The following is a 57,671-nucleotide window of genomic DNA, read 5'->3' on the forward strand; positions in this document are numbered from 1 at the left end:
GGAGTGGAAAAACTTGAATCTGAAATCGAAGATTTAAGAGACCAGATATTCTTCTTTATTAAAAGTCTTGATGAAACCAGCGTACGTGGAAGTAGTTTTTATATTTCTATACTTGGACACCTTACAGATATCGCTCAATCACTAGAGTATATTTCCAAGAAAAGTTACAAGCATGTGAATAATAACCACAAACCACTTCGATATAATCAGCTTTTAGATCTTAAAGAGATTGATGATATTTTAAGCGAGTTGCTAACAGAGATCGAAGTGATCTTTAATAACAGGGAGTTCCAGGATATAAGTGGAGTCGTTGCTAAAAAAGATGTAGTGCTACAGAGGATTTCTGAAAAGATCGAAAAACAGGTGTCAAGAACAAGAACTGAAGAATCCAGTCCAAAGAACACGACCTTGTACTTCAACTTATTATTAGAGACCAAAGACCTGATGAAAGCGATCATGAGTCTTATGGAAGAATACAATTCCAGTTACAAAAAGGTATAAACCTAACGTTTTACCACTAAAAAGCCACATTTTCTAAATGTGGCTTTTTTTTGTCTTAAAAACTATTTACAGGTATAAACGTTATAAAAACCTGATTTCTAGTTTACTATCAATTTTTACTGGTTTATAGTACGTTAAACTGCGGAAATTAGCATATGAACGATACTTATGGAAATCCGTACAAACGCTGGTTTTTCATCGGCTAATTTTAGTATTTAGGCGGTTTCTTAGGGCATTTATTCACAAACTTAAGTTAGCGTTTTACTTTCCTTCGGAAGAGCTGTTATAATTTTCTAATTTCACCAAACCCCAAACTACTTCGGCTTCAGCTTGCTGTAATCGAACCACCAATATGAAAATTTTAAAGGATGTATTCTCTGAATACGTCAGCACCCCAACTTTTTTAAAGTTTAAGGATTCCCGAGCTATTTTACTCCCAGTAATCGCGTTTGTGTTGACTTTATTGTCTAGCTGTAATCCCGTTGCACTTGTAAATCCTGATAGTTATAGTGAGAAATGGGAAAATACCTATGTGTGGTTCTCACCTTCAGATCTTAGCACAATTTACGTCTCCGGAAATGGAGATCCTGAAACTGCTTTACCTGTTCCAAACGATTCCGACTATCTAATAGAATGGAGTAAAAAAGGGGAGGTCTATGAGCTAAGGATCACTTCGTATTACCAGGATATTGATTTTGCCTGGTTCGATGGATATGATGCTGAAAATAATTCCGAAGAAATTCCGTGGATACAGGAAGGAAATACTTTAGAACTGATAAGCGAAAAACTACTACCTTCTGAAAATGGCAGGTATCGTATTTCTCTTTCAGACGATCTAAAGGATTAAACTGAAATAGGTTAGACTTTTGCAGATCCTTAACGCCTGAGATTAATTCCTCTGGTCGTAGACCTGTAATCGAAATTTGGTAAATTTGTGAATACCGATCTTTCAATTAGCAAATAGATCGAATTCAAGAATTTACTATGAATCAATTTACCGCCACTTATACAGACCAGTACCAGTTGTCCATGGCTCAGGTCTATTTTAAAAATGGACAGAAGGACCAGCAAGCAGTTTTTGACTATTATTTTAGAAAATTACCGTTTAAAAGTGGTTATGCGATCTTTTCGGGGCTTGAAGATCTTCTGGAAATTTTGTCAACACTTCGATTTTCTGAAGATGATCTTCAGTTTTTAAAAGAACAGGGTTTTGAAAAGGATTTTCTTGAATATCTAAAGAACTTGCAATTCAAAGGAAAAATCTACTCAGTAAAAGAAGGTGATATTGTATTTCCAACCCGGCCAATTTTACAGGTGGAAGCAAGTATCATCGAGGCCCAGATCATCGAGACTATTCTTTTGAATTTACTGAATTTTCAGACACTTATAGCTACCAAGGCAAGCCGTATGCGTTTAGTGGCTGGAGATGCGACTTTGCTGGATTTTGGATTAAGGCGTGCCCAGGCTAGCGGAGGATATTTTGCTACCCGCGCCGCAATCATTGGAGGTTTTAACGGGACAAGTAATGTAGTCGCTGGAAAAGATTTTGATATTCCTGTTTCTGGAACAATGGCGCATTCTTTTGTGCAAAGCTATGATGATGAATTGACGGCTTTCAGGGACTTCGCTGAAGGTCATCCTGAAAATTGTGTACTTCTTGTAGATACCTATAATACACTGAAAAGCGGTATTCCTAATGCGGTCAAAGTCGCAAAGGAGATGGAAGGTCGTGGACAAAAATTAATGGCGGTCAGGCTTGACAGTGGAGATCTTAGTTATTTCGCCAAGGAAAGCAGGAAAATGCTCGATGCTGCTGAACTTGATTATGTGAAGATAGCAGCTTCGAATCAGTTAGATGAGCATGTCATAAAAAGTTTACTGGAACAGCAGGCTCCCATTGATATTTTTGGAGTGGGAACAAACCTGGTGACTGGCGATCCTGATGGTGCATTGGATGGGGTTTACAAACTGGCATTTTCCGCAGGTAAACCAAGAATAAAAATTTCAGAAAGTATCATTAAGATCACGCTGCCACATAAAAAACAGGTCTTCAGGATCAAGGATGAAAATGGAAAATGCATTGGTGCAGATGCCATTGGATTATACCATGAGAACAGCATCGAGGAAATGCACCATCCATTCGAGCCTTATAAATCCATGAGTCTAAAACATTACGAGCAGGAAGCTTTACTTGAGCTGGTCATGGATGAAGGAAAGGTGCTTCAGAAAAAAAGAAGTCTCAGTGAAATTTCTGAATACAGCATCTCAAGGCTGTCTGAATTACCTATTGAATACAAGCGCTTCAACAATCCACATATCTACAAAATAGGGATAAGCGAAACGCTGAAGCAGGAACGCGACGGGTTAATTAAAATGCAGAAAAATAAAATTTGATGAAAACGCTTGTTCTTATAGATATTCAAAACGATTTTATGCCTGGTGGTGCTCTCGCTGTTGAAAATGGCGATGAAATCATTCCTCTAGTAAATGAGTTACAACAAAAATTTGATCTGATGATCGCCACACAGGACTGGCATGCGAAAGGTCATTCTAGTTTTGCCTCAGCTCACCAGAATGCAAAGGTTTTTGATATTATTAAACTAAACGGACTTGATCAGGTTCTCTGGCCGGATCATTGTGTTCAAAATACCAGTGGTGCTGAATTCCATCCAGAGCTTGATACCAAACGTATTGAAACCATTTTTAGAAAGGGAACAGATATGGGGATCGATAGCTATAGTGGATTTTATGATAATGCACATTTAAAGTCTACTGGACTTTCAGGATACCTGAGGGAGAAAGGTGTACAGAATGTATATTTCGCCGGTTTGGCAGGAGATTATTGCGTAGCCTACTCGGTTCTGGATAGTATAGCGGAAGGTTTCAATACGACACTCATCGAAGATGCGACCAGGGCAATAGATAAAGAAGGTTTTGATAAAATGAAATTGGAAATTCTTAGAAAAGGTGGAACTATTTTGAACTCCGCTGAACTGGAATTCTAGAAGTCCAGGTAGTAAATATAACCTACATTGAACCAGAGTACAAAGTCATTAAACTTATTCTGCGGTCCCTGTACATCCAGGCCTTCCAGCTTGTCGGTATCATAATAAGTGGCTCTGGCTTCCAGTTGCAGATCGCTGAATCTACTCAGTCTATACCGTAGCCCTGCACTTCCAAGAATGGCAAAGGTGTTTCCCGGTTCGAGGAAGAGTCCGTCTTCAAAGGTGTCAAAAAGCACTTTGGGACTATCCAATGGGCCAAGATCTGAATATGCTGTAGGTCGGTAATGTACAAAATGAACTCCCAGGGAGATATATGGTGCAAACAGGTAACCAAAATCCCTGGCTTTTTTTATTCCCAGAAAATGGTATTCAAGAGAGGTTCCGGCTTCAATGACTTCAGTTTCTCCATGCATTGCCCGAAGTTGTTGTCCTCCCAGACTATTTTTCTCAGCTACGGGACCATAGTGATCGAGGTTAGATCTTAAATAATCGATCTCATTTCGAATTCTGAAATACTTTGTAAACCACAGACTGCTTGGACGGCAGCTGCATTCAGGTTTAAAGGCAAAATTCATATAATGAACCAGTCCAACACCAAAGCCACCATTGTCAAGATTATTTTTCACATTCCAGCGTTCCCCGTAATCGGTAAAAAATCCTGCGGGACCGGCGATCACCCCAATTTCATTTGAAAAACTAAGCTGTCCTGAAGCATTTTGAGAATAGCCCAGGATGATGATTAAGAACAGAAGAAAAACCTTATTGATGTTCATTGAATGCAGCTTGCAACGTTAGCAAATATAGCAAAACTACTTTAACATAATATTTATAAACTGCCTGAGAAAACAGGCTCTGAAAGTAAAAGTTAATTTTATATCAAATGACGGAATGAAACCAGTAATCCTTATAGAATATTTATATTTGCAGCATAATTTGGATAAAAAATTTATAATTTAATAATAGCGCCAGTCATTATGGAAAAAAATGTCAAAAATTTCCTGGAAAAGGTGTCAACCAGAAACCAGAACGAACCAGAATTTATGCAAGCGGTTCATGAGGTGGCTGAAACCGTAATTCCTTTTATTGAAAAGAATAAAAAATACCAGAACAAGATGCTTCTGGAGCGCATGGTAGAGCCGGAAAGGGTTGTTATGTTTAGAATACCATGGCTTGATGACAAAGGGGATATTCAGGTAAATCGAGGATTCAGAATCCAGATGAACTCAGCGATTGGACCTTACAAAGGTGGTTTGCGTTTTCATCCTTCAGTAAACCTTAGTATTCTTAAGTTTCTTGCCTTTGAACAGACTTTCAAAAACAGCCTTACAACACTTCCTATGGGTGGTGGTAAAGGAGGATCAGATTTTGACCCGAAAGGAAAATCTGATAATGAAGTAATGCGTTTCTGCCAGAGCTTTATGACTGAATTACAAAGACATATTGGAGCTAATGCCGATGTACCTGCTGGTGATATTGGTGTTGGTGCTCGTGAAATAGGATTCATGTTTGGTCAGTACAAGAGAATTCAGAATGAGTTTACAGGAATTTTGACAGGAAAAGGTCTTAGCTACGGTGGATCTTTAATTAGACCTGAAGCTACAGGATATGGGAACGTATACTTCGCTCAAAATATGCTGAAAACAAAAGGAGAGAAGCTAGAGGGTAAAACCATAGTGATCTCTGGTGCTGGAAACGTTGCACAATATGCTGCGGAAAAAGCAACTCAGCTTGGAGCTAAAGTAGTTACCATGTCAGATTCTGGCGGATTCATCTACGATAAAGATGGAATTGATGCCGATAAACTTCAGTTTATCATGGAATTGAAAAACGAGAGACGTGGTAGAATTAGTGAATATGTGGATCAATATTCTGGAGCTGAATATCACGAAGGTAAAACTCCATGGGATATTAAGTGTGATATCGCATTGCCATGTGCAACTCAGAATGAATTAGATAAAGAAGATGCTCAGGCATTGGTCAATAATGGCTGTATGTGCGTAGGAGAAGGGGCTAATATGCCATGTACTCCTGAAGCGATTGAGGTTTTCCATAAAGAAAAGATCTTGTTCTCACCAGGAAAGGCATCTAACGCCGGTGGTGTTGCAACTTCAGGACTGGAAATGTCTCAAAACTCCATGCGATATAACTGGACTTCAGAAGAAGTAGATAAAAAACTTCACGAGATCATGAACGATATTCATGAAAAATGTGTAGAATATGGTACTACTGAAGATGGTTACGTAGACTACGTAAAAGGAGCGAACATCGCAGGATTTGTAAAAGTAGCAGACGCTATGCTAGCACAGGGTGTTGTATAGTCAAGCATTCAAAATATAAGACTAAAGCCGCTGAAAAGCGGCTTTTTTTATACATTGCCCCAAATTCTTTTAGCATGCTGGTGCATACCAAAGCAATCGTGATCAGTGCATTAAAATATGGGGAGGCAGATCTTATAGTGAAGCTTTATACACTGTCTGATGGTCTTAGAGCCTACATGCTGAAAGGAGTGCTTAAGAGTCGCCGGGGTAAATTTAAAGCTTCCATGTTCCAGAGTCTTACTCAGCTGGATATCGTAGCAAATCATAAAAATACAGGGAAACTGGAGTATTTGAAAGAAGCAAAAGTGATTGCGAATTACCAAAGCTTGCACACACATCCAGTCAAACAGGCGCTGGTCATGTTCCTGGCTGAAGTTCTTAAAAATAGTATCAGGGAAGAAGAAAACAACGAAGCGCTGTTCCATTATCTTGAATATAGCCTGCAATATCTTGATGCTACTGAAAAAGTTGCCAATTTTCATTTATTATTCCTACTTCAACTTACCAGGTATCTTGGGTTCCAGCCTCAAAATTCTACTTCAGAAGCTGAATACTTCAACATGCTCGATGGAGTTTTCCAGGAAATTCCAACGAATGACTATTGTATAGAAGGTAATACTGTAGATTTGCTGAAAAATTTATTAGGCACCGAATTTGATGCCCTATCGAGTATAAAATTGAACCAGGCTTCACGCACAGATTTCCTGAAAATGCTTCTTCTTTATTTTGAGCTGCATATTGAAGGTTTTCGTAAACCGAAGTCTCTTGGAGTGTTAAATGAAATTTTTGGATAAATGCGGTCAGGACTCTTAGTTCTATTTTTCTTTATTTCTTATTTCCATCTTTCAGCACAGGAGATCAGAATCCTGGATAGTGATACCGGTGAACCTGTTGCCGGGGTGGCCATTTACAATCAGGATCAGTCAAAATATACTATTTCAGATATTGAAGGAGTGGCGATCATCACTAATTTTTCAGATACTGAAGTGATTATTTTTAAGTCGGTTTCCTATAAAGAAGTATATCGCAGGAAAAGAGAGATCCTTCAGAATAACAGTATCGTTGTTCTCGAACCGGGTGAAAACCAGCTCGAACAGATCACACTATCGGCAGCGCGATTTAAGCTGAAGAAAGATGAAATTCCGCAGAAGATCGTAAGCATCGTTCCTTCTGAAATTTTAATGGCAAATCCTCAAACCTCAGCAGATCTACTGGAAAGTACTGGACAGGTTTTTGTGCAAAAGAGTCAGTTAGGCGGTGGAAGTCCCATGATAAGAGGTTTTTCAACCAACAGATTATTGCTTACCGTGGATGGAGTTCGTATGAATTCTGCTATTTTCCGAAGTGGGAATCTTCAGAATGTGATCTCCGTAGATCCATTAATGGTAGAGAATGCCGAAGTTATTCTTGGTCCCGGTTCTGTGGTTTACGGTAGTGATGCCATTGGCGGGGTGATGAATTTTTATACGCTGCAACCAGATTTTAGTTTTACCGGTGGCACTTCAGTTTCAGGCTCTATATATACTCGTTTTGCCACGGCAAATAACGAAAATACCGTACATGCAGATGTGAATGTAGGACGTGAAAACTGGGCTTTTAGAACGGGAATCACTTATTCAGATTTTGGAGATCTTAAAATGGGAGAACATGGTCCAGATGACTACCTACGAACTGATTATGCTGAAAGGCAGAACGGTATTGATGTGATGGTGGAAAATCCAGATCCGCTGGTTCAAAAGCCAACAGGATATGACCAGATCAACCTCTTGCAAAAGGTGAAATATATGCCATCCAAAGACTGGGATTTTAATCTAGGACTTGTTTATTCCCAGACTTCCGATTTTCCGAGGTTTGACCGACTTTACCGCAAGAAAGATGGTGTTTTGCGTGCTGCAGAATGGTATTATGGTCCGCAAACCTGGTTTCTAGGAAATTTGAAGATCAATCATCGCAGCCGTTCAGAATTTTATGATAAAGTTCAGTTTACAGGTGCTTATCAATATTTTGGGGAAAGTAGAAACGACCGGGATTTTGGAGAGCCTGTCCTTTTTTCTACGGAAGAAAATGTAGATGCTTATTCAGCAAACCTGGATTTCGAAAAGTCATTGTCTGAGAGTAAATTGTTCTATGGTTTCGAATATGTACTTAATTCGGTTGCATCTGAAGGAGACTTCAGAAATATTCAGAATGGAGAAACCGGAGATACAGCGAGCAGGTATCCAGATGACTCAAAATGGCAATCCTTGGCGATATATTCCAGTTACCAGTGGAAAATAAGTGAGAACCTTTCTTTACAGTCGGGACTACGCTACAACCATATCCTGGTGAACGCAAGATTTGAGGATCGTTTCTATGATTTCCCTTTTGAGGAAGCAAATATTAGCACTGGTGCCTTCACCGGAAGTCTTGGGCTTAACTGGCGTCAAAATCATTTTGTAGGCTGGAGATTGGGGCTTTCTACCGCTTTTCGTGCTCCAAATATTGATGATATTGGTAAAATATTTGATTCTGAACCTGGATCTGTTGTCGTTCCAAATCCAAACCTGAAGTCTGAATACGCTTATAATGCGGAACTTGGTGCCGACTTTAATTTTAGCGATAATCTTCATTTTGGACTCACCGCATACTATACGTATCTCGATGATGCGATGGTTCGAAGAGATTATGATCTGGATGGTGTAACCGAGATCGATTACCAGGGCGAACCTAGTCGTGTACAGGCCATACAAAATGCTGCCAACGCTTATGTTTATGGACTGGAAGCCGGACTGGAAATAGATTTTTCGGTAGCCTTGCGTATGAACTCTCAGTTTAGCTATACCTATGGAGAAGAAAATGATGGTGGTGAATATGTGCCTTTGAGACATGCAGCACCAATGTTCGGAAGTACGCATCTGGTCTGGAACAAGCGAAAACTAAAACTTGACCTATTTTCAGAGTACAACGGGGAATTTGACTTTGAAGATCTGGCTCCGGGAGAGCAGGATAAAGCCTATTTATATGCAACAGATGCCAATGGAAACCCATATTCACCGGCATGGTATACCCTTAATCTAACGGGACAGTACAGGCTTAATCCAAATTGGCTGGCTACAGTTTCCCTTGAAAATTTAACCAACCAGCGATATCGTACCTATTCTTCAGGAATTGCTGCAGCAGGTAGAAATTTGATCATAGCCCTGAGCTATAATTTTTAAGAGCTTCTTTGCTTTCATATTTCAGAATTAATTGATCCTGAGTGTACATGTATTTAATCTTAGAATAATATCATCTTTTGTTAAAAATCCTTATTTTCGCACATCATTTGAAAATAGGAGAAAATGAGTGCAAAATTCCCTGAATATAAAGGTCTTGACCTGCCTAAAGTGGCCGAAGAAATTCTTAATTACTGGGAAGAGAATGAAATTTTTGAAAAGAGTATAAGTTCTCGCGAAGGCAAGGAATCCTACATTTTTTTCGAAGGACCTCCATCTGCAAACGGCTTACCTGGTATTCACCATGTGATGGCCCGTTCTATCAAAGATATTTTTTGTCGTTACAAAACTCAAAAAGGGTTTCAGGTTAAACGTAAAGCAGGTTGGGATACTCATGGTCTTCCTATCGAACTTGGTGTGGAAAAAGAGCTTGGAATCACCAAAGAGGATATTGGAACAAAAATTAGTGTTGAGAAATATAACGAGGCATGTAAAAATGCCGTGATGCGTTATACCGATGTCTGGAACGATCTTACCAAAAAAATGGGTTATTGGGTGGATATGACAGATCCATATATCACATACAAGTCCAAATACATGGAAACTGTATGGTGGTTGCTTTCAGAAATATATAAGAAAGATCTTATTTACAAGGGCTATACCATTCAGCCGTATTCTCCAAAAGCTGGAACAGGTTTAAGTTCTCATGAGCTTAATCAGCCGGGAACTTACCAGGATGTGACCGATACTACGGTAACGGCGATGTTTAAGATCACAGACTCCTCTGCTGCACCGGTTGGCGCTGGCCTGGAAGGAGCTTTCCTGATCGCATGGACCACCACACCCTGGACTTTACCATCGAATACTGCACTTACCGTTGGACCTAAGATCCAGTACGTAAGCGTAAAAACATATAATCAATATACATTCGAGCCAATCACGATCATCGTGGCGAAAGATCTGGCTGAAAAACAATTCGATAAAAAATTCATTAAAGTTTCTTCGGAAGAAGAGCTTAAAGCTTATGCTGAAGGTGACAAAAAGATCCCATATTTAATAGGCGAAGGTTTTACAGGAAAAGACCTTGTTGAAATTAAATACGAGCAGCTTTTGGATTATGCGCAACCTAACGACAATCCAGAGAATGCTTTCCGTGTGATCGCGGGAGATTTCGTAACTACTGAAGATGGTACGGGAATCGTACACACTTCACCAACTTTTGGTGCAGATGATGCGTTGGTAGCAAAACAGGCTTCTCCGGAAGTGCCGCCACTTCTTGTAAAGGATGATAATGGCAATTTGGTACCATTGGTTGATCTTCAGGGTAAATTTAGACCCGAGCTGGGAGAGTTTGCCGGGAAATATGTGAAAAATGAATATTATGATGAAGGGCTGGCACCTGAGAAGTCTGTAGATGTTGAGCTGGCCATTAAATTAAAAGAAGAGAACAGGGCTTTTAAAGTTGAAAAATATGTTCACAGCTACCCAAATTGCTGGAGAACAGATAAGCCAATTTTATATTACCCACTGGACTCATGGTTTATCAAAGTAACCGAGTTCAAGGACAGAATGCATGAGCTTAACCAGAGCATCAACTGGAAGCCAAAGTCTACTGGTGAAGGAAGGTTTGGAAACTGGCTGGCCAATGCAAATGACTGGAACCTTAGCCGTAGCCGCTATTGGGGAATCCCATTACCTATCTGGCGAACCGATGATGGCAAGGATGTGAAGGTCATTGGATCTGTAGCGCAACTAAAGGAGGAGATGGCGAAAGCTGTTGAGGCCGGAGTGCTGGAAAAAGATTTATTTTCAGATTTTGTAGCTGGTGACATGAGTGAAGAGAACTACGAAAAAGTAGATCTTCATAAGAATGTGGTAGACACGATTACCCTGGTTTCAGATTCTGGAAAACCTATGAAGCGCGAAGCAGATCTTATCGATGTTTGGTTTGATTCCGGTTCCATGCCATACTCACAGTGGCATTATCCATTCGAGAATAAGGAAAAAGTCGAAGATGAATGGCGTAAGGCAGATTTTATTGCTGAAGGTGTAGACCAGACCCGTGGATGGTTCTATACGCTGCATGCGATCGCAACCATGATCTTCGATGATGTTGCCTATAAGAACGTTGTTTCTAACGGACTTGTACTGGACAAGAATGGGCAGAAAATGTCCAAACGTCTTGGAAATGCAGCAGATCCATTTGAGACCCTGGCTGTTTACGGACCAGATGCTACGAGATGGTATATGATCTCTAATGCAAATCCATGGGATAATTTAAAATTTGATATTGAAGGTATTGGAGAAGTTCAGCGTAAATTCTTCGGAACCTTATACAACACCTATTCGTTCTTTACACTGTACGCAAACATAGACGGTTTTACGTATGCTGAAGCAGACGTAGATCTTGATAAGAGACCTGAAATAGATCGCTGGATCCTTTCCGAGTTGCATACACTTATTGAAAAGGTGGACAGGTTCTATGCTGAATATGAGCCAACAAAAGCAACTCGTGCTATTTCAGAATTTGTTCAGGAGAACCTTAGTAACTGGTTCGTGCGTTTAAGCAGAAGGCGTTTCTGGAAAGGTGATTACGAGCAGGATAAGATTTCAGCTTACCAGACATTATATACCTGTATGGAGACTGTGGCAAAGCTGGGTGCGCCGGTAGCGCCATTCTTTATGGATAGACTCTTTAGAGATCTGAATAATGTCTCAGGAAAAGATACTTCAGAATCTATACATATTGCTGAGTTCCCGGTTTATCAACCAGATTTTGTTGATAAATCCCTGGAACAAAAAATGGAAAAAGCACAGACGATCTCTTCTCTGGTGCTTTCACTACGGAAGAAGGAAATGATCAAAGTGCGTCAACCTTTGCAAAGAGTAATGATTCCGGTACTTGATGATGCACAAAAGCATGAAATTGAGGCGGTTGCAGACCTCATAAAGTCTGAAGTAAATGTGAAGGAGATCGAGCTTATAGATGATGCTTCAGGACTTCTGGTAAAGCAGGTAAAACCTAACTTCCGAGTTCTTGGCCCAAGATTTGGTAAGGATATAAAGCTGATTGTCAACGCAGTGAATGATTTTACAGCAGAGGACATCGCAAAGATCGAGAGAGAAGGAGAGATCGAATTAAAAATTAACGAAAAAATGGTTAATTTGTCCCTCTCTGAGGTGGAAATTAGCTCTCAGGATATTGAAGGATGGTTAGTGGCCAGCAGTGGCAATCTAACTGTGGCACTGGATGTTAGTATCAGTGAGGAGTTGAAAAGGGAAGGTGTTGCCAGGGAACTGGTAAACAGGATCCAGAACCTCCGAAAAGATTCAGGCTTTGAAGTGACTGATACAATAGATGTTACCCTACAGAAGGACGGCATGATCGAGGATGCCGTGAACGATAATATAACCTATATTAAAACGGAAACATTAACTGCAAACCTCGAATTTGCAGAGGTGGTGGAAGAAGGTGCAGATGTTGAATTTGATGATGTCACCACTAAAATGTTCATTAAAAAACATTAACCATGTCTACAGATGTAAAAGAACGCTACAGCGATGCAGATCTAGCCGAGTTCAAGGCTTTGATCAGATCAAAGATTGAGAAAGCTCAGGAGCAGTTGTCTAATTATCAATCTGCTTATAAGAATGATGGAAATAATGGTACAGATGATACCTCCCCAACATTCAAAGCTTTTGAAGAAGGAAGTGAAACTATGAGCAAGGAGGCGAACTCTCAGCTAGCTATTCGCCAGGAGAAGTTTATCCGTGATCTCAAGAATGCACTTAACAGGATCGAAAATAAAACCTATGGTATTTGCAGAGTGACTGGAAAGCTGATCGCTAAGGAAAGATTGCTTTTAGTACCACATGCAACCTTAAGCATTGAAGCTAAAAATTTACAGCGCTAAACTGATCAAATCAACGTCCGGAACGTAAAATGTTCCGGACGTACTTATTTTTACTGAAGGAAGATGTTGAAGAAGTTTTGCTTGCTGTGGTTTTTTTGTTTCAGCATGTCTCTTCATGCCCAGCGGGATACCCGTGAAATTTTTAATGCTGCTGGAATAGAATCCATCGATATACTTACCAACGAAGTCTTCAGAATTACTATTACTGCCACGAATACAGACAGGATCAGGCTCTTTACTCATTCTGAAGGTGAATACTTTAATCAGATACTGGTTCAAACGAAAGTCGATGATGGTAATTTGAGCATAAAAACAAGCTATCCCCAGGAACTTACCGGAGGCTTTGATAAATTGAGTGCACATAAGGTCTTTTCTTTAGAGCTGGAACTGGAGGTTCCAAAGGATCATGAAATTTCTGTAGATTCCAATATTGCTTCTTTAATTACATCTGGTGCCTTCAGCCAGCTAACAGTGAACCTGAAAGATGGCTATTGCGATTTAAGGGACTTCTCCGGAAATGCTACCATTAATACTTATGATGGTAATATTCGGGTTGAAACAGCCTACGGTCTTGTAGAGGCTAGAAGCAGGAATGGAACGGTAGAGATCCCGGAACATTTGGTAGGTAGAAACCCTATAAAACTTAAGTCTATAGACGGCAATATATTGGTGCTAAAAACTAAATAATATTAGTATTTTTGGTGCGTTTCAATTAAAAATAAACCATGTCGCTTAAAAAAGCCGGAATCATCATTTTCCTGATCTTATTAATAGATCAGATCTCTAAATTTTATATCAAAACACATTTTGCACTGGGTGAAGAGATCGAAGTTTTCGACTGGTTTAGTATTCTTTTCGTAGAGAACGAAGGAATGGCCTGGGGAACCAAGATTCCCGGAGAATATGGCAAGCTTGCCCTGACCCTTTTCAGACTGGCTGCTATAGTTGGAATTGGATACTGGTTATGGGATGCAGTTAGAAAGAAAGGTTCTAGAGTATTGATCGTTTCTATCGCGCTTATCTTTGCCGGCGCCTTTGGAAATATCATTGATTCTGTTTTCTACGGAATCATCTTTGACGATAGCTACGGTCATGTAGCAAGTTTTTTACCTGAAGCCGGTGGCTATAGCTCAATTTTCTACGGGAAGGTGGTAGACATGCTTTATTTCCCTTTGTGGAAAGGTTATTTGCCAGGTTGGATCCCATTCTGGGGTGGAGAGTACTTCACATTCTTTGAACCCGTATTCAATATAGCAGATTCTGCAATTAGCGTTGGTGTAGCTTTGCTTTTAATATTTAATAAGAAGGCATTTCCGAAGGAAGAGGAATAAGATCAGGCAGCAGTTTTATCGAAGATCTTTTCGAACTTTTTAAGTTCGATAGGTTTTATTAGATAATCTGTAACCATATTAAATGATTTCACCCTCTCCAGATCCCGAGGATCTATCGAAGAGCTAACCACATAAAGAGTGATCTTTTTATTCAGGTTGTTCTTAATCTTCAGAAATTCATTTAAGAACTCCCAGCCATCCATTACGGGCATATTAAGATCCAGGAATATAATATCCGGTAGCAAATCCTCATGGGTAGAAGACATGGAGTTCTTGAAATAGTCCAGTGCTTCCTTGCCATTCTTATAAATAAGAAGATTCTCTGACAATTTTTTGATCTCTATGATCTTTTTAACCAAGTTCACGTATATCTTATCATCATCGATGATACACGCTAGTTCTACTTTCTGCCCCATTGTATAGATCTAGAATTTTATTTTAAACGTAGTCCCTATGTCTAGGGTACTACTCACAGATATGGCTCCCCCCAGAGCTTCTACCTGGTTTTTGGTAATGAATAAACCAATACCTTTGGCTTCCTGACTGGTTTGATGAAAGGTTCGGTACATTCCAAACATTTTATCACCATATTCGTCAAGATCGATCCCCATTCCATTGTCACTTATCTCGAGAAATTCTTTTTCGTTCTCAATATATGTCTGGATAAAAATGACCGGTTTACGTCCAGGTTGTTTGTATCTAATCGCATTCGTGATTAAATTTAATAAAATACTTTCAAGATACTCAGGTATATAGCTAATTTCTTTCAAATCCTGAAACTCAGCGACGATTTTTGCATTTTCCCGATTAATGAGTGATGATATCGATGCCAGAACGATCTCCAGAGCCTCTTCAAATTTAATTTTGACTCTTTCTTTCTTTAGCGAACTTTGAACACTAACAATATTATTCAGTCTTGAAATCGCGGAATCCAGGTTGCCAGCCACATCATCCACATTGGCCAGTAGATCCAGTTTATCTCTATCTGTTTTAGCCTCTCGTAACAATTCCACAATAAGACTTAAATTACTGCTATGGGATCTTAAATGATGTGATACGATGTGTGCAAAGTTGAAGAGACGGGAGTTTTGCGAAGCGATGATGTCCAGGGAATTCTGAAGATTCAGTTCATTGTTTTTGTTTTCATCGATGTTCTGTAAAACTCCTCTTATTCCAATCACTTGCTGATCGTCGTCGTATACCGGTTTTCCTGTCAGTCGCACCCAATATTCTCTATTCTGAAAGGAGATCATTTTCAATTCCAGTTTAAAAGGAATCCCGAAGTTTTCACATTTATCAAAGGCAGATTTCATTCTGTTATGATGTTCTTCAGCATAGAAGGTTTCCCGCTTTTCATATGCAGGTTGAAAATCCCGGGGGCAATCGAGAATTTTCTTAGTTACGTCATCCCAGTAAATATTCTTATTGATCGTGTCTACATACCAGCCTCCGGTAGAGGTCATTTCTGCAGTCTCGCGATAGTAGAAGAAATTTTCTTCGATCGTGTACTGGTCCCGCTTGGTCTGGTGGATATTTACAAAAAGGAGTACCGCTGTTTCCCTGAAGGAATTATCCTTGCTTTTTAGATTCTTGCATTCAAACCAGCGATACTTTCCATTCCCAAGTTTCAGCTTGATCTCAAATTTGAAGGTTTCATCAGCAGCGATAAGTTTTTCAAAATGGATTCTGAAATCGTAACGATAATCGGGATGTAGAATATGATTGATAAAAAATTCAAAACGATCTTCTTCCATCTTAGGATCACCCACAAGATTACCAAAATGGTCTGACCAGCTAATCTGCTTGGAAAAGAGATTGATCTTCCAATAGGCGATATCGAAATCCTGAAGTATGCTGTTTAACTGAAGGTCGCTAAGCATTAGGGTCTTTTGGCAATGTTAAATGTACATTTTTAAGCTAGTTGTAGCAAAAATTATTTTTTCCTGAAATCGTAGATCCTGTTTGGGGTAACGCAATAGTCCAGTGGAATGTCACTGGTGTACACATCACTGATCTCTTCTACGGGGCCATAGAAGGAAACTCCAATTTTAATGATGTCTTTCTTGCAGCGACTTAAAAACCGATCGTAAAAACCTTTTCCGTAGCCAACTCTGTGTCCGCTTTTGTCCAGTGCCAGAAGAGGAATAAATACAGCGTCCAGTTGTTGTGCAGCAATCTGGATTCCATCTACCGGTTCTGGAATATTCCATTGATTCTTAACAATCCTGGTTTGATCGGTTAGTAAGTAATTAATCATCTCACCAGTTTCGAAATCAGACTTGGGAATAATGATCTCTTTGTCTTTGCCCTGCAATACATGTAGCAAATACTCTGTATTTACTTCCTTTTGTTCAGCAATACTCAGGAAAATATGAAAATATCGTGCATCCCAGATGCTCAGTTCAAGACATCTATTCGCAATATCTATGCTCATGCTCTCGATATCATCCTGAGCAAGCTGACCGCGTAAAAGCTTAAATTTCTTCCTGATTTCAGACTTCTTCATCAAAAAGCACTTTTGATTGCATGGATATGTGAAAAATGGCATCACCCTGATATACGATCGGGGATTCATTAATATTAATCACGTAACCTTCACTATTGCTTTTGATCTTATGGCTAAACTTGCCGTAGGGATCTGTAATAGTAGCGATATACTCACCTTTTTCAACATGTTTCCCACATGGGATCTTAACATGTAGAAGTCCACTATATTTTGCCCGTAACCAGGAACTATTCTCGATAAGAACAGTATCTCTTTTTACCTCTGGATATTCAAATTTATCATTCAGCATTTCCAGATGACTAAGAATACGTATGGCGCCGTCTACACCTACTTTCGCTACATCTTTATTGGAATCCAGGGATTTTCCACCTTCAAATAACAAAACGGGAATGCCTAATTTAGAACAGGTTTCCCGGTAGGATTTTGTGATGGTTTTGGAATGTATGGTAAAAGGAGCGTTGAAGATCTTGGCATATTTAATACTTTGTTCGTCGCCTTTTTTAACCCGTATTTGTGGTGCATTGAACCTGGCAGCACCTCCGGTATGGAAGTCCAGGCAAAAATCTGCTATTGGTAGTATTTTTTTTACGAATTGATAGGCAAATCTACTCGCCAGCGACCCATTTTTTGTTCCGGGGAATACTCGATTAAGATCACGTCCATCAGGAAACTCACGTGCCATATTTAAAAAGCCGAAGATGTTGACGATCGGGATGCAAATTACGGTACCCACTTTAGGTTTGTTAATACCTTTTGAAATGATCTGCCTTACGATCTCAACACCATTGATCTCGTCACCATGAATTCCAGCAGTTAGAAGCACAACTGGACCCGGTTTTTTGGAACGTTCAATAATGACCGGCACCTCCACCGAAGTGGTAGTGTATAGCTTGGCCATATTAAAATTTATGGTCGCTCTTTTACCCGGCAGTACTTTTTCTCCCAGGATCTCAAGAACATTGTTCTTGTCTATTCGCGGCATATGTTAGACGTTTCGTTCAATATATCTAATGATCGTTTTGGCAATATCCTTTCCGGTTGCTGCTTCAATCCCTTCCAGACCAGGAGAGCTGTTCACTTCAAGTATAAGAGGACCACGACTACTTTGCAGCATATCCACACCTGCTACACCAAGAGCCATTGCTTTCGCGGCTTTGATAGCTGCGTTTTCCTCTTCATCTGTTAGTTGAATGATGGATGCTGATCCTCCACGGTGAAGATTCGATCTAAACTCACCTTCTTTTCCCTGTCTTTTCATCGCACCTACAACCTGTCCATCTACCACAAAAGCCCGGATATCTGCTCCACCAGCTTCTTTGATGAATTCCTGTACGATTACTCTTGCCTGTAGCCCGTTAAAGGCTTCAATTACAGATTCTGCAGCATTTTGAGTTTCTGCCAGTACGACTCCCAGTCCCTGAGTACCTTCCAGTAATTTGATGATCACCGGGGCACCACCAACATGATCCAGAATTTCAGTCACATCTTTCGAATAGTTGGTAAACACAGTTTTAGGTAAACCAAGTCTTGCTCTGGATAATATCTGTAAGCTTCTTAATTTGTCCCTGCTTCTTACCAGTGCCTGAGATTCAGTCGTGGTAAATGTTCCCATCATTTCAAATTGTCTTACTACGGCAGTACCGTAAAAAGTTACCGAAGCTCCAATTCTTGGAATTACCGCATCAGTATCATCCAGAAAATGGTTTTTGTAGTAGATACTTGGTTTCTTCTTTTCTATAACCAGGTCACACTTTGTAGGATCGATCACTTCTACCTCGTGGTTGCGCTTTTTAGCGGCTTCTACCAGTCGGCTTGTAGAATAGAGTCGGGGATTTCTGGATAATATTCTAATCTTCATATTACTTCAGGTTAAACGAGACATCGACAAGCTCGGTGTCCACTATAAATTTTTTGGTTAAAAACTTTCTTCCAATTAATACCGGATATCGCATTTCCTGTCTGTCTGAAAGCGATAAGGATATTTTAAATACTTTTCCGAAGAGTCTAATATTGGTACGCACCAGATATCGTTTCTGGATGATCCCATTACTACTTCTTACAAATACAATGTCGTAATCTTTAAAAATAAAAGCTTTGCCATTATATAAAGGATGCTCAGCGTCCAGAAAGGTACAATGCAGTTCATCATCAACTTCTTTGATATTCTCGCAATGTATCGAGGAACTGTAAGCTCCTGTATCAATTTTAATGGCGATGTCGTTGAGGTGTAAAGCAGGAAAATCTGCCTTGTCAAATCTTCCGATCACAATCTTCTCCATAATGCAATATACTAAAATGCCCTAAGTCTGGGAGCTGTGCAAAGTAAACGAAAGATTATGCAATATTTTGATACGTAGAGCGATATTCTTAAAATTTACTTCGGAAGCCAAAAAAGGTTTAGTGAGCTTATTTTAATGTTTATTTTTGAGGTAATGGAAAAGCCAGCTCTTGACGTACAATTAAAAACCTTGCCCAATAGCCCGGGTGTTTATCAATATTTTGATAAGAATGGAAGGATCCTATACGTGGGGAAAGCCAAAAATTTGAAGAAAAGGGTGACTTCTTATTTCACCAAGAGACATGATAGCCATCGAATTGGAGTCATGGTCAAGAAGATCCATGAAATAAAACATATCGTGGTTGCTTCAGAAACCGATGCATTGCTTCTGGAAAATAACTTGATCAAGAAACATCAGCCCAGGTTTAATGTGATGTTGAAGGATGACAAAACTTATCCCTGGATCTGTATTAAAAATGAGCGGTTTCCACGAGTTTTTCCCACCAGAAAACTGGTTCGTGATGGAAGCGAATATTATGGGCCTTTTACCAGCTTTAAAACAGTAAACACACTACTCGATCTAATCAAAGGATTATACAAGTTAAGAACCTGTAATTATGATCTTTCCGAAGAAAAGATTCGGAATGAGAAATATAAGGTCTGCCTGGAATATCATCTTGGTAATTGTGAAGGACCCTGTGAAGCATTGCAGCCTGAAGAAGAATATAATCGAAATATTGAAGCGATTCGCCAGATCGTAAAAGGTAATTTCAAGGATTCCCTTCAGCGTTTTCGAAATCAAATGAAAGAGCATGCTGAGAATATGGAATTTGAAGATGCTCAGCGTATCAAGATCAAGATCGATGTCCTGGAGAACTATCAATCCAAGTCTACCGTGGTAAATCCACGAATTAATAATGTAGATGTTTTTTCCGTAGTAAGTGATGAGGGTTATGGCTATGTGAATTTTCTGCAGTTATCTCACGGTGCGATCATACGCTCCCATACCATCGAGATGAAAAAGAAGCTGGACGAAAGCGACCTGGAATTGCTGGAACTGGCCATTGTGGAGATCAGGCAGCGCTTCAGCTCGAAATCTACAGAGATCTATGTGCCTTTTAAGGTCGATGTTGGTGAAGACCTGAAGATCACGGTTCCAAAACTGGGCGATAAAAAGAAGATCGTAGAGTTGTCCCAGCGAAATGCGAAATATTTCAGGCAGGAACGATTTAAGCAAATGAAGATCATAGATCCAGACCGTCATGTGAATCGTATCATGGCGCAAATGAAAGAAGATCTTAGACTTAACGAGGAACCTCGACATATAGAATGTTTCGATAACTCTAATATACAGGGAACCAATCCGGTCGCCGCCTGCGTGGTATTCAAGGATGGAAAACCTAGCAAGAAGGATTATCGAAAATTCAATATCAAAACCGTAGAAGGACCAGACGATTTTGCTTCTATGGAAGAAGTGGTTTTTAGACGTTATCGAAGATTACTTAATGAAGATGAACCACTTCCACAATTAATAATCGTAGATGGAGGAAAAGGACAGCTTTCCAGCGGTGTGAAGGCACTGGATACCTTAGGTCTACGCGGAAAGATCGCTATCATAGGGATCGCAAAACGACTGGAAGAGATCTACTATCCCGGTGATTCCATACCTTTATATCTGGACAAAAAATCTGAATCTTTAAAGATCATTCAGCAGTTGCGAAATGAGGCGCATCGCTTCGGAATTACTTTTCACCGGAATAAAAGAAGTAAAACCGCGTTAAATACCGAACTTGAGTCTATTGCTGGAATTGGCGAAAAAACAGTCATCGAACTCCTGAAGAATTTCAGATCTCTTAAAAGAGTGAAGGAGGCAAGCGAAAAGGAACTTGCAGACGTGATCGGGGCTTCCCGGGCGACCATCGTTTATCAATTTTATCATAAAGAGAATGCGTAAATATCTTTTCATCCTTAGTCTACTTATTTCCTTTGGAGCAATTTGCCAGGAAGAGGATAGGCCAAAGGTTGGATTGGTATTAAGCGGAGGTGGTGCCAAAGGTCTTGCCCATATAGGTGTGCTAAAAACCCTTGAAGAGCAAGGCATCAAGATCGATTATATTGGAGGTACCAGTATGGGAGCAATTATTGGCGGACTCTACGCTTCCGGCTATTCTGCCAGTGAACTTGATTCTATTTTTAGAACCACGCAATTTGATATTCTAATTCAGGATAACCTGCCAAGGCGGGCTAAAACTTTCTATGAAAAGGAAGATTCAGAAAAATATGCGATCACGCTACCTTTTGACAATTTTGATATTTCATTTCCCAGCGGACTTTTTAAAGGTCAGAATATTTACAATTTACTTTCCAGACTTACCATTCATGTAAGCGATGTGGAAGATTTTAGTGAATTACCCATCCCGTTTTTCTGTATTGCGGCCAATGTAGAAACCGGGGACGAAGTGATTCTGGATAGTGGATCACTGGCCAAAGCAATTTCAGCCAGTGGCGCGATTCCAACACTTCTAAGTCCCATAAAAATTGACGGACAATTGCTCACAGACGGCGGGGTTGCTAATAATTACCCGATCGAAGAATTAAGGCGTCGTGGTGCTGAGGTGATCATTGGGGTGGATGTGCAGGATAGTCTTGTCAAAAGAGATAAATTACGAAGTGTGTTCGAAATTATGAGTCAGATCTCAAATTTTCGCACGATCAATGATATGAAGGAGAAAGCTCCAAAAACCGATATTTACATTAAACCGAATGTAAATTCTTTCTCGGTCATGGCGTTTGACAAAGGAAAGGCGATCATAGATTCAGGAGCTGTGGCCGCAAACAATATGCTGGAGGAACTCAAGTTGCTTAGTGATCCAGATGGTAGCTTATTAATTCGGAAACCGGTTACAAAGATCGATAGTTTTAATATTAGTGCACTTTCAGTAGAAGGAAATAACACCTATCCCAGAGCTTATGTGCAGGGTAAATTAAAACTTGATTACGAAGAAACTTACAACTTCGAGGATCTGAATATTGGAATTAACAACCTTTCTGCGACCGGTAACTTTGAGCGAATTAATTACCAGCTAATACCCGAGGATGAAAATGGCAATTATATACTTGCCATGCAGATCGAGGAAAGTGAAAACAAAATGCTGTTGCGACTGGGATTGCATTATGATGAACTTTATAAAAGTGGGGCACTGGTGAATCTTACCCGTAAGAGTTTACTATTTACTAATGATGTGGCTTCTCTGGACCTTATCGTGGGGGATAACCTGCGTTACAATTTTAACTATTACCTGGATAAGGGTTTTTACTGGAGCTTCGGAATAAATTCTCGTTACAACACCTTTGATAAAGGCTTACTCTTAGACGGGATCAGGGATACTGAAGGTCTTAGTGAATTTCAGGATATAAGAGAGCTGGAAGTTACGGTGAGAGATTTCACCAATCAGATCTATGTGGAGTCACTATTTCAGCAGGTATTTTCAATAGGTGTAGGACTGGAACACAAATATTTGAAGTATAGCAGTAATACGTTTAACGATGCGATCAACCAAAGTCAGGAACTGGTTCTCGCGAATGACCACTATGCCGGTGCCTTTGGTTACGTGAAATTCGATTCATACGACAATAAATATTTCCCTACCAAAGGAGTTCGTTTTGATGGAGACTTTCATATTTACCTGTATTCTTCAGATTATAATAATGATTTTTCGGAGTTCTCGATCGCAAAGGGAAGTTTAGGTTATGCTATCCAGCCTTTTCCCAAATTCACGACGCGAATAAGTACAGGTACCGGTTTTAAGATAGGGAACGATGAGAGCCAGGTGCTGGATTTCTTTCTGGGTGGTTACGGGAATGATTTTATCAATAATTTCAAACCTTTCCTGGGTTATGATTTTTTAAGCCTTTCCGCAGATAGTTATATAAAAGCGCAACTGGAGTTCGACTATGAGCTTTTCAGAAAGAACCATATTATCGCCAGCGCCAATATTGCCAATGTGGAAGATAATCTGTACACCACCGGAAACTGGTTGAGCATGCCGGATTATAATGGCTACGGAATTGGTTACGGAATTGAAACATTTATGGGGCCACTGGAAGCAAAATATTCCTATTCACCTGAAACCAAAGAAAGTTACTGGTTTTTTAGCCTGGGATTCTGGTTTTAAGCGACGAATTTTCTATAATTACTTTATCGATTTCGTAACCGGTTTTTACACTAGATTTAAGATTGTTTCGGTAAATTTTCTTGATATTTGTGTAAATCGAAATAAATACTGGAAATAATAACAATCTTTCAATAAGTGAATTCATTTTTGATCGATTTTAAAATATAAGCACATGCCTTTTTATCATAAACTCGGCAAGATCCCTCACAAGCGCCATACGATTTTCAGAAAACCTGATGGAAGTCTTTATTATGAGCAGCTTTTTGGAACGATTGGTTTCGACGGGATGTCTTCCAATCTGTATCACGAACATCGCCCAACCCAGGTAAAAGAAATTAAAGGAAGTTACGATGTACGACCGAAGGTTGCGATCGAAAATAACCTGAAATCATACCGTTTAAAAGGTTTCCAGATCACTCCGCATCCAGATTATCTGCAAAGTAGAAAAGCGGTTTTGACCAATGCAGACTGTGATATTATTCTCGCCTCTCCTCAAGGTTCTACGGAAGATTATTTCTACAAAAACTCTGATGCAGACGAATTGATATTCGTGCACAAAGGATCTGGTAAGCTAAGAACTCATCTTGGAAACATAGATTTTAAATACGGAGATTATTTACTGATCCCAAGAGGTACGATCTATAAGATGGATTTTGATGATGAGAACAACAGGCTTTTTATCGTTGAATCCCGTAGACCGATCTATACTCCAAAACGATATAGGAACTGGTTCGGGCAACTGCTGGAACATTCTCCGTTTTGTGAAAGAGACTTACGCCAGCCACATGAACTGGAAACCAATGATGAAGAAGGGGACTTTCTAATCAAGATCAAGAAGCAGGGAGAAATTTTCGATATGGTCTACGCGACACATCCTTTTGATGTGGTTGGGTACGACGGCTACAATTATCCGTACGCGTTCTCCATTCACGATTTTGAGCCAATAACCGGAAGAATTCACCAGCCGCCACCGGTACATCAAACTTTTGAAACCGATGCTTTTGTGGTTTGTAGTTTTTGTCCGCGTAAATATGATTATCACCCGGAGAGCATTCCGGCGCCTTACAGTCATAGTAATATTGATAGTGATGAGGTGCTCTATTATGTTGATGGTGATTTTATGAGCAGAAACGATATTGAAGCAGGTCATATATCCTTGCACCCAGCGGGAATTCCTCACGGGCCGCATCCTGGAGCAGTAGAAAGAAGTATAGGGCAGGTAGAAACTGAAGAGTTGGCTGTAATGGTAGATACCTTCAAGCCGTTAAAACTTACCGAAGAAGCGATGAAAATTGCCGATGAGACCTATTACAGGTCCTGGTTAGATGGAGAGCATTAAGAGATGAAAGAAGATTTATCAGCACAGGATAGAGCGATGTGGTAATATTTTGAAATTTGATTTCAAGTTTATATCATATTTACATCCTTTAAAATAACAACAATGTCAAAAGATAGCACATCATTAAATTTAGAAAAAGTAGTTCCTGAAGCAGAAGACTTTCTGCCAATCCTGGGAACAGACTTTGTAGAACTATACGTAGGAAATGCCAAGCAGGCGGCCTATTATTACCAACACGCATGGGGTTTCCAGCCAATCGCTTATTCAGGTTTGGAAACTGGTCGTAAAGACAGCGTTTCCTATGTAATGCAACAGGGTAAAATTAGAGTTGTTCTTACTTCACCATTGCAGCCGGAAGGTGATATCAATGCGCATATAGATAAGCATGGAGACGGAGTAAAGTTTGTAGCACTTTGGGTGGACGATGCGAGAAAGAGTTACGAGGAAACTACAAAAAGAGGAGCGAAATCTTATGTAGAGCCATATGTAATGGAAGATGAAAATGGTAAGGCTGTGATCTCTGGAATACATACTTATGGAGAAACCATTCACCTTTTTGTAGAAAGAAAAGACTATAGCGGACCATTTTTACCAGGTTACAGAGTTTACAATACCAAAACGCAGGTGCCAGATACAGGTTTGCAGTTTATCGACCATATGGTTGGAAATGTAGGCTGGAATGAAATGGACAAATGGGTGGAATTCTACGGAAAAGTAATGGGCTTCGCCCAGTTGGTATCATTTGATGATAAAGATATCTCGACTGACTATACCGCGCTTATGAGCAAGGTGATGAGCAATGGGAATGGTAGAATCAAATTTCCAATAAATGAGCCTGCGGAAGGAAAAAAGAAATCACAGATCGAGGAATATATCGATTTTTATAATGGAGCCGGAGTGCAGCATATAGCTTTAGCTACAGATAACATTATCGAAACAGTTACAGCATTAAGAGATAGAGGCGTGGAGTTTTTATATGTTCCTGAAACTTACTATGATGATCTGCTGGAACGCGTTGGTGAGATCGATGAGGATCTGGAGCCGTTAAGAGAACTTGGAGTGCTGGTAGATCGCGATGATGAGGGCTATTTGTTACAGATCTTTACAAAACCAGTTCTGGACAGACCAACGATGTTCTTCGAGATCATCCAGAGAAAAGGTGCTCAATCCTTCGGAAAAGGAAACTTCAAAGCTCTGTTCGAGGCAATTGAAAGAGAACAGGATTTGCGAGGTACATTAAATTAAGATTAAATATCTGCTGAAACTTAAGTGTAAAAATGAAATAAATGACAATTTGGTAAACGTTTAGTTAAAGTTTATTTAAGAATTGTGGGTAAGGGAGAAATATGAGACTTTTGCACCGCATTTCTGGAGTGGTTACCAGAATTGAATTTTTTTTCATAATTTAAGTTTTAGTTGGTTAATAAGACAAAATTCCCCATCATTAATTTGATGGGGTTTTTTGTTTTAATACTTTTGGAATAGTAATTGTAATCCATCCATACGCCTGAAAATTCTATTACTTAGACAATTAAACCTATGAGAAATTATATTACAATTACCTTTCTTTTTTTAGTGTTTACCACGGGAAATATGTTTTCACAAGATGCATTTGACGAAGGTGAGTGGTTTAAATTTAGAATTCATTATGGATTATTTAATGCCAGTTATGCTACACTGGAGGTAGATGAAACCAAATTTCAGAATAAGCCGGTTTATCATATTAAAGGACGTGGTAGATCTACAGGATTATTAGGCTTGTTCTTTAAAGTGGATGATGATTACCAGACCTATATTGATAAGCGAACTGGCAAACCTTATCGTTTCGTGCGTAATATTGATGAAGGCGGTTATACCAAGGACCTGGTGATCGACTTTGATCATAATGATAAGAAAGCCCATGTTCTCAATCGAAAGAACAATGAGAAAAAATCATATTCTGTGCCTCATAATGTACACGATATGTTATCATCATTTTACTATATTCGCAACCAAATTAAAAACGACGAGTTAGAGCCAGGTGATGAGATGCGTTTGAATATGTTCATCGATGACGAAAACCTCGATTTTAAGCTTGTTTTCCTGGGGCGTGATACGATTAAAACCAAGTTTGGTAAAGTTGCAACCCTTAAATTCAGACCTTATGTACTGGCCGGACGGGTATTTAAGGAGAAAGAAAGTCTTACTTTCTGGATTAGTGATGATAAAAACAAAATTCCGGTAAAAATTGAAGCAAACCTGGCCGTAGGGTCTTTGGATGCCGATCTTGAAGCTTACAAAGGTCTAAAGCATCAATTTAGTATACTAATGGATTAGATATGGAGATAAAACCCGAAATCGCGGAACGAATTGGAAAGCTTGAAGAAAAGTTCAAAAATTCGGGACAGGATATGGGGTCTTATCTGGATGGTCTGCTTTATGACCGATATCTTTCTTACTGGGATTATATTAGTGTAGATACATTATTAAGTTTACAGAAAACCAATACGCACTTTCCAGATGAGATGATCTTTATCACTTATCACCAGATCACTGAATTATATTTTAAGCTCATCATTCACGAGCAAAAACAGATCATAGAAACCACAACGCTAACATCTGCCTATTTTGTTGAAAAGCTAAATAGGATGAATAGGTATTTCAGAATACTTATCGACTCCTTTGATGTAATGATCAAGGGAATGGAAAGGGAACAGTTTCTGAAATTCAGAATGGCTTTACTACCTGCCAGTGGATTCCAATCGGCTCAGTTCAGGATGATCGAACTATATTCAACTCCATTGGAAAATCTTGTCGATTTTAATTTAAGAGATGAATTTACAGTAGAAAACTCTTCCGAAGAACTTTTTGAGAATATCTACTGGAAAAAAGGAGGTATAGATCTGGAAACCGGCGAGAAAACTCTTACGCTTAAGCAATTTGAAAAAAGATATACTCCTCGATTTCTAAGAATTGCAAAAGATGTATACGGAAACACTATATATCAGCGTTACCAGGCCATGCATGAAGATGATCGTCAAAATGAAGATCTACAACAGGCTCTTCGAAACTTTGATGTTAATGTAAATATTAACTGGTTGCTTATGCATATGGGTGCTGCTTACCGATATTTGAGCAAGAAAGATGAAACTATAAAAGCGACCGGAGGAACAAACTGGAAGAAATTTCTACCGCCAAGTTTTCAAAGAGTTTCTTTCTTTCCAGAATTATGGAGTCAGGAAGAACTGAACGACTGGGGGAAGCAATGGGTGAACCACACATTTAATACTGAAAAACAAAAAGCATAAAAACTTGAAGAAATTAGGCTTATTAGTAATGCTAATGCTGGCAATGACTGCCTGCAATGACGATGAGAAAGAACAGGCCGTAAATGAGGTCGAGACCAAAAAAATTCCTAAGATCGAGAAACAGTATGGTTTTATCCTGAATGATTTTGAGGTCATTAGGGATACCATAAGGTCTGGTGATAGTTTTGGTTACATCATGGATCAAAATGGCGTGGATCATGGAAAGGTCTTTGAAGTTTCAGAAAAAGTAAAGGATACCTTTAACCCTGCGAGGATCACTGCCGGTAAGAAATACATGATCCTGAGAGCAAAAGATTCGGCTAAAACTCCGCAATATTTCATTTATGAAAATGATAAGATCAACTATACGGTAGTCTCTATTGGGGATAGTATCTATGCTGCAAAGAAAAAAAGACCGGTAACTATAAAGCAAAGAGAAGTAAGTGGAGTGATCACTTCTTCCCTTTCAGAAGCAATGCAGGCTCAGGGCTTGAGTAATCTTCTGGTTTACGAACTTTCAAATATTTATCAGTGGAGTATTGATTTCTTTAAACTTCAGAAGGGAGACCAGTTCAAAATGGTTTACCAGGAGAAGTATATTGACGATACTATTTTCGCTGGAATTGAAAAGGTGGATGCCGCGGTTTTTAAACATTCAGACAGGCCGTATTATGCTTTTAGTTATATGACCGATAGCGTTTCTGGTCAGCCTAGTTTTTATGACGAGGAAGCTAAAGCATTGCAAAGTTTTTTTCTGAAAGCTCCACTAAATTATTCCAGGATCTCTTCAAGGTTTACAAAAAGACGTTTTCATCCGGTTCAGAAAAGATGGAAAGCTCACCTGGGAACAGATTATGCTGCACCACATGGAACGCCGATCGTAAGTACGGCTAATGGGACGGTGATCGCTTCAGGCTATACCTCCGGAAACGGGAATTATGTGAAAGTGAGACATAATGGAAAATATACTACCCAATATCTTCACATGAGTAAGCGTGCAGTTAGAAACGGGCAAAGTGTTAAGCAAGGCGATGTGATAGGTTATGTGGGAAGTACAGGACTTGCAACAGGGCCACATGTATGTTATCGATTCTGGGTAAATGGCAAACAGGTGGATCCATTCCGCCAGAATCTGCCTTCAGCCGAGCATATCACAGACAATCTAAAAGACGATTATTTAAATCATATTGAATCGATTCGGGCAGAGCTGGATCAAATTCCGTATAAAAGTATCTAAATGAAAAATATAAATCCAACCACTACCAAAGCCTGGAAGGAATTAGAAGATCATTATAAAGAGATCCAGGTTGAACATATGAAGAATATGTTCAATAACGATGAAGAAAGAGCTGATAAATTCACCATTAAATGGGAGGATTTTTATCTTGATTACAGTAAGAACCGAATGAATGAAACTACCGGGAAATTACTGAATAAGCTTGCTGTTGAATGTGGTTTGAAGGAAGCAATGGATGCATATTTTCAGGGTGATGCCATCAACCAGACAGAAGGAAGACCGGTTTTACATACTGCTTTAAGAGCTTCAAAAACCGCAAATGTCCAGGTGCATGGTGAAAATGTAATTCCTGAAGTGCAGGAAGTCAAAGAAAAGATAAGAACTTTTACTGATGAGGTGATCGAAGGAAAACGCAAAGGTTTTACCGGGAAGAAATTTACTGATATCGTAAATATAGGAATTGGAGGATCTGATCTTGGACCGGTAATGGTTGCTGATAGCCTGAAATTCTACCAGAATCATCTGAATTTACATTTTATATCTAATGTAGATGGAGATCATGTACATGATACCATTCAGGATCTAAATCCTGAAACCACCCTTTTCGTGATAGTTTCAAAAACTTTCACGACCATGGAAACAATAAGCAATGCTACTACGGTTCGAGAATGGTTTCTAAAAAAGGCTCCTGAAAAGGAAGTTTCCAAGCATTTTGTAGCAGTTTCTACCAATCTAAATAAAGTAGAAAGCTTCGGAATTGATCCTGACAATATTTTCCCGATGTGGGATTGGGTTGGAGGTAGATTTTCTTTATGGAGCGCTGTAGGTCTTTCAGTAGCACTTGGAATTGGATACAATAATTTTGAATCTCTTTTGGAAGGTGCCCGTAAAATGGATGATCATTTCAGAAATACCGATTTTGAGAAGAATATTCCTGTTCAACTAGCACTAATAAGTATCTGGTATAATAATTTCTTTGGCGCTGAAAGTGAAGCGGTGATACCTTATTCTCAATATTTGGATAAATTTCCATCGTATCTCCAACAGGCCATCATGGAAAGTAATGGGAAAAGTGTGGACCGTAATGGTGAGAAAGTAAATTACCAGACCGGAACAATCATCTGGGGAGAACCAGGAACGAATTCACAACATGCTTTTTTCCAGTTAATCCACCAGGGAACCAAGCTTATTCCTGCAGATTTTATTGGCTTTAAAGAAAGTTTGTTTGGAGATCAGGGGCATCACGATAAATTGATGGCGAACTATTTTGCTCAAACTGAAGCTCTTCTTAATGGTAAAAGGGAAGAAGTAGTGGAAGAGGAGTTGCGTTCTATGAGGTTTAGCCAGGAAGAAATAGACAGGATCAAATCATTTAAAGTATTTGAAGGTAATAATCCAACGAATACCTTATTGGTTCAAAAACTAACTCCGGAAAGTCTGGGGAAACTTATTGCCATGTATGAACATAAGATATTTGTACAGGGCGTGATCTGGAATATTTTTAGTTATGACCAATGGGGAGTTGAATTAGGAAAACAACTGGCGAATAAAATTCTTTCAGATTTTAAATCTAATAATTCTGAAGGTCACGATTCCTCTACACAGAATCTGTTGAAGTTTTACATGAACTAAATAGTTTGAATAATTACATATAATATGAAAGCCTGAAGTCTGGAACTTCAGGCTTTTTCTATTTAAAAAAACCTGAAATCCCTTCCGAAGAAATTGATCTGAGGTTGCTGGAATGATGCAATTCGCTCTTTAATAGTGTAGAGATCAAAAATGCCCCATTACAAATTCAATAATTTTTGATGTTTTTGAGCAGCAAAATTGATTTTTACCAAATATTCTATGCTCATTATTGCCCTATTTAACGTCTTTAACACTGTTAGGGCTTATTTTGAATCATTCCATTTAACATAATATTTTGTTTTCCTCTAATTAGCAGTATATTGCGGCGAAATTTGTTGAAATGTTAAACTTCTGTACGTTAAATATTTTAACATTGAGATAATGTTAGAGAAGAACAATTAGTTTTCTTTTGCATCGAATTTTAAACAAACTCAAACACACAAAAAAAATGAGGAAATTATTACTCTTAGCGATGTTCTTAACATCTGCTACGATTTTTGCTCAAGGAACTGTTACCGGTGTGGTAATGGATTCCCAAACATCAGGTCCACTTCCAGGAGCTAATGTAATGGTAGTTGGTACTAACAATGGTACAATGACAGATTTCGACGGGAACTTCACTTTGAATGTTGCAGAATCTGAAGGTACTATTAAAATTACCTTCGTAGGTTACACTTCTAAGGAAGTGAAATTCAATGTTACTGGCGACACTCAGGATCTAGGACAGATCGTTCTGGGTGCAGATGATAACGCATTGGATGAGATCGTTGTAACAAGTTTCTCACTTGCTATCGACAGAAAAACACCAGTAGCTGTTTCAACTATTAGTGCTGCAGAGATCGAAACCAAGATTGGTAACCAGGAATTTCCTGAAGTGCTAAAATCTACTCCTGGAGTATATGCTAACAAAGCCGGTGGTGGTTTTGGTGATGCAGAGCTTCGTATGAGAGGTTTTGAAGGTGAAAACATCGCAGTAATGATTAATGGTGTTCCTGTAAACGATATGGAAAATGGTCGTGTATACTGGAGTAACTGGGCAGGTCTTTCTGATGTAACAAGAACTATGCAAACTCAAAGAGGTTTAGGTGCTGCTAAAGTTGCTGTTCCATCTATCGCTGGTACGGTAAACGTTGTAACTAAAACTACAGATGCTGAAAAAGGTGGTAGCATCTACGCTGCAACTGGTAATGATGGCTACACTAAGTTTGGTGCTACTGTATCAACAGGGAAGTCTGAAAATGGACTTGCTGCAACAGTATCTGCTTCGAGAACAGTTGGAGATGGTTATGTAGATGGTACTGAATTTATTGGGTATAACTACTTCGTAAACATCGCAAAAGAATTTGGTGAAGATCACGAACTTTCTTTTACTGCTTTTGGTGCGCCACAAAGACACGGTCAGCGTCAAAACAGATACACTATCGAAACTTACAGAGAAAGCGAAAGAGGTATCAAATTTAACGGAGACTGGGGTTATTTAAATGGTCAGGTTACTCATATCGAAGATAACTTCTACCACAAACCACAAATGTCATTAAACCACTACTGGGATATTAATGAGAATACTGAATTATCTACTGCACTTTACGCTTCCTTTGGGACAGGTGGAGGTGGTGGATGGGCCGGAACTAACAAGTTTGGTCTTGATTCTAAATACAGAGATGGTTACCTGCAACCGGTAAACCTTGATCTAATTGTAGATGAGAACATTGAAAGAGGTGCTGATGGTTCTGAAACTATTTTAAGAGCTTCCAGAAACGACCACAACTGGTATGGTGCACTTTCTACTTTATCTACAGATCTTACAGATGATATCGAACTTCTTGCAGGGATCGATTTAAGATACTACAAAGGAGAGCACTTCCAGGAAGTTACAGATCTTCTAGGTGGACAGTACTACTTTGATGATTCTAACGTGAACAATCCTATAAACCTTGCAAAGGTTGGAGATAAGATTAGCTACAACAATGATGGTATCGTTCTTTGGGAAGGTGGATTCCTTCAGGGAGAATATTCAAAAGATGATTTAGATATCTTCGTTTCTCTTGCAGCTTCGAACACATCTTACAAGCGTGTTGATTATTTCAACAACCTTGATTCAGATCCTAATCAGGAATCTGATTACGCAAACTTCTTTGGATACCAGATCAAAGGTGGGGCGAACTACAACTTCACCAGAACTAGTGGTGTATTCGCAAACATCGGGTACTTTGAAAGAGCACCTTTCTTTGATGCTGTATTCTTAAACTTCGTAAACGACCTTAACCCAGATGCTGAAAATCAAAAGATCTTTAGTACTGAACTTGGATATACTTACAGAAGCTCTGTGTTGAGAGCAAACGTGAACGTTTACAGAACTAACTGGAGAGACAGATCTTTGATCTACTCTTATAACAATCCTGATGGTTCTCTTGGTGTTGCAAACATTTTGGGTGTAAATGCAGTTCACCAGGGTCTTGAACTTGATTTTGAATACCGTCCTTTCGAGGAACTTTCTATCACAGGTTTCGCTTCTTTTGGTGACTACAGATGGGAAAGTGATGTAACAGGAGTACAGATCTTTGACGAAGAGCAGAATCTTATTGATGAGATCAACCTTTTCATCGAGGATACTAAAGTAGGTGGTACGCCACAAACTACTGCTGGTCTTGGAGTAGACTATGAGTTCTTGACAGATATGAGATTAAGAGCAAACTATAACTACTTTGGTGACTTCTGGTCAGATTTTGATCCGGTAAGCCGTACGAATCCTGATGCTGGTGAGACATGGAAACTTCCAGATTTCGGAACGCTTGATGTAGGTCTTTCTTACGATTTCTCTGTAGCTGGATTTGATGCTGCTTTGAATGCGAACGTTTATAACATTACAGATACAGAATATATTGCTAATGCACAGAATGGTCTTCAGAACAACGCACGTACTGCACTTGTATGGTACGGTTTCGGAAGAACTTACACTGTAGGAGCTAAACTTAACTTCTAAACACAACACGATGAAAAAGACATTTTATGTACTAATGGCTTTCGTAGGTCTGGCTTTAACTAGCTGTGAGCCAATGGAAGACATTCATGATGAAATCGACAACGACCTGGATAGCCAGCTTGCTGTTGCTGAGAGAGACTATGTGCTTACTGAAGATGATTATGAAGAACTTGGACAAAACTTTCCAAACTTCGGTTCAGTAGAAGATGCAAGAACTTTGATTCCTACTTTACTTTCAGACCTATATCCAACTTATGGTGCAGGTTCAATTATTAATGTAGGATTCGATCTATTCGATCCACTTAGAGTTCAGGACTATTCAGTATCTAGCTCAGACTATGGTATGATCGATCTTTCTACAGACTATTTCTCTGGAATGGGAGAGGTGGCAGATTTCCTTGAAGCGAAATATCCACAGGCTGAAAATGGAGAGTATGTTAGACTTACTTATAATATCCTTGCTGAAGAGATCGCTTACGAGCTTTCTGCAGATGATTTTGATGTAATTGGAGACGAACTTGGAGATGTATATCCAGATCCTGCATCTAGTGCTGCTCAATACAGTAACTTCGATAGAAGATCTGACAGAAACGCATACTGGAGTGACGATATGATCGTGGAAGCTCTTGGTGTAGCCATTTCAGAAGAATTTGGAGATATCGCCGGTCAGCAATACAATGTTACTTACGCTATCTACGATGGTAGCTCAGGAACTGAGAGCATGACTGTTCAGTTTGATGGAAACACGTATGTAGCTGTTGGTGGAACTTCTTACGAGATCTCTAGTGAAGACTATGACGCTATTGGTGAAGAATTCGCAACTGCATATCCTGGACCAGCTGGAAATGCTGCTCAGTTTGGAAGTTTTGATGTACGAGAGACTAGCAATAACTACTGGAATGAAGACATGCTTTTAGAAGCTTTTGCTTTCGTAATTACTAGTGAATTTCCTGCAGCTCAGGATGGTGATCAGTTTGTATTGACTTACAAAGTTTACAATGGTTCTGTTGCTACGATAGTGGTAAACCTTGTCCTTGACGGTGGTGCTGTCACTATCGATGAAGATGCTTCAGTTTCAACTATTGAAGAAACTAAAGTATTTGCCTACACCAACGGAGATTGGGATGAGCCTTACATGCTACCTGAAAATTCTTATACTGAAGAATTCGGTCAGCGTTTCAGCAACTTCGGAGACGAGGATGAAGCTCTTGCTAAAATAGCGATCTTCTTAGGAAGAGAATTTCCTTACGCTGAAGAAGGTGAATATAAAGCTGTTGCATATCGTTTCTACAACGGAGAAGCAACTGTGACTGAGTATGCTAACTTTACGTTTGAAAATGGTAAATGGATGGCTATTCCTAGCGTTATTTCAGATGCACTTCAGTTTGGATTTGAAGATGGAATGTGGGTACCAGACAACACGATCAACTACATGTTGAGTTCTGCTGATTACTCTATCATTGCTGATGCACTTTCAGGTAATACTGACCTTGCTACACAACTTGCTAGTATTGATCGTTACGGTAACTTTGACCGTCGTCCGGGAGCCAGTGCTTACTGGAATGATGATAATCTACTATTAGCTATGCAAGCGCTTCTTAATGAGATCGCTCCAAATGCTGAAGAAGGACAGAAGTACTTACTTACTTTCGATATCTATAATGGATCGAATACTACAGAAAGCCTAAGCCTTATTAAAGAAGGTGGAATGTGGGTAGTTAACCAGTAGGTTCTAAACTCAATTTATATAAACCTCTTATCTTCACGGTAAGAGGTTTTTTTTTGACTTAAAATGTCAGATATTTGCAGCCACAATACACAAACTATGAAAAAATATACCGGACTCTTTTTGTTGGCACTCATGTTGGGTTGCTCAGGTGATGATGATTCAACACCAACCCCTACGCCACCAGTTGAAGAAGAAAATCCAGTAGCAACGGCAGATGAACTTTCTGCTGTTCAAAATGAAACCTATACCTTCAACAGAGCTATGTTGCTGGAAAACGATGAACTTGTGGATAACGCGATCATCACCAGTATAGATGCCGAAACTGAAGCAGGAGGAACCATCACAGATAATCGTGATCAAACTTATACTTATGAGCCTGCTAATGATTTCACGGGAAATGATACATTTTCTTATACCATCTGCGTACCTGGAGATTCCGATAGATGTTCCAGCGCTGTAGTTACCATCATCGTTGGCGACGCTGGGGAACCAATAGCGGCCGATGATAGTTATACTACCCAGGAAGGTAAAACCTATACAATTAGCAATCACCTTGATAATGACCAGGTGGTGGATAATGCTGAAGTTACTGCAGTAGAAAGTACGAGTGGTAACGCCAGTGTAACACTTCAGGACGACGGAAGCATTCTTTATGTGCCAGAATCCAGTTTTTCTGGTCAGGATACTTTTACTTATACCTTGTGTGACGATGATGAGACACCTAGTTGTTCTACTGCCACTGTTACCATGACCGTTGAGGATGAAGGTTCACCGGTAGCTTTAGATGACACTGTGGTTATAGAAATTGGTACTTCCGAAGAAGTGATTACAAAACTTCTGGATAATGATGATCTAACCGATGATGCAACGATTTCTTCCGTAAATGATTCAGCAAGTAACGCGACCATTGTATTGAATAACGATGGAACAGTAACCTATACTCCACAAGCAGGTTTTATGGGAGAGGATACATTTACGTATACTATTTGTGATGATGATGCTGATGCAAGCTGTTCTACAGCTACTGTTACGGTAAATATAGTAGAAGCGGTAAAATTCAATGTCCCTGATAATCTAAAGGCATATTATTCAGACGCCAGTTTTACCATCGATCCAGACCTGTTGTATTCAGAGCTTTCAGATTTTACGAACGCGCAACATACAAACCGCCTTACTTATACAGATCGTCACGATTACTTATATGATGCCGATGCTGCACTCAATGATCCATCTATGGTAGTGCTAATTTACTCAGGTGAACTTAGACCAGATGATGAATTCCAGTTAGGAGATCTTGACGGTGACGAAAGTTTTAATACAGAACACATTTATCCTCAGTCTCGTCTAAATACTGAAGAATCTGTAAGTGACCTACATTTGCTAAGAGTTGCTGATGTAAATATTAATTCTGAAAGGCTTAATTACCCATTTACTGATGGTAGTGGAGAATATAAGCTTGTAGGTGGTGATAGCTGGTACCCTGGAGATGAATGGAAGGGTGATGTTGCCAGAATGGTAATGTATGTGAACCTTAGCTACGGAGACTCCTTTGATGAAGTTGGAAATCTTGACCTATTCCTGAAGTGGAATCGTGAAGATCCTGTTTCAGCTTTCGAATTACAGCGTAACGACGTGATTGAAGCGGCTCAGGGTAACCGAAATCCATTTATTGATAATCCATTCCTTGCTACGCTTATCTGGGGTGGTGATGCGGCGGAAAATCGTTGGGAATAGACTTCAGAATTAATAACACTTATATAAAAATATATGTATCAAACTGTTCAATTTATACACTCTTACTGGGCTTACCTGGTGCTGGTAATGCTTTTGATCGCGACCTTTAATTTTATAATTGGGTTTGCGACGAATAAGGAATACAGTGCGACTAATTTTAGAATCGCCTTATTTACGCTCATCGTTTCGCATATACAATTGCTTATTGGAATCGTACTTTACTTTACCTCTGGTAATATGGCGAGATGGGAAGGTGGTATGGGAGAAGTCATGGGTAACGATACTACCAGACTTTACCTGGTTGAGCATCCATTAATGATGATCATCGCTATTGCTTTAATCACTATTGGTTACTCCAAACATAAAAAGAAACTTACTTCGAAGCCAAAATTCAAGATGCTGGCTATTTTCTACGGAATCGCTTTTCTGGTGGTATTGTCCAGAATTCCATGGAGTGCATGGTTTTAGATGAAGAATTTCATATTGAAAAAGCCCGGTAGTTGACCGGGCTTTTTTTATTCTACAGCTTTTATCAAATACAGGTATACGGGAAAATGATCACTATACCCTGGCTGATAGCCTGAGCTACCATAGGTACGCATAGGATACCCGCGGTACTGACCACCCTGCGTAATTAAATAAGGAGCGTTAAAAATTCCGGCTTTGTAATACTGAAATCCTTCAGAAGTTCTGTTCAATAAGCTTTCTGAAAGATAAAATTGATCGAATAAGTTCCAGGAATCACGATATGCCAGTGTCCCGCGACCTCTTTTGAGCATGTTTTCCATAGGATTATACAGGTCCCCTTCTTTCAAATCCTGAATTTCGGCTTTAGTTTGTAGGAACTTTTTAAAGCTTTTATTGGTAGGATCATCGTTAAAATCTCCCATTCCAATAATTCTTGCCTTTGGGTCTTCCTGGTAAATGGAATCTATGATTCGTTTATTAAGCATAGCAGCTTTTTCACGTTTGTAACTGCTTTTTGCTTCACCACCAGACCGGGATGGCCAGTGATTTACTATAAAATGAGTTTCCTGCCCCAGCGCAATTCCGCTCACTACCAGTTGATCTCTGGTATAATCTCTTTTGTCCTCATCATAGATCATTAATTTCCTGGCCTGAGAATTCGTCACCACAAATGACTGCGAACGATACAGTAGTGCCACATCGATGCCTCGCTCATCTGGAGAATCGTAATGCACGATCTTGTAATTAAACTGTGCAAGGTTGGGATGTGCGATCAAATCTTCTAAAACCTTCTTATTTTCAATTTCACAAAGGCCTATTACCAATGGTGGTTTTTTAGATTCCTGAGTTCCTATTTCAGCAAGCACCCTGGAGATATTCGCTATTTTAACGTCGTAGCGTTCCTTGGTCCAGTTGTCTTTACCCAGAGCAGTCCTGTCATCATCAAACGTGAGGGTATCGTCTACGGTGTCGAACAGATTCTCGACATTATAAAAGGCAATAGTTTCAATATGGTAATCTCTCATATTCTGACAATATAGGTTTTCTGAAGTTGTCAGGTATAGCCCAATTACCAAATAAATCGCTGTAATATATTTCTTCAATTTTTTCATCATTTTAGACCGCAATTAAAGTACTGGTTTTTTGATTATTACAGAAAAATGATTTAAAATTATCCCATATTTCGACGACGAGGCACTGAATGAATAAAACCTTTTTTTGGGTGTGTCTGTTTTCTTTGGTTTATCAAAGTTTATACGCCCAAACTCCGATCATCAATGGTCGGATTATAGATGCAATCACCCAGGTGCCCTTACCCCAGGTTAAAATTGCAACAGAGAATTCTTTTAACGAGACGTTCTCAGACCCTGAAGGAAAATTTTCTTTAGGAATGGAAAGTATTTCAGAAAATGAGATTATTCTTCTTATTACTAGATCAGGTTACCTGAGCAAAAGAATACCTGTTAGGCAAAATGGAATTCTGGAGCTGGATCTTTCCACTATTTCACTTAGCCCAGACTCCAGTCATGATCTCACCTTTCAAAATACCATTAGTCTTTCAGATGCAGAGCTAACAGATGATGAAGCTGACTTTGATAATATTTCAGGTATTCTTCAATCCACCCGGGATGCTTATCTAAGCGCAGCTGCATTTGATTTTAGTCAGACTTTTTACCGGGTACGTGGCCTTGGTTCAGAGTATGGCAGCTTAATGATCAATGGAATTGAGATGAACAAAGCTTTTGATGGCAGACCTCAATGGAGTAATTGGGGAGGACTTAATGATGTTCAGAGAAACCAGGTTTTCAGTTCTGGTTTTTCTCCTTCAGAATATGCATTTGGAGGTCTTGGTGGTACTACGAATATAATCATGCGTGCCTCACGTTTTGCTAGTGGTGGTAGAATTACTGCGTCGGGTTCTAACAGAAGCTATACCGGTAGGCTTATGGCAACTTACGCAAGTGGTGAGAAAAATAATGGCTGGTTTTATGCATTTTCTATAGGACGCCGTTATGCAAGTGAAGGTTATATGGAAGGAACTCCGTTCGACGCAAACTCTATTTACCTTGGACTGGAAAAATTCATTAATAAGGAACATGCATTAAATTTCACTGCGATTTATACGCCAACACTTCGTGGGAAATCTGCGCCACTTACTGAAGAGGTTGTTGAAATTAAAGGAAAACGCTACAATCCATACTGGGGTTTACAAGAGGGTGTGATTCGCAATAGCAGGATGAAAGAGATCAATGAACCAGTTTTTATGCTCAATCATTTCTGGAACCCTTCTGATAATATACAAATCAACACTAATTTTTCTTACCAGTTTGGTGAAGTTTCTAACACCCGTATAGATTATGGAGGCACTAGCTTCGTTGATTTTGATTCTCAGCGCACTTACCTGGGCGGAGCTTCAAATCCAGATCCCGTTTACTACCAGAAGTTACCAGGATATTTCCTGAGATTTGAAGGTTTTGAGGATTTTCAGAAAGCTTATCTCTCTGCAAATGAATTGAGAAATAATGGACAGATCAACTGGGACAAGATTTATGAAGCCAATGCCAATCCTGATGCTTTGTACGCTCTGGCGGCAGATGTCAATCAGGATCAAAGTTTGATTGCTAATAGTATATTGAGCTGGCAATTATCTTCCAGTCTGCATGTAATTACTAGCTTCAAAGCTTCATCTCTTAAAAGTCACAACTTTGGCAGGATCGAGGATCTTTTTGGATCATCCAGTTTTCTGGATGTAGAGGTTTTTTCAGACTTCTCTCAAAATGACTTAAAAAATCCTGATCGAAAAGCACTGGAAGGGGAGAGTTATAAATACGATTATAATCTAGAAGCTCAGACGGCTGAAGTTTTTGGTCAGCTTCAAAAGCAATGGAGAAGCATGGAAATTAGTGTGTCCGGGCAGGTTTCGAGCTCAAGCTTCAAACGATTTGGGAATTATCAGAATGAAGAATTCATGGCGAATTCTTATGGTAGGTCTAAGGATATCGATTTTCTTACTTCAGGTATAAAAACGAACTTACTTTATAAATTTTCGGGACGTCAAAGTCTGGAGTTAAATTTGGCAGCCTTCTCAAAAGCACCATTACTGAAGAATATCTTTATAAATCCACGCCAGAATAACGCCATGGCTCCCTGGGTTTCCGAAGAAAAAATTACTGGTTCTGATCTCAGTTATCGCTATCGCACCAATCTTTTCAACTTTAGATTTACCGGCTACGTCCAGCAGATAGCGAATAGTACCGAAGTTTCTTTTTATTATACGGATGGGTTATCAGGCCTTGGTAGAGAGAATTCTACCGCCTTCGTTCAGGAGGTCCTAACCAAGATGGATAAACAATATCTTGGAGTTGAACTAAGTTCAGAATACCAGGTAACATCAACGATGAAGCTGAAATTAGCTGGAGGATGCGGGCAGTTTGTATATAGCAACAATCCTGCTCTTAGCTTGTTCTCCAGTTCTTTTGAAGATTTGAATTATGAGCAATCATTCCTCAAAGGCTATCGCTTACCGGGTGGTTCGCAATCTGCGTTTCAACTAGCTTTCGAATATCGAGATCCTGCATACTGGTGGTTCGGCATTTCACAAAATTACTTTACTGGCGCATTTATAGACGTGAGTCCGTTGAATAGGACCTCAAATTTTCGAAAAGATTATGATGGTTTGGAGATCGTGGAATATAATGCGGAAGTAGCGAGAGAATTATTACGGCAAGAGCAGTTTGATCCCTATTTTCTCACGAACATCATTGGCGGCAAAAGCTGGAGAATTAAGGATAAATATCTCGGTTTATTCGCCAGTATAAATAATGCACTCAACACCAATTTTAAAACCGGTGGTTTCGAGCAGTCGCGGAATGCTAATTATAGAACGTTAAAAGTGGATAGAGATCGCGAGATTCCAATCTTCGGAAATAAATACTGGTATGGAAACGGTACCAGTTACTTTGTGAATTTAAATCTTAGATTTTAAAATATGAACAAAACATTTTTCATCATTTTTTTACTGGCTATAACTTTTCACGCTTGTGTTCCAACAGATGATTTTGAAGTCCCGGAACTTGTAGAGGACAGTATATCCATAAATGGAAGTTTCACCAGTATCACTGCAGTGAAGGGTAATTATAAAGTAGAAACTGGTGAGATTCATAATTTCAGGGATACCGATACATGGTTTGAAGCCTATGTGATCAGTGACGATTCGGGAGGGAACTTCTATAAAAAGCTCGTGTTACAGGATAAGGCTCATAATCCTCAGTCTGGAATACAAATTCTGGTTGATGACAATTCCCTGCATCAAACTTATAACTTCGGAAGAAAAGTTTATGTGAAGCTCGACGGTCTTAGTCTTGGATTTAATAATGGTGTTCTGCAACTAGGTATTCAGAATAGGGGAGATGTGGTGGCAATTCCTTCTTCATTAATAGATGATTTTATTGTTAGATCTGAAATCACTTCGGAAATCATTCCGAAGAAACTTTCAATTTCTGAGTTTTCAGAAGAGACGAAAAACCTCTATGTAGAAGTGCATGACATTCAGTTTGATATCAACCTGGTGCGCGAAGCAGAGAATTTCTCGTTCGCTTCTCACAGATACGATGAATATGATGGTGAAAGACAATTGGAAAGTTGTATAACCGGAGAGACCGCGTTTTTAAGTACCAGCACCTATGCGAATTTCAGATCTTTGATGCTACCCTCAGGTTCCGGGAATATCAAAGGAGTTCTGAGCCGCAATTATTATGACGAACATTTCGTGCTCATTGTAAATGATCCAACCGCTCTCGATTTTAATGAAGAGAGATGTGATGACCAGTTTTTCAAATGTGATTCTGAAGGCGTTTTTAGTAGAAACGTGATCACGGAAGAGAATTTTGATGGTGTAACTTCTAACACAACGCTTGCCGCCAGAAAATGGACAAATATCAATGTGAGTGGAGGGGAAAAACGTTTTACACCTACGATGGTAAACGGCAATCGATTATTGCGAATCTCTGCTTATAATACGCTAGAGAATCCGCTGGAAGCATGGCTGGTATCCCCGGTAATCGATATCTCCAGTACCAGAGCGAATCTTGTAACCTTTGATCTGCTTGCTTCCTACGATAACGGCATGTTCTTAAAGGTGTTTTTTACTCAGGATTTCACTGGTGATCCAAGAACTACAGAATGGAAGTTGCTGGATGCTGCAATTCCATACGGGCCATCGGGAGGTTCTGGCAATATTTTCAAAACTTCAGAAGTAGATCTTTCCTGTCTGCAAGGAAAGGTTTGGATAGGATTTAGATATTTAGGGGCTGCTCCAGATAAGACCACTACGTATGATCTCGATAATTTCAGAGTTTTAGGGAATTGAAATTATTTGAAGTAATCCTCGGGTAGTTTCGAACTTATGACCATCAATATTCAATGTTCATAGCTGGCAGTGATCTGGATAACGATGTAAGATTTCACAATTCATATAATTCAATGGGTAAATGATCTGGATCATAGAGGAAAGTGAACTTTTTGCTAGTGAATTCATCGGTACGTACCCGCTCGGTATCAATATTGTTTTGAAGCAGTTCTTTTATACATGCTTCAAGGTCAAGCACGCCAAAAGCTAAATGTCTCAATCCTGCCGCTTCAGGTTGGGTTAATCTCGCAGGTGGATCGGGAAATGAAAATAATTCGAGTATATATTCTCCGTTTAAAGAAAGGTCAAGTTTGAAAGATTTTCGTTCTTCCCTGTAAATTTCTTTCTCAATCTTAAAACCCAGCACATCTGTATAAAACTGTTTGGACCGTTCATAGTTGGAGCAAACAATGGCTACATGATGCAATTTTTGGATGTTCATATTTTAAATCTGATTATTAATGTTGATAGTTGTGAAGATGCTAGTTGAATAGTACAGTTCTGGGCTTACCTAGATTAAAATTCTGAAAACCGAAATCATTGGTCTCAATAGAATTCGTTTTAAAGATATTAAGTCCCTGACCAGGAATTTTAGGATAAAAGGAAAAAGAAAGCTGAAAGTTGTTGAACACCAGATAGTCATTTCGAATAATAAAACCAACGCCAATGGAAGAATAGAGATCATTCGTACCGATATTCGAGTTCTTCAGGATGCCGGCAGTATAATTTAAAAAAGGATTTAATCTAAATCCAAAAAGATCCCAGGGTGAGTAGAATTGAGTTTGTAGCTCCAGTACATACTTTTCAGTTCCTATAAGATCACTGTCAAAACCTGCGATACGCGCCCCGGTCGTTCTCCGGTAGTCACTTCCATAACTACCATTAAATCTATTGTGCTCGTCTATGCTCAAACGGTCACCTACAGAATTCATTCTATCCACCCCAATAATGAACTGAGGTTTTACAAACTGTCTCATTTTCCATTTTTGTCCTAGACCTATAAGATTTGTAAAATAATTAGCCTGGAAAGAATAAGCGGTTTGTTCGGTTTTTGAACCGTTGAAATAACTGCCAGCTTCAAAGTTGGTGCTAATATATCCCCAGTCGAAGTAATTTCCAAAGGAGGCTCTGGCGCCAAGGTACATCCTGGTCTGCTGATTCTTATTCTGGAATCCGCCGGTTAAAGCATATACTTTGCCTACCGGGACGTCTTCAGTAATACCATCATTAAAGATATATTGATCCTGAACGAATTGCCTCGAAGATATTCCAACACTCGCCAGATATCTTGTCTCGTCTCCAAAATAGTTAATACTATCATATGCAGCCGAAGGGGATTCTCTAAAATTTACATCCAGAAAACCAACACTGGTAATAAGATTTGTACTTCGTTCCTTTTCAGAATTTCCTTCGAAAAGGCGATAGGAATGTCCAACCCAGTAATCCTGAGAAATATATTTGAAGTTTTGATCTTCTAATTCCAAAGCCGCATTTGGTAATTCTACCTGTCTGTATTGTTCATCTACATAAAATCCTGCTGCCCATCTCGTAAACGGAGAATAAAATTCTCTTTCTATAAAAACACTTTTACGATAGAATTCATTGAAGTCGCTTTGATATCGAATTTCTCCAGTTATAAAGGTGTTTTTAATGTTCGGAACCCGGTAAATACCGGAATAGGCATTTTTGCCATCACTTAGCCTGTTCGCAAAACTGAAATTAAGCTGGTGTCCAATCCCAACAATATTATATTCTTTAAGAGTCACTTTGTTTTCATTGGTTGAAAACACGCCCTGGGGTGTAAGACTCCACGAGTCCAGAGCCAGGATCTTTACATCTACCGAGTCAGAATTTTTTATGGCATGAGCAGTAATTTTTACTTCTCTTATATATTGCTGTGAACGCAGTAATCTCTCAGATTCATCTAACAGCAAAGTATCCAGGTCATCGTTCTCCTCCAGTAACAGAAAATTTCGAATAGCGAACTCCTTAGACTTTATATGGATTTGATTCCCGGTTCTTTCTACCCAGCTATTAGCAGTTTCTGTAGAATCTGTGAAGGAGAAACCAAATGGATCTTTAGTTTCAATAATAACATGTCTAATGGGCCTTCCTTCAAGTTCTGAATAGTCCCTGTACTGCTTTTTTACTTGCTTTTTCGGTTTTTTCGTAGTCGACTTGAATAATAACTGATGAACTCTTTTGGTAATCTTGCGCTTTTCTGAAAATCGTTCTAATCGATCATATATATTCGTAGTATCCTTCTTTTCGGTCTTTTCAGTCTTCTCGCTCTTTTCATTTTTTTCCTTTTCCTGCGCCTGAAGCTGAAAACTAAAACATAAAATAGTGCAGACGGACCATAAAATTTTAATCATGGTCTTCTGGGAAAGGATAGAATGTTGGGGGTTTTTCAACAAATTAAATCAAACCTCTTAAGGAAATTTCTACTGAATTTAGAGTGTCACGAAGTCAATTAAGTTCAAATTCATGCTGCCTCAATAATATGAAATCTAATTTGTTCTGTGCAAGCTTTACGCCAATTCTTCTTTCTTCTCTCTAAAATCCAAAGGCTCAAGTACTTTCAGAGCTTTATCAATAGAATTTATCCTGTCAAAAGTAAGTAGTAAACGTAGTCCATTTCTGGTTTGTTTCTCCTTCATGGTGCAGTTTTGCTTGTGTGTTTGCACATATTGCAGAACCTTCGTGAAGTTAGCAGTTTGATAGAATCTTGAATTTTGATCTGCTATAAAACAACCAACCATTTTATTCTTTTTCAATACCACTCTTTCAAGTCCTATTTTGGCGGCGATCCATTTAATTCTTACAGAGTTTAGAAGGTCAACGGCCTGTGTAGGTAACTCGCCAAACCTGTCTTCCAGTTCTGCTTCAAATTTAACCAGTTCTTCTTCGGTAGAAAGCTCGTTAAGTTTAGTATATAGATTCAGTCTCTCTGCGATATTGTTGATATAATCATCTGGGAATAACAATTCGAAATCGGTGTCTATCTGGGTATCCTTTACGAAATCTTTTAATTCCACATCTTCGGTTTCAGCATAAAGATCACGAAATTCGTTTTCTTTTAATTCCTCGATCGCTTCGTTCAGGATCTTTTGATAAGTGTCGAAACCAATATCATTGATGAATCCACTTTGATCGCCACCAAGAAGATCACCGGCACCACGAATTTCAAGATCTTTCATGGCAATATTGAACCCGCTACCCAATTCTGAAAATTGCTCCAATGCTGTCATTCTTTTACGCGCATCTTCGGTCATTACTGAATAAGGCGGAGTAATGAAGTAACAGAATGCCTTTTTATTACTACGTCCAACCCGGCCACGCATCTGGTGGAGATCTGATAATCCAAAGTTATTTGCGTTATTTATAAAGATCGTATTGGCTTCAGAAACATCAAGTCCGCTTTCAACGATCGTAGTAGAGACGAGCACATCAAATTCCCCATTGATGAAGCTAAGCATTAATTTCTCCAGTTTTTTACCTTCCATCTGCCCGTGTCCAACCCCAATTTTGGCATCTGGAACCAGTCTCTGGATCATTCCCGCAACTTCCTTGATATTCTCCACCCGGTTGTGAATAAAGAAAACCTGGCCACCACGCTGAATTTCATAAGAAACAGCATCACGAATGGTTTCCTCTGAAAAACGAATAATATTTGTTTCAATAGGATAACGGTTAGGAGGCGGAGTAGTGATCGTAGAAAGGTCCCTTGCCGCCATCAAGCTAAATTGTAAAGTTCTTGGGATTGGCGTCGCGGTTAGAGTAAGGGTATCTACGTTTTCACGAATGGTTTTCAGTTTATCTTTTACCGCGACTCCAAATTTCTGTTCTTCATCGACAATCAATAAACCAAGATCTCTGAATTTCACAGCTTTGCTAACCAATTGGTGCGTTCCTATAATAATATCAACTTTCCCATCGGCAAGATCTGCCAGGGTTTCGCGGCGTTCTTTAGCAGTTCTAAAGCGATTTAAATAATCTATTCTCACCGGGAAATCTTTCAGTCTTTCTGAAAAGGTCTGGTGATGCTGAAACGCCAGAATGGTTGTTGGCACCAGGACTGCAACCTGCTTATTATTATCTACAGCCTTAAAAGCCGCACGAATCGCGATTTCCGTCTTTCCGAAGCCAACGTCCCCGCACACAAGCCTGTCCATTGGACGTTCACTTTCCATATCCTCCTTCACTGCAGCGGTGGCCGAACTTTGATCTGGTGTATCTTCATACATGAAAGATGCTTCCAGTTCATGCTGAAGATAGGAGTCAGGATCATATTTAAATCCTTTTTCGAGTCTTCTTTTGGCGTATAATTTTATAAGATCGTAAGCAATATGCTTTACACGGGCCTTGGTCTTTTTCTTGAGGTTTTTCCAGGCGTTACTTCCCAGTTTATAGATTTTAGGAGGCTTCCCATCTTTCCCGTTAAACTTTGAAATTTTATGTAGCGAGTGAATGCTCAGGTAAAGAATATCGCGTTCCCCGTAGATCAATTTGATCGCTTCCTGTTTCTTTCCTTCCACATCGATCTTCTGGAGTCCGCCAAATTTCCCAATTCCGTGGTCAATATGTGTTACATAATCACCCACCTCAAGATTCGTAAGTTCCTTGAGTGTGATCGCCTGTTTCTTGGCATAGCCATTTTTCAGATTAAATTTATGGTAGCGCTCAAAAATCTGGTGATCTGTATAGCAAACCATTTTAGAATCTTCATCTATAAACCCCTGGAACATGCTAAAAACCGGGGTCTGATACTCTACTTTTTGATCCTGATCTTCCAGAATATCATTAAATCGGCGTGCCTGCTGATCGCTCACACAACAAATAAAATTCTTATAACCTGCTTCCTGATTTTCTACCAGGTTTTCAATAAGTAGATCGAACTGTTTATTAAAGGAAGGTTGTGGCTTGGTATGATATTGTATTTCAGTCTTAGGCTTAAGAAATGCCGTATTACTAAGTTCTACCGCGGTAAAATTGAGTAGTTCCTTTTTTATAAGTTCACCATCTGCAAACAATTCTGAAGGTTCACTGTGTTTTACTTCTTCGGAAAGTTTTTCAAAAGCTTCTGTAGCTTTACTGAAGAGCTTGTCTGCCTGCGCAGAAAGCAGATCCAGATTTTTTATGAATACAGCGGTATCTGCTGAAATATATTTTAGGAAACTTTCCCTGATCTCATTGAGCTGTTTATTCTCAACATTGGGCATTACCGAAATCTTCTTTTTCTTATCTGTAGAAAGCTGGGTTTCCACATCAAAAGTCCGGATGCTGTCTACTTCATCCCCGAAAAATTCTATTCTATAGGGCTCATCATGACTAAAGCTAAAAACATCAATAATTCCACCTCTCACTGAAAACTCCCCAGGTTCTGTGACGAAATCCACTCTTTTAAACTGATATTCAAAAAGGACTTCATTTACAAAATCGATAGAAAGTTCATCACCTACAGATATTTTCAGAGTACTTCGGTCCAGTTCCTTTCGTGTGACTACTTTTTCAAAAAGAGCATCTGGATAGGTGACAATTATCGCAGGTTTTTTACGGGAATTTATACGGTTAAGCACTTCAGCACGTAATAAAACATTTGCATTATCAGTCTCCTCGATCTGGTAAGGTCTTCTATAAGAACCGGGATAAAAAAGAACATTCTTTTCGCCCACCAGCTGCTCAAGATCGTTTAAATAATAGGCTGCTTCTTCCTTGTCATTGAAGATCAGCAAAAACGGTCGTTGCACATCTCTAAAAGCGCCGGCAGTCACGAAAGATAACGCAGAGCCAACGAGTCCTCTTAGATGAATGTTAGCGGTTTCATTTTCAGAATAAGCAAGGGCATTTTGCAATTCCCGTTGCTGTGGGGATTGTGCAAAATTCTGGGCGATAAGTTTTGTACTCATTAGCGCAAATATAAATTCAAGTAGACTGCCTTACAACCACATGGCATATTTTTAACGATTAAATAGCATACCCGGGATTTTACCAAATTGATAACACAAGAACCGCCAAGCATTCTATAACTTCCCCTGAAAATTATGCATGGACCATAAAAAGCTAGCTTACTTCTTTGCCAGGATCACGCTGGGAGTAAATTTCAGTATACATGGAGTGGTTCGAATACCAAAACTCAAAAGGTTTGCTGAAGGAATAATGAAAGGTTTCGAAGGGACTATGCTTCCAGAATTTATGGTGATCCCCTTCGCTTACGCAATTCCTATACTGGAGCTTATTTTGGGTTTAATGTTGTTGCTGGGAATTTATACGAATAGAGCGCTGGCAGCTTCAGCAATATTAATGATCGTTCTAATTGGCGGTAGTGCTTTTAAGGAGGATTGGGGAGCTGTTAGCACCCAGATGTTGTATGCTCTATTTATATTTTTCCTGATCTTTTTTCAGGAGAATAATTCGTGGAGTCTTATATCAAACAGGAAAAATAACTAGAGAATTACAAGTAGAGAAATATAATTATGGGAATCGAAAAATTTGATGTTTTTGTTATTGGAACCGGGACTGCCGGGAAAAGTGTGGCGAAAGAATGTGTAGAGGCTGGGTTAAAAGTTGCGATAGCAGACAATCGTGAATTTGGAGGAACCTGTGCAAATCGTGGTTGCGATCCCAAAAAGGTTCTTGTTGGGCTTACAGAAATTCTCAATCGCGCCCAAAAAATGGTAGGAAACGGAATTGTAAAAATGCCGGAAATCAGCTGGAAAGATTTACAGCAATTCAAGAAAAAGTTTGTGGATGCTGTGCCTGCCGCTACAGAGCAGGATCTGGAAGCTCTCGGAATTAAAATGTACCATCAGTCTCCCAAATTTCTGGATGAAAACACCATTTCTGTAGAAGGTAAAACGGTGAATTTTGACAAACTGGTCATTGCAACCGGGATGAAGCCTTTAGAATTACCTATTCCAGGAAGGGAACTGGCAATTAAAAGTGATGACTTTCTGGAATTGAAAGAATTACCTGAAAGTATGATCTTTATTGGCGCGGGTTATATAGGAATGGAGTTCGCTCATATTGCAGCCAGATGTGGAGTAGATGTGACGATCGTGGATAGCGAAGAATCCCCTTTAAGTAATTTTGATGAGGATATGGTGAATTACCTGAAGCAATCTTCAGAAGAGCTGGGGATTAAATTTGTTATGAATGCCAGGGTAGAAGAGATAGAGAAGCTTCAGAAAAATTTGAGAGTCATAGCAGATCAGAATGGTAAAAAGGTGGAGCTCAAAGCCAGATGTGTTGTAAACGCAGCCGGCCGTGTACCTTCCATAGATGAATTGGAATTAAAACAAGGCAACGTAGACTTCTCGAAAAGAGGGGTGCTGGTCAATAAAAATCTTCAGAGTATATCAAATCCAAACGTTTATGCCTGTGGAGATGTTTCTGCCAGCGAAGGCTTACCGCTAACACCGCTTGCCTCCCAGGAAGCACGGGTAGTAACTGCGAATATTATGGATCTTGACAGACCGCATGAGTATGATTATCCACCACAACCTTCAGTTGTATTTACACTTCCCAATGTAGCTTCCGTAGGTCTAAATGAAAAACAGGCGAAAGAAAAAGGTTATGATTTTCGGGTGAAGATGAATGATGCCAGTGACTGGTTTAATTCAAAGCGAATTAACGACAAAGTCTATGCATACAAAACGCTGGTAGATAATGAAACCAACCTGGTTCTGGGTGCCCACCTGGTTAGTAATGAAGCCAGCGAAACCATCAATATGTTCGTGATGGCTATGTGTGGTAAACTGGACTGCGCAACTTTAAAAGGTATGATTTTTACCTACCCAAGTTGGTCCAGCGACATTAAATCGATGATTTAAAATTTTTCACCCTTCATCATTCGGTATAAGGGCTGCTGTTTTCTATTCCTGAAACCATGGTAGGAAATGTTTAAAAAGATAAGGAGAGCCCCTGCTGCGGCTGAGTAGGCGATCACATCGTACTGCCCAATCTGCTTGACATAAATCCCGATAAGCGCCCAGACTCCTACAGCGGCAAATTCGCGCATATTCCGGTTGTAAATCATAGTGATATTAAGAACTACTGTAATCAGGATCATTAAGAGCGTCCATTGAACTTCTGAAAGGAAAGCTCCATCCCAGCCGGTTTCTTTCAACCATGCCGCGGTATTGGCAATTGCTGCTACTGCGATCCACCCTGAATATAAGCAGATAGGCCACCAGTAAAACGCGATGATCTTGAATGGTGGATCTGTTAACTCCATTTCTGTATTGATAATGATCTTGCATAATTTCGCCAGGATCAGGAACATAATAACAACAGAGAGGCCCGGGAAGTCATACAACCAGGCAAGGCTCCACAAACAGGTACCGATATTGGCAACAATAAACCAGAATTTAGTCCTTTTAATAAACTTCGTGTGTTCTCCATTGCCAAAGGCCTGAATGAGCATATACACCGAAAAGACTATTAAAGAAAGGAAGATCACACCCCAGATTGAAAAAGCATATCCGGCCGGAGTAAAAAGATTACTGTATTTATCACTCATTTCCCCAATTGTCTTTCCATTGATCTCACCGGTCTGGGTATAATAGGTGAAAGCGATGGTGATGATAACAGAAATAAAATTGGCTACAGCTAGTTTCTTGATCATAGGAGTCGGGAATTATTGAATAGGAATCACTTCTTTACCGGTTATAGCGAATATACGATCTCCATCTTCAGGTTCCATAAAATAGTTTCCGGTAAATTCTCCAAAAGCGGGGAAGATCATTTGATTAGTGCTTTTGTAAAAACACGGTAATTTCAGCATTTGTCTGCCGAAACCAAATAATTTATAACCCGGGTGAACGTGTCCGCATAAATTGAACAAACCTTCATGCTCTTCAGGATGATGGGTCAGTATAAATTTTTCAATTTTTAATTCCTGATAGATCTGTATGCCCAATTCCTGGTAGCGTAATGGAGAAATGATATCATGGTTTCCAGCAACCAGATGAACCTGATTATCGATAGAAGTAACCCATTCTTCGAAGATTTGCCATTCCATATTGAGAGAAGAATGGAATAGGTCACCGAGAAATATGATATGCTCAGGATCGAAGTCTTTTCGTATTCTATCGAGCCTGTCGAAATTTTCTACGATCGCCTGGTAAGGCACGGCACTACCATGTTTTCTGAAGTGTGATACCTTTCCAAGATGAACATCTGCCACCAATAGGATCTCCTGCTCCGGCCAGTACGCGACGCCCAGCGGGTGCAGTACGAAGTCCTGTTCAAGGATGCGTATATTGATATTCATATTATAGTGAGCATAAAATTGCAGCCGCTTTTTCCAATGTTTCATTTGTTTTGGCAAAGCAAAAACGAAGCTGAGAATGATCTTTTTCGTCTATATTAAATACTGAAACCGGAATAGCTGCAAGTTGGTGTTCCTTCACCAGCCTCTCAGCAAAATCGGTATCTTTTTCCGTAGTAATTTCTGAAAAATCCAGTAATTGAAAATAGGTACCTATAGACGGTGTACTTCTAAATTTAGAACCTGAAATAAGCTCTAAAAAAGTATCTCTTTTTTCCTGGTAAAAACCTGCAAGATCAAGATAATGTTCCGGTTGCTTGAGGTATTCTGCATAGGCGCGTTGCATTGGATGATTTACAGAAAAAGTGGTGAGTTCGTGAATCTTCCTGATCTCTTTCATCAGTTCTTCAGGAGCTACACAATAACCTGTTTTCCAGCCGGTATTATGAAAGGTCTTACCAAAGGAGCCACAAATAATACATCTTGTAGAAAGTTCCGGAAACCTCGAGGCACTTTGGTGTAGCTTTTCATCAAAAATCAAGTGCTGGTATACCTCGTCACTCAGTAGTATGATATTAGTATCCTTCAGAAGGTCTTGCAATCTAAGCATGTCTTCTTCAGAAAGTATAGTGCCCGTTGGATTATGCGGAGTATTAATAATGATCATTCTGGTGCGATTGGTAATGGCACTGGCAACTTCTTCCCAATCGACCTTATAGTCACTGCTTTTCAACTGGATCTGTACAGGGATACCTCCTGCCAACTGAATAGTAGGTTCATACGAATCGTAAGCCGGCTTCAGTACAATCACCTCCTCGCCTTTCTGTACAAAAGCCGTAATGCTATTGTAAAGCGCTTCTGTTGCCCCTGAAGTGATCGTGATTTCAGTTTCAGGTTTGTAATATCTTCCGTAGAGATCATTAAATTTCTGGGAGATCATTTCTCGCAATTCTAAAACTCCGGCATCTGGCGGATACTGATTATGACCATCCCTCATAGCTTTGGTCACCAGTTCTTTAAGTTTACGATCAGTTTCAAAATTAGGGAAGCCCTGAGATAGATTGATAGCATCGTATTCATGCGCCATTTTACTCATCACAGAAAAAATACTGGTTTTGCTTCCGGGTAATTTCGATTCCAACTTCATAGACTTTATTTCAATTACTGATTTTAAGGTATAAAAAATCCCGAACTAAAACAGTCCGGGATCTCTATATATGTTGATACAATGGTTTATTTAACCGACGCTTTCAGGTAATCTCTATTCATTCTCGCGATGTTCTCCAGGGAAATTCCCTTAGGACATTCGATCTCACAGGCGCCTGTATTTGTACAGTTACCAAATCCTTCTTTGTCCATTTGCTCTACCATGGCCAGCACTCTACGGTCCGCCTCAACTTCACCTTGAGGTAATAGTGAGAACTGACTTACTTTTGCAGAAGTAAACAACATGGCACTCGCGTTTTTACAAGCGGCAACACAGGCTCCACAACCAATACAGGTCGCAGCATAAAAAGACATATCTGCACTTTCTTTATCTACTGGAATAGAGTTAGCATCCTGGGTGTTTCCTGAAGTATTTACAGAAATATACCCACCAGCCTGCTGAATTCTGTCAAAAGAGGTACGGTCTACCACCAAATCCTTAATTACCGGAAATGCTTTCGCTCTAAATGGTTCGATCACAATAGTATCACCATCCTTGAATTTTCTCATGTGCAACTGGCAGGTGGTCACTCCACGATCTGGACCGTGAGGTTCTCCATTGATCTGCAGATTACATGAACCACAAATACCTTCACGACAGTCATGATCAAATGCTACAGGCTCGTCACCTTTAGCGATCAACTGCTCGTTAAGCACGTCCATCATTTCCAGGAAAGACATATCATCAGATATATCGGTAACCTGGTATGTGGTCATTTTTCCTTTAGTTTCGGCGTTTTTCTGGCGCCATATTTTTAATGTAAGGTTCATACTTTTAGTATTGAATACTTAGAAATGAGATTGTTCTAAACGAATCCCAGATCTCAAATCTATTTATAACTCCTTGTTTTTACTTCGATATCCTCGTAATCAAGTTCTTCCTTATGAAGTATCGCATCGGCCGGTTTCCCGGTGTATTCCCATGCAGCTACATACATAAAGTTCTCGTCATCTCTTAGTGCTTCCCCTTCTTCGGTTTGATGCTCTTCTCTAAAGTGACCTCCACAGCTTTCCTCCCTGTGTAGTGCATCCTTGGCGAACAATTCTCCAAGTTCAAGAAAATCTGCTACACGACCGGCTTTTTCAAGTTCTGCATTCATCTCGTTCGCGGTACCTGGAACTCGAACATCTTTCCAGAATTCTTCTCTCAATGCCTGAATTTCAGAAATAGCTTCCTTCAATCCGGTCGCATTTCTCGCCATTCCTACTTTGTTCCACATGATCTTTCCTAAGATCTTATGGAAGTGGTCTACAGATTTGGTTCCTTTAGTATTGATCAACTTTTCCAGTTGAGCTCTCACTTCATTTTCCGCCGCTTCAAATTCAGGAGTATCAGTTGGGATCGCTCCGGTTCTAATATCTTCTGATAGAGTATTTCCTATAGTATATGGAAGAACAAAATATCCATCTGCAAGACCTTGCATCAATGCAGAAGCTCCCAGTCTGTTGGCCCCGTGATCTGAGAAGTTAGCTTCCCCGATCGCGAAACATCCTGGAATCGTAGTTTGTAGGTTATAATCAACCCAAACACCACCCATGGTATAATGTACAGCTGGATAGATCATCATTGGAGTTTCGTAAGGATTCTGATCTACGATTTTCTCGTACATCTGGAAAAGGTTACCATATTTGGCTTCCACAACTTCCTTACCTAATTTCTTAATATCATTATCTGAAGGATTATCCAGTTTTCTGGTTGTAGCTTCCTCTTTACCATATCTCATGATAGCAGAGCTAAAATCCAGATAAACTGCTTCTCCAGTTTTATTTACCCCGAAACCAGCATCACAACGTTCCTTGGCTGCTCTTGATGCAACATCACGCGGCACCAGGTTACCAAAGGCTGGATATCTTCTTTCCAGGTAATAATCTCTTTCTTCTTCTGATAGCTCCGTCGGTTTTTTCTTTCCGGCACGAATTGCTTCAGCATCTTCTTTTTTCTTCGGAACCCAGATTCTACCATCATTCCGAAGTGATTCAGACATCAAAGTCAATTTTGACTGGTGATCTCCTGAAACCGGAATACAGGTTGGGTGAATTTGGGTAAAGCAAGGATTTGCGAAATACGCTCCTTTCTTATGTATCTTCCAGCTAGCTGTAACATTACTTCCCATCGCATTGGTAGAAAGGAAGAATACGTTTCCATATCCTCCGGAAGCGATCACCACAGCGTGTGCTGAATGTCTTTCAAGTTTTCCAGTAACCAGATCCCTTGCAATGATTCCGCGAGCTTTTCCATTTATCTTCACGACATCAAGCATTTCATGTCTGTTGAAAGTCTGTATCTTTCCACGGTTAATCTGGCGGTTCATTGCTGAATAGGCTCCAAGCAATAATTGTTGCCCGGTTTGTCCTTTAGCATAAAAGGTTCTTGAAACAAGAACTCCACCAAAAGAACGGTTATCCAAAAGTCCACCGTACTCACGAGCGAAAGGAACTCCCTGCGCCACACACTGGTCAATAATATTTCCAGATACTTCTGCCAGACGATAAACGTTGGATTCTCTCGAACGGTAATCTCCACCTTTAATGGTGTCATAGAAAAGACGGTAAACAGAGTCACCATCTCCCTGATAGTTTTTCGCTGCATTGATACCTCCCTGAGCTGCGATCGAGTGAGCTCTACGTGGAGAATCCTGGTAACAGAATGTTTTTACGTTATATCCAAGTTCTGCAAGCGTTGCCGCTGCGCTTCCCCCGGCCAGTCCTGTACCCACTACGATCACGTCTATATTACGTTTGTTCGCAGGGTTTACAAGATTGATATCGTTTTTATGATTAACCCACTTTTCTGCCAATGGGCCTTTAGGTGCATTTGATTCAAATATTCCCATAGCTTAAATTTTTTCTAGTACAAAGTGAATGTAAAAAGGAATAACAGCGAATGCGAGCGGTACTAAAACTGCAAAAGCATAACCTGTTTTTCTAATAAATCCATTGTACTTAGGATGATTAACACCCAGTGATTGAAATCCACTTGCAAACCCGTGAGACAGGTGAAAACCTATCGCCAGCATTGCTACTCCATAAGCGATCGCCCATAGAAGACCGTATTGCGCGTCCTGAAAGGTTTTGATCGTAAGGGTGTAAAGATCTTTAACTTCTTCGCCGTTTGCCGTGGTGTATAAAGTGTCATCAAGACCTCCAAACTTCATTTCTGCCCAGAACATGCTCATGTGGATAACAATGAAAGCGAGGATCACAGTTCCTAAAATCCCCATGTTTCTTGAAGACCATTTACTGTTCGTAGATGGTTTGAAGTTTACATATCCCTGTGGTCTTGCCTTGCGATTGTGGATTGTTAATAGTAATCCATCGATTGCGTGAAAAATGATACTAATGTACGTGACGTAGGATAACACTTTAACCGCAGGATTGGTGGTCATGAATAACGCGTATTCGTTGAACTGGTCTTTTGCCATTTCACTAACGGGTAGTAAAAGTTGCAGATTTCCAAATAAGTGACCTACTAAAAACAGGCACAGAAAAAGGCCGGTGAAAGCCATCCAGTATTTTTTTGCCAGTGATGACTTTAAAAGCGCAGATTTCGCCATAAATGTTTAGAATTATTTTTTATATAAGTGCAACAAAAATACGCTTCATTCTAATTTTTAACAAGCTTTCCAAGTCTTTTTCCTGTCTATTTAGACTTAATTTAAAGTACTTTATAATTTGTTGAATCTTTGAAATACAGCGGCTTCCCGAAATTCATTTTCAACGTTTGTTAAATTAGATTTTGGCATGAGTCTGAGGGTTTTAGCAAAAGCTTAACTGAGGCTCCATTTCAAAATTTTGTAATTTCACTTTTCAGTGAAAAATTATGAAAGAAAGAACCGAGAAAATAATTCAGAAACTATCCGAAACATTTGAGGGAGACCCATGGTTTGGGCAATCCCTAATGCGGAAACTGGAGAATGTACCCTACATCATCGGTTACAAAACCTGTGTTCCAGATTCACATAGTGTGGCAGAAATTGTTGCCCATCTAATTTGCTGGAAAAAATTTGTGTACGAAAAGCTTAAGAATAATGAGGATTTTGATATCACTATAGATTCTGAAATGGACTGGCCGGAAATCAAGATCCATAGTAAAAAAGAATGGGAGGAATTAAAGAGAGACCTTGTATCGGCTCAATTCCGTATTTATGAAGCTTTG

The 57,671-nt window shown here is 39.5% G+C and carries 44 protein-coding genes and 1 pseudogene (1 of these 45 cut by a window edge); 28 read left to right on the top strand and 17 right to left on the bottom strand.

Features of this window, described 5'->3' with window-relative positions; genetic code table 11:
* From ACNKXS_RS05135 to pncA, 4 genes and pseudogenes are all read left to right on the top strand, one after another.
* A pseudogene (locus ACNKXS_RS05135) lies at positions 1 to 501 on the top strand (inorganic phosphate transporter); the annotation flags it as partial.
* A gap of 352 nt (positions 502 to 853) precedes the next feature.
* On the top strand, positions 854 to 1,348 hold the full coding sequence (locus tag ACNKXS_RS05140; RefSeq protein WP_417919915.1) for a hypothetical protein: 495 nt from the start codon (positions 854 to 856) through the stop codon (positions 1,346 to 1,348).
* 137 nt (positions 1,349 to 1,485) lie between these two features.
* Positions 1,486 to 2,895, top strand: coding sequence for a nicotinate phosphoribosyltransferase (locus ACNKXS_RS05145; RefSeq protein ID WP_417919916.1), 1,410 nt, complete (start codon positions 1,486 to 1,488; stop codon positions 2,893 to 2,895).
* A complete protein-coding gene (gene pncA, locus ACNKXS_RS05150) occupies positions 2,895 to 3,506 on the top strand; it encodes a bifunctional nicotinamidase/pyrazinamidase (protein ID WP_417919917.1) in 612 nt (203 codons plus the stop codon). Before ACNKXS_RS05145 ends, pncA begins: the two co-directional genes overlap by 1 nt.
* On the opposite strand, the gene ACNKXS_RS05155 is transcribed toward pncA, so the two are convergent.
* Positions 3,503 to 4,279, bottom strand: coding sequence for a THC0290_0291 family protein (locus ACNKXS_RS05155; protein ID WP_417919918.1), 777 nt, complete (start codon positions 4,277 to 4,279; stop codon positions 3,503 to 3,505). The two genes, pncA and ACNKXS_RS05155, sit on opposite strands and share 4 nt — an antisense overlap.
* Positions 4,280 to 4,480: 201 nt before the next feature.
* Here ACNKXS_RS05155 and gdhA point away from each other — a divergent pair, with 201 nt between their 5' ends.
* The 7 genes from gdhA (at position 4,481) to ACNKXS_RS05190 (ending at position 14,263) form a co-directional block, all read left to right on the top strand.
* Complete coding sequence (gene gdhA, locus ACNKXS_RS05160) at positions 4,481 to 5,824, top strand: NADP-specific glutamate dehydrogenase (RefSeq protein WP_417919919.1); 1,344 nt, start codon at positions 4,481 to 4,483, stop codon at positions 5,822 to 5,824.
* Positions 5,825 to 5,898: 74 nt separating this feature from the next.
* Positions 5,899 to 6,618, top strand: a complete 720-nt coding sequence (recO, locus tag ACNKXS_RS05165) for a DNA repair protein RecO (RefSeq protein WP_417919920.1) — start codon at positions 5,899 to 5,901, stop codon at positions 6,616 to 6,618.
* Positions 6,619 to 9,021, top strand: a complete 2,403-nt coding sequence (locus ACNKXS_RS05170; protein WP_417919921.1) for a TonB-dependent receptor plug domain-containing protein — start codon at positions 6,619 to 6,621, stop codon at positions 9,019 to 9,021.
* A gap of 123 nt (positions 9,022 to 9,144) precedes the next feature.
* Positions 9,145 to 12,546, top strand: coding sequence for an isoleucine--tRNA ligase (gene ileS, locus ACNKXS_RS05175; RefSeq protein ID WP_417919922.1), 3,402 nt, complete (start codon positions 9,145 to 9,147; stop codon positions 12,544 to 12,546).
* Between the two features lie 2 nt (positions 12,547 to 12,548).
* Complete coding sequence (locus tag ACNKXS_RS05180) at positions 12,549 to 12,932, top strand: TraR/DksA family transcriptional regulator (protein WP_141876528.1); 384 nt, start codon at positions 12,549 to 12,551, stop codon at positions 12,930 to 12,932.
* 81 nt (positions 12,933 to 13,013) lie between these two features.
* Entirely contained in the window at positions 13,014 to 13,619 is a 606-nt protein-coding gene (locus ACNKXS_RS05185) for a DUF4097 family beta strand repeat-containing protein (protein WP_417919923.1), read from the top strand.
* Between the two features lie 38 nt (positions 13,620 to 13,657).
* Positions 13,658 to 14,263 (top strand): lipoprotein signal peptidase, encoded by a 606-nt coding sequence (locus tag ACNKXS_RS05190; protein WP_417919924.1) that lies wholly within the window; start codon positions 13,658 to 13,660, stop codon positions 14,261 to 14,263.
* A 2-nt stretch (positions 14,264 to 14,265) separates the two neighbouring features.
* Here ACNKXS_RS05190 and ACNKXS_RS05195 read toward each other — a convergent pair whose 3' ends face one another.
* The 6 genes from ACNKXS_RS05195 to ACNKXS_RS05220 are packed head-to-tail and all read right to left on the bottom strand — an operon-like array spanning position 14,266 to position 19,048.
* Complete coding sequence (locus ACNKXS_RS05195; RefSeq protein WP_417919925.1) at positions 14,266 to 14,679, bottom strand: response regulator; 414 nt, start codon at positions 14,677 to 14,679, stop codon at positions 14,266 to 14,268.
* Positions 14,680 to 14,688: 9 nt separating this feature from the next.
* Complete coding sequence (locus ACNKXS_RS05200) at positions 14,689 to 16,143, bottom strand: PAS domain-containing sensor histidine kinase (protein WP_417919926.1); 1,455 nt, start codon at positions 16,141 to 16,143, stop codon at positions 14,689 to 14,691.
* 53 nt (positions 16,144 to 16,196) lie between these two features.
* Positions 16,197 to 16,769, bottom strand: a complete 573-nt coding sequence (locus tag ACNKXS_RS05205; protein ID WP_417919927.1) for a 5-formyltetrahydrofolate cyclo-ligase — start codon at positions 16,767 to 16,769, stop codon at positions 16,197 to 16,199.
* Positions 16,756 to 17,751 (bottom strand): succinylglutamate desuccinylase/aspartoacylase family protein, encoded by a 996-nt coding sequence (locus ACNKXS_RS05210; protein ID WP_298246817.1) that lies wholly within the window; start codon positions 17,749 to 17,751, stop codon positions 16,756 to 16,758. Before ACNKXS_RS05210 ends, ACNKXS_RS05205 begins: the two co-directional genes overlap by 14 nt.
* A gap of 3 nt (positions 17,752 to 17,754) precedes the next feature.
* Positions 17,755 to 18,627 carry a 30S ribosomal protein S6--L-glutamate ligase gene (rimK, locus tag ACNKXS_RS05215; RefSeq protein WP_295178420.1) on the bottom strand — a complete coding sequence of 291 codons (873 nt, stop codon included), beginning with the start codon at positions 18,625 to 18,627 and terminating at the stop codon, positions 17,755 to 17,757.
* A gap of 1 nt (position 18,628) precedes the next feature.
* Positions 18,629 to 19,048, bottom strand: coding sequence for an ATP-dependent zinc protease family protein (locus ACNKXS_RS05220; RefSeq protein WP_417919928.1), 420 nt, complete (start codon positions 19,046 to 19,048; stop codon positions 18,629 to 18,631).
* Positions 19,049 to 19,201: 153 nt separating this feature from the next.
* On the opposite strand from ACNKXS_RS05220, the gene uvrC reads away from it, so the two are divergent.
* The 12 genes from uvrC (at position 19,202) to ACNKXS_RS05280 (ending at position 37,631) form a co-directional block, all read left to right on the top strand.
* Entirely contained in the window at positions 19,202 to 21,001 is a 1,800-nt protein-coding gene (gene uvrC / locus ACNKXS_RS05225; protein WP_417919929.1) for an excinuclease ABC subunit UvrC, read from the top strand.
* Positions 20,994 to 23,222 carry a patatin-like phospholipase family protein gene (locus ACNKXS_RS05230; RefSeq protein WP_417919930.1) on the top strand — a complete coding sequence of 743 codons (2,229 nt, stop codon included), beginning with the start codon at positions 20,994 to 20,996 and terminating at the stop codon, positions 23,220 to 23,222. Before uvrC ends, ACNKXS_RS05230 begins: the two co-directional genes overlap by 8 nt.
* A 172-nt stretch (positions 23,223 to 23,394) precedes the next feature.
* Complete coding sequence (locus ACNKXS_RS05235) at positions 23,395 to 24,561, top strand: homogentisate 1,2-dioxygenase (protein ID WP_295178409.1); 1,167 nt, start codon at positions 23,395 to 23,397, stop codon at positions 24,559 to 24,561.
* 102 nt (positions 24,562 to 24,663) lie between these two features.
* Positions 24,664 to 25,806: a 4-hydroxyphenylpyruvate dioxygenase gene (hppD, locus tag ACNKXS_RS05240; protein WP_417919931.1), complete on the top strand. Its 1,143-nt coding sequence runs from the start codon at positions 24,664 to 24,666 to the stop codon at positions 25,804 to 25,806.
* A gap of 294 nt (positions 25,807 to 26,100) precedes the next feature.
* Entirely contained in the window at positions 26,101 to 26,877 is a 777-nt protein-coding gene (locus tag ACNKXS_RS05245) for a DUF3108 domain-containing protein (RefSeq protein ID WP_417919932.1), read from the top strand.
* Positions 26,878 to 26,879: 2 nt separating this feature from the next.
* Complete coding sequence (locus ACNKXS_RS05250) at positions 26,880 to 27,848, top strand: tryptophan 2,3-dioxygenase family protein (RefSeq protein ID WP_417919933.1); 969 nt, start codon at positions 26,880 to 26,882, stop codon at positions 27,846 to 27,848.
* 4 nt (positions 27,849 to 27,852) lie between these two features.
* Entirely contained in the window at positions 27,853 to 29,085 is a 1,233-nt protein-coding gene (locus ACNKXS_RS05255) for a peptidoglycan DD-metalloendopeptidase family protein (protein ID WP_417919934.1), read from the top strand.
* A complete protein-coding gene (pgi, locus tag ACNKXS_RS05260; protein ID WP_417919935.1) occupies positions 29,086 to 30,717 on the top strand; it encodes a glucose-6-phosphate isomerase in 1,632 nt (543 codons plus the stop codon).
* 448 nt (positions 30,718 to 31,165) lie between these two features.
* Complete coding sequence (locus ACNKXS_RS05265) at positions 31,166 to 33,700, top strand: TonB-dependent receptor (RefSeq protein ID WP_417919936.1); 2,535 nt, start codon at positions 31,166 to 31,168, stop codon at positions 33,698 to 33,700.
* Positions 33,701 to 33,710: 10 nt separating this feature from the next.
* Entirely contained in the window at positions 33,711 to 35,429 is a 1,719-nt protein-coding gene (locus tag ACNKXS_RS05270) for a hypothetical protein (RefSeq protein WP_417919937.1), read from the top strand.
* A gap of 96 nt (positions 35,430 to 35,525) precedes the next feature.
* On the top strand, positions 35,526 to 37,163 hold the full coding sequence (locus tag ACNKXS_RS05275) for an Ig-like domain-containing protein (protein WP_417919938.1): 1,638 nt from the start codon (positions 35,526 to 35,528) through the stop codon (positions 37,161 to 37,163).
* A 33-nt stretch (positions 37,164 to 37,196) separates the two neighbouring features.
* Positions 37,197 to 37,631: a hypothetical protein gene (locus ACNKXS_RS05280; RefSeq protein ID WP_417919939.1), complete on the top strand. Its 435-nt coding sequence runs from the start codon at positions 37,197 to 37,199 to the stop codon at positions 37,629 to 37,631.
* A 47-nt stretch (positions 37,632 to 37,678) separates the two neighbouring features.
* On the opposite strand, the gene ACNKXS_RS05285 is transcribed toward ACNKXS_RS05280, so the two are convergent.
* Positions 37,679 to 38,734, bottom strand: coding sequence for an endonuclease/exonuclease/phosphatase family protein (locus tag ACNKXS_RS05285; protein WP_417920146.1), 1,056 nt, complete (start codon positions 38,732 to 38,734; stop codon positions 37,679 to 37,681).
* A gap of 287 nt (positions 38,735 to 39,021) precedes the next feature.
* On the opposite strand from ACNKXS_RS05285, the gene ACNKXS_RS05290 reads away from it, so the two are divergent.
* Entirely contained in the window at positions 39,022 to 41,616 is a 2,595-nt protein-coding gene (locus ACNKXS_RS05290; protein WP_417919940.1) for a TonB-dependent receptor, read from the top strand.
* 3 nt (positions 41,617 to 41,619) lie between these two features.
* Positions 41,620 to 42,999 (top strand): DUF5689 domain-containing protein, encoded by a 1,380-nt coding sequence (locus tag ACNKXS_RS05295; RefSeq protein ID WP_417919941.1) that lies wholly within the window; start codon positions 41,620 to 41,622, stop codon positions 42,997 to 42,999.
* Between the two features lie 94 nt (positions 43,000 to 43,093).
* Here the strand turns inward: ACNKXS_RS05295 and gloA2 are convergent, their stop codons facing one another.
* From gloA2 to mfd, 3 genes are all read right to left on the bottom strand, one after another.
* A complete protein-coding gene (gene gloA2 / locus ACNKXS_RS05300) occupies positions 43,094 to 43,480 on the bottom strand; it encodes an SMU1112c/YaeR family gloxylase I-like metalloprotein (RefSeq protein ID WP_417919942.1) in 387 nt (128 codons plus the stop codon).
* Positions 43,481 to 43,520: 40 nt separating this feature from the next.
* On the bottom strand, positions 43,521 to 45,413 hold the full coding sequence (locus ACNKXS_RS05305; RefSeq protein WP_417919943.1) for a hypothetical protein: 1,893 nt from the start codon (positions 45,411 to 45,413) through the stop codon (positions 43,521 to 43,523).
* A gap of 156 nt (positions 45,414 to 45,569) precedes the next feature.
* A complete protein-coding gene (gene mfd, locus ACNKXS_RS05310; RefSeq protein WP_417919944.1) occupies positions 45,570 to 48,947 on the bottom strand; it encodes a transcription-repair coupling factor in 3,378 nt (1,125 codons plus the stop codon).
* A gap of 139 nt (positions 48,948 to 49,086) precedes the next feature.
* Here mfd and ACNKXS_RS05315 point away from each other — a divergent pair, with 139 nt between their 5' ends.
* Positions 49,087 to 49,488 (top strand): DoxX family membrane protein, encoded by a 402-nt coding sequence (locus tag ACNKXS_RS05315; RefSeq protein WP_417919945.1) that lies wholly within the window; start codon positions 49,087 to 49,089, stop codon positions 49,486 to 49,488.
* A gap of 26 nt (positions 49,489 to 49,514) precedes the next feature.
* Positions 49,515 to 50,870, top strand: coding sequence for a dihydrolipoyl dehydrogenase family protein (locus ACNKXS_RS05320; protein ID WP_417919946.1), 1,356 nt, complete (start codon positions 49,515 to 49,517; stop codon positions 50,868 to 50,870).
* Here the strand turns inward: ACNKXS_RS05320 and ACNKXS_RS05325 are convergent.
* From ACNKXS_RS05325 to ACNKXS_RS05350, 6 genes are all read right to left on the bottom strand, one after another.
* A complete protein-coding gene (locus ACNKXS_RS05325; protein WP_417919947.1) occupies positions 50,867 to 51,664 on the bottom strand; it encodes a tryptophan-rich sensory protein in 798 nt (265 codons plus the stop codon). The genes ACNKXS_RS05320 and ACNKXS_RS05325 overlap by 4 nt on opposite strands.
* Before the next feature lie 12 nt (positions 51,665 to 51,676).
* Complete coding sequence (gene pdeM, locus ACNKXS_RS05330; protein ID WP_417919948.1) at positions 51,677 to 52,357, bottom strand: ligase-associated DNA damage response endonuclease PdeM; 681 nt, start codon at positions 52,355 to 52,357, stop codon at positions 51,677 to 51,679.
* Positions 52,314 to 53,456 carry a methionine aminotransferase gene (locus ACNKXS_RS05335; RefSeq protein WP_417919949.1) on the bottom strand — a complete coding sequence of 381 codons (1,143 nt, stop codon included), beginning with the start codon at positions 53,454 to 53,456 and terminating at the stop codon, positions 52,314 to 52,316. Before ACNKXS_RS05335 ends, pdeM begins: the two co-directional genes overlap by 44 nt.
* Positions 53,457 to 53,542: 86 nt before the next feature.
* Positions 53,543 to 54,286, bottom strand: a complete 744-nt coding sequence (locus tag ACNKXS_RS05340; protein ID WP_141876557.1) for a succinate dehydrogenase/fumarate reductase iron-sulfur subunit — start codon at positions 54,284 to 54,286, stop codon at positions 53,543 to 53,545.
* Between the two features lie 59 nt (positions 54,287 to 54,345).
* The gene (locus tag ACNKXS_RS05345; RefSeq protein WP_417919950.1) at positions 54,346 to 56,349 is read right to left on the bottom strand and encodes a fumarate reductase/succinate dehydrogenase flavoprotein subunit; all 2,004 of its coding nucleotides are present in this window, start codon (positions 56,347 to 56,349) and stop codon (positions 54,346 to 54,348) included.
* Between the two features lie 3 nt (positions 56,350 to 56,352).
* A complete protein-coding gene (locus tag ACNKXS_RS05350) occupies positions 56,353 to 57,069 on the bottom strand; it encodes a succinate dehydrogenase cytochrome b subunit (protein WP_026914744.1) in 717 nt (238 codons plus the stop codon).
* A gap of 266 nt (positions 57,070 to 57,335) precedes the next feature.
* On the opposite strand from ACNKXS_RS05350, the gene ACNKXS_RS05355 reads away from it, so the two are divergent.
* Positions 57,336 to 57,671, top strand: partial view of a DinB family protein gene (locus tag ACNKXS_RS05355; RefSeq protein ID WP_298526730.1) — the 5' portion only. It continues 174 nt past the right edge of the window; 336 of the gene's 510 nt are visible here — the first part of the coding sequence; the start codon lies at positions 57,336 to 57,338; the stop codon falls past the right edge of the window.

The sequence above is a fragment of the Christiangramia marina genome (assembly GCF_048285865.1).
GTDB classification, from domain to species: Bacteria; Bacteroidota; Bacteroidia; order Flavobacteriales; family Flavobacteriaceae; genus Christiangramia; species Christiangramia marina.

Coding starts and splice junctions, on each gene's coding strand:
- ACNKXS_RS05155 (WP_417919918.1), bottom strand. CDS start 4,279: ATGAACATCAATAAGGTTTTTCTTCTGTTCTTAATCATCATCCTGGGC.
- ACNKXS_RS05235 (WP_295178409.1), top strand. CDS start 23,395: ATGCCTTTTTATCATAAACTCGGCAAGATCCCTCACAAGCGCCATACG.
- ACNKXS_RS05180 (WP_141876528.1), top strand. CDS start 12,549: ATGTCTACAGATGTAAAAGAACGCTACAGCGATGCAGATCTAGCCGAG.
- ACNKXS_RS05200 (WP_417919926.1), bottom strand. CDS start 16,143: ATGCTTAGCGACCTTCAGTTAAACAGCATACTTCAGGATTTCGATATC.
- ACNKXS_RS05295 (WP_417919941.1), top strand. CDS start 41,620: ATGAACAAAACATTTTTCATCATTTTTTTACTGGCTATAACTTTTCAC.
- uvrC (WP_417919929.1), top strand. CDS start 19,202: ATGGAAAAGCCAGCTCTTGACGTACAATTAAAAACCTTGCCCAATAGC.
- ACNKXS_RS05325 (WP_417919947.1), bottom strand. CDS start 51,664: ATGATCAAGAAACTAGCTGTAGCCAATTTTATTTCTGTTATCATCACC.
- ACNKXS_RS05280 (WP_417919939.1), top strand. CDS start 37,197: ATGTATCAAACTGTTCAATTTATACACTCTTACTGGGCTTACCTGGTG.
- ACNKXS_RS05345 (WP_417919950.1), bottom strand. CDS start 56,349: ATGGGAATATTTGAATCAAATGCACCTAAAGGCCCATTGGCAGAAAAG.
- ACNKXS_RS05145 (WP_417919916.1), top strand. CDS start 1,486: ATGAATCAATTTACCGCCACTTATACAGACCAGTACCAGTTGTCCATG.
- gloA2 (WP_417919942.1), bottom strand. CDS start 43,480: ATGAACATCCAAAAATTGCATCATGTAGCCATTGTTTGCTCCAACTAT.
- ACNKXS_RS05320 (WP_417919946.1), top strand. CDS start 49,515: ATGGGAATCGAAAAATTTGATGTTTTTGTTATTGGAACCGGGACTGCC.
- ACNKXS_RS05315 (WP_417919945.1), top strand. CDS start 49,087: ATGGACCATAAAAAGCTAGCTTACTTCTTTGCCAGGATCACGCTGGGA.
- ACNKXS_RS05275 (WP_417919938.1), top strand. CDS start 35,526: ATGAAAAAATATACCGGACTCTTTTTGTTGGCACTCATGTTGGGTTGC.
- ACNKXS_RS05210 (WP_298246817.1), bottom strand. CDS start 17,751: ATGCCGCGAATAGACAAGAACAATGTTCTTGAGATCCTGGGAGAAAAA.
- ACNKXS_RS05230 (WP_417919930.1), top strand. CDS start 20,994: ATGCGTAAATATCTTTTCATCCTTAGTCTACTTATTTCCTTTGGAGCA.
- ACNKXS_RS05350 (WP_026914744.1), bottom strand. CDS start 57,069: ATGGCGAAATCTGCGCTTTTAAAGTCATCACTGGCAAAAAAATACTGG.
- pncA (WP_417919917.1), top strand. CDS start 2,895: ATGAAAACGCTTGTTCTTATAGATATTCAAAACGATTTTATGCCTGGT.
- ACNKXS_RS05270 (WP_417919937.1), top strand. CDS start 33,711: ATGAAAAAGACATTTTATGTACTAATGGCTTTCGTAGGTCTGGCTTTA.
- recO (WP_417919920.1), top strand. CDS start 5,899: ATGCTGGTGCATACCAAAGCAATCGTGATCAGTGCATTAAAATATGGG.
- ACNKXS_RS05190 (WP_417919924.1), top strand. CDS start 13,658: ATGTCGCTTAAAAAAGCCGGAATCATCATTTTCCTGATCTTATTAATA.
- ACNKXS_RS05265 (WP_417919936.1), top strand. CDS start 31,166: ATGAGGAAATTATTACTCTTAGCGATGTTCTTAACATCTGCTACGATT.
- ACNKXS_RS05245 (WP_417919932.1), top strand. CDS start 26,101: ATGAGAAATTATATTACAATTACCTTTCTTTTTTTAGTGTTTACCACG.
- ACNKXS_RS05290 (WP_417919940.1), top strand. CDS start 39,022: ATGGAAAGTATTTCAGAAAATGAGATTATTCTTCTTATTACTAGATCA.
- pdeM (WP_417919948.1), bottom strand. CDS start 52,357: ATGAAACATTGGAAAAAGCGGCTGCAATTTTATGCTCACTATAATATG.
- pgi (WP_417919935.1), top strand. CDS start 29,086: ATGAAAAATATAAATCCAACCACTACCAAAGCCTGGAAGGAATTAGAA.
- gdhA (WP_417919919.1), top strand. CDS start 4,481: ATGGAAAAAAATGTCAAAAATTTCCTGGAAAAGGTGTCAACCAGAAAC.
- hppD (WP_417919931.1), top strand. CDS start 24,664: ATGTCAAAAGATAGCACATCATTAAATTTAGAAAAAGTAGTTCCTGAA.
- ACNKXS_RS05340 (WP_141876557.1), bottom strand. CDS start 54,286: ATGAACCTTACATTAAAAATATGGCGCCAGAAAAACGCCGAAACTAAA.
- ACNKXS_RS05305 (WP_417919943.1), bottom strand. CDS start 45,413: ATGATTAAAATTTTATGGTCCGTCTGCACTATTTTATGTTTTAGTTTT.
- ACNKXS_RS05170 (WP_417919921.1), top strand. CDS start 6,619: ATGCGGTCAGGACTCTTAGTTCTATTTTTCTTTATTTCTTATTTCCAT.
- ACNKXS_RS05335 (WP_417919949.1), bottom strand. CDS start 53,456: ATGAAGTTGGAATCGAAATTACCCGGAAGCAAAACCAGTATTTTTTCT.
- ACNKXS_RS05140 (WP_417919915.1), top strand. CDS start 854: ATGAAAATTTTAAAGGATGTATTCTCTGAATACGTCAGCACCCCAACT.
- ACNKXS_RS05250 (WP_417919933.1), top strand. CDS start 26,880: ATGGAGATAAAACCCGAAATCGCGGAACGAATTGGAAAGCTTGAAGAA.
- ACNKXS_RS05195 (WP_417919925.1), bottom strand. CDS start 14,679: ATGGGGCAGAAAGTAGAACTAGCGTGTATCATCGATGATGATAAGATA.
- rimK (WP_295178420.1), bottom strand. CDS start 18,627: ATGAAGATTAGAATATTATCCAGAAATCCCCGACTCTATTCTACAAGC.
- ACNKXS_RS05205 (WP_417919927.1), bottom strand. CDS start 16,769: ATGAAGAAGTCTGAAATCAGGAAGAAATTTAAGCTTTTACGCGGTCAG.
- ACNKXS_RS05220 (WP_417919928.1), bottom strand. CDS start 19,048: ATGGAGAAGATTGTGATCGGAAGATTTGACAAGGCAGATTTTCCTGCT.
- ileS (WP_417919922.1), top strand. CDS start 9,145: ATGAGTGCAAAATTCCCTGAATATAAAGGTCTTGACCTGCCTAAAGTG.
- mfd (WP_417919944.1), bottom strand. CDS start 48,947: ATGAGTACAAAACTTATCGCCCAGAATTTTGCACAATCCCCACAGCAA.